The sequence below is a fragment of the Micropruina sp. genome (assembly GCF_047607385.1).
In the GTDB taxonomy this organism is placed as follows: Bacteria; Actinomycetota; Actinomycetes; order Propionibacteriales; family Propionibacteriaceae; genus Micropruina.
Window position 1 is genome coordinate 1 of the sequence record NZ_JASGDE010000025.1, and the last position, 55321, is coordinate 55321.

Consider the following 55321-nt stretch of genomic DNA (forward strand, 5'->3'; position numbering starts at 1 on the left):
GGCCCCAGCCCCCAGCCCGACCCATCCGCCCGCCTAACTATTTGGCGCTCGCTGAACTCAGCGAGCGCCAAATAGTTAGGCGAGCGCTCGGTGCGGACGCCGGGGTTGGGGGAGCGGGTCAGCCGCCGGGACGGAAGGCGGAACCCATGGCGGCCAGGGCGCCGTCGGCGATCGGGACGCGTCCGGCGCGAGCCGCCTTCACCAGCGCGGCGTGGTCGGCCTCGGTCTGGTCGGCGTAGAGCCGGGCGAACCGGGAGAACGCCTTGGCCGCCTTCTCGCCGCGGCCCAGGTAGCCGGCGATCATCGACGCGCCGGACGTCCGGGCGTGGCCCTTGGCGAGCAGGTGCCCGACGATGCCGGCGTAGTCGGTCAGCGCGGTGGCGGTCAGCCCGTCCAGCGGCACGGTGCCCTTCATATTGCGGAACTGCCGGACGTAGTACTGCCGGCCGTCCACCTCCGTCCAGCCCAGCAGCGGGTCGGAGACGGTCTGCAACGCCTGCTGGTACTCGACCACCCGCTGGCCCTGATGGGCGTGCCAGGCGTTGTCGCCGTGCACGTACCTGGCCAGCACCGAGCGGCGCGCCTGCTTCAGCTGCAGGAACAGCACGTCGTCCGGCGAACTGCCCTCCAATAAGGCCACATAGGCGCGCAGGCCGACCGAGCCGACCCCCACCACCTTGTGCGCGATGTCGACCAGCGTGTAGCCGGCGACCACCCGCCGCCAGTGCGGGGCCAGGGTGTCGAGGTAGGCGTCCAGGCCTTCGGCGAGTTGCTCGTACTCGTCGCCGCGCACCGACCGGATCAGCGGCAGCTCCTCGACCATCCGGCGCTCGCCGTTGCTCTCGGTGGTGAACCGCGGCAGCGCCCGGTCCGAGGTGCGCTTGCGGGCCACCCGGCCGGCCCGGCGGATCTCGTCCCGCAGGTCCTTCTCGGTGGCGGTCTCGTGCAGCCGCTCGATGTCCAGCCGGTTGTACGAGCGGGCCAGCAGCGGCATCGACGCCAGCTGCGCGACCTCGTCCCGGTAAGCCAGCACGCAGGCCCGCACCGCCTCGGCGCAGGCGTCCTCGCTGTAGCCGTTCTCGCGTCCGGCCACCCAGACGGCGGCGGCCAGCCGGCGCAGATCCCACTCCCAGGCACCCGGATGCGCCTCGTCGAAGTCGTTCAGGTCGATCACCTGCTCGCCCTCGGGCGAGCGGTAGAAGCCGAAGTTGCCGAGGTGCGAGTCGCCGCAGATCACCGGCATGATCCCGGTGATCGGCAGCGCCGCGACGTCGGACGCCATCACCACCGCGGTGCCCCGGTAGAACCCGTACGGCGACGACACCATCCGTCCCACCCGGATCGGGATCAGCTCGTCGACCCGGCCCTGGTGCGAGGCGTTGATCAGCTCGATCGGGTCCGGACGGGCCTGGGTCGCGTTCCAGACCCCGAGCGCGGAGATCGGCACCTTCTCGCGCAGCGAGCGGCCCAGTGCGAAGCGCTCGTCGCGGGTGGTGCCCCGCTGCCTCACCGACGCGAACGCGCTGCTGTCGGTGCTGGCCAGGACGGTGTGGCTGGTGTGCTGCGGCATCGCTGCTCCTCTCCGGCGACGAGCCTAGTGCCCAGGCCTACGATGGGCCCATGTCCGTGTTCGACATCGAGATCGGCGCTCTTACGGGCGGCCCGGCCGACCTGGCGCAGTACCGCGGCAAGGCCGTGCTGATCGCCAATGTGGCGTCCAAGTGCGGGATGACCCCGCAGTACGCCGTCCTGGAACGGCTCCACGAGCGCTTCGGCCCGCGCGGCTTCACCGTGCTCGGGGTGCCCTGCAACCAGTTCATGAACCAAGAGCCGGGCAGCGCCGACGAGATTGCCGCCTTCTGCTCGGCCACCTACGGCGTCACCTTCCCGATGACCGAGAAGATCGACGTGAACGGCGAGACCAGGCACCCGCTGTACGCCGCCCTCGTCGACACCCCGGACGCCGACGGCCACACCGGCGACATCCGGTGGAACTTCGAGAAATTCGTGATCGCCCCGGACGGCGCCGTGGTGGCCCGGTTCGCCCCGCAGGTCGACCCCGAGGACGAGCGGGTGATCGCGGCCATCGAGGCCGTCCTGCCGAACTGAGCTCTGTCGAACTGAGCTGGGCCGAACTGAGCTGGGCCGAACTGAGCTGGGCCGAACTGAGCTGGGCCGTCCGGGGTTTCCCGGGGACGCGTCGGCCGGACGTCCCTGGTGGGGCTGCTCGCGCAGTGGTTGCGGCGCGGCCGGGGGCCGAGGTGATGAAACGATCGATCGGTGGCCTTTCTCACTGCGCTGATCGAGGTGATCCTGCCGGTGGTGCTGGTCGCACTGGTCGGCGTCGCGCTGGCCCGCAGGTTCCGGCTCGACATGGACACCGTCGGCAAGATCAACCTGTACGGACTGACCCCGCTGCTCGCCTTCGACAGCGTGATGAAGACCGAGGTGTCCGGCGGGCAGGCGATCCAGCTGGTCGGTGGCTATCTGCTGATCACCCTGGTCGCCGGCCTGATCGCGCTGGCCGCCGCCTGGGGTCAGGACGGGCCGACCCGGCGGGCGATGATCGCCAGCGTGGTGATCGGCAACAACGGCAACTTCGGACTGCCGATCGCGCTGCTGGCGCTGGGACGGGTCGGGCTCGACCAGGCGGTGGTGATCTTCGTCACCTCGCTGGTGGTGATGTACACCGTCGGTCCGGCGCTGCTCGGCTCGCACGGCGGAGTGGGTGACGCGGTGCTGACCGTGGTGAAGCTGCCGGTGACCTGGGCGCTGCTGGCCGGACTGATCGTCCGCACCACCGGGTTCGTGCTGCCGGTCGGGGTCGCCCGCGGCGTGGAACTGCTGGCCCAGGCGGCGATCCCGATGGTGTTGATCGCGCTCGGGCTGCAGCTGGGGCAGCGCTCCAGCCTGCGGTTGAACGCGCCCGTGCTGATCGCGGCCGGCGTCCGGGTGGTGGCGTCGCCGGTGCTGGCCGCCGGGCTCGGCCTGTTGCTGCGGCTGGACGGCCCCGAACTGAGCAGCCTGATCCTGGCCTGCGCGATGCCGACCGCGGTGAACGCGTTCATGCTGGCCCGCGAGTACGGCTCGAACCCGGCCCTGGTGGCCAGCGTGGTGGCGCTGTCGACCTTGGCCAGCCTGGGCACCATCGCCGGGGTGGTGGCGTTTCTGCCTTTGCTGGCCTGAGCCGCGCGGTCGGCCCCGACCCCGACCGGGGACGTCAGAGCCGGGAGGTCAGGGTGCGGCGCAGCCCGGCGACGCCGGTGCGCCACAGGTGCAGCCGGGCGTCGATGCCGACGGCCCGGGCGGCACGGACGTTGCCCGGCAGGTCGTCGACGAACAGCACCGAGCCGGGCGGCTCGCCCAGGTCGTCCAGAATCCGGGTGAAGTAGCCGGCGTCCGGCTTGGCCACGCCCAGTTCGTAGGAGTAGTAGGCGGCGTCGAAGTGGTCGTCGAGCCGCAACACCTCGCGCATGTGCAAGCCGCGGAACCGGTGCTGGTTGGTGGCCAGCGCGACCCGGACGCCGCGGCCGCGCAGCTCGTCGACCAGGGCCAGGCGGCGCGGGTCGACCACGATGTCCAGCCACCGGGCGGCCACCTCGGCGACGGTTCCCCGGACCCGATGGCGACGCATCGCCTCGGCCAGGGCGTCCGGGAAGTCGCGCTCACCGGTCAGGCAGCCGACCTCGGCGCGCAGGGCGTCCAGCAGGAATCGCGGCCCACCCAGCCGCAACAACCCGCGGACCAGCCCCGGCCGATGCCGCTGCAGCACCCCGTCGGCGTCCAGCAGCACCACGCGCAACGGTGGACGGGCTCGGCGCATACGCCGATTGTGACGTGTGAACGACCCGCCTTCATCTGAGGCGCCCTGCCTGGGCTTGCGCCGTAACCCGTCTGACAAGCATTGGGTCACGGACGGGCGACGAAACTGAAACCAGGAGAACAACCGTGGTTACCTCAGTCGTGACCGAGTGCGGCCGCGATGTCGGTGACCTTCTGCACCAGACGGAGGCTGCCGGGGACGCGTCGGAACCCGAGGGTCTCGTAGAACCGCGCTACCGGCTCGGTCAACGCGTCCACGACCACGACGCGTGCGGCCACCGTCCGGGTCGCCTCGACAACGCGCTCGAGTGCATCGGCCACGAGCACGGCACCGAGCCCATGGCCCCGCAGATGCTCAGTGAGGGCGAGCCGGGCCAGCAGGACGGCGGGCACCTCGGCCGGCCCACCGCGTCCGATCCGCGACGGCACCTGCTCGCGCGCGACCTTGTGCGCCGCGAGTGCGTAGTAGGCGACGACGCGTTCCTCACTGTCCAGCCATACCCATGTCCGGGCCGTTCCGCGTGCCGCAGCGTCGGCGGCATGCCTGCGCAGCCATTGATCCAAGGAGTCCTCGACACACGAGAATCCCGCGATGTCGTGGCGTTCCGGATCCAGCCGTTGGGAGCGAAGTCGTTCAGTCACGGACGACGGTCTCGCGCAGCCGCTGCGCCGCGTCCGCGAGAGCAGGGCTCGGCTGAACTGGGGCATCGAACGCCGCGAGCAGTTCGTCGAAGTACTCCGCGGGGACCCTGGTCGTCGCCTCGTGCTCACGCAGAATCTGCTCGGCGCGTTGCTCGGCCGCCGAGCGGGCGAACGCCGTGACCGGTTCTCCGGCGATCTCCGCGGCACGTTCAATGCGCGCGCGATTGTCCGGTGTCACCCGGAACTCGAGTCGTGCTGTTGCGCCCATGTCATCCTCTCTGTACGGACGATTGTACGGCGTCGTGCGTCCGGGGCAAGGTATCGCCTCGCCGTTATCGCGTTCGGACGCCCCCCCCGGTACGCCGAGAGCTCACCCAGCGCTGCCAACCGGTCGGCCAGGTCGGCGGTGCGGCCGCCGAGGGTGGCGTCCAGGAAGTCGGCGGACGCCTCGGCGGTGATCCGGATCGGCTCGGTCCGGCCCAGGGACCCCATCAGGCTCGGCAGCGGCGGCAGGAACAGCGGCGCGTCCGTGAAGCTGAGGTGGACGGTGCCGGGCACCTCCAGCCGGTAGGCGTCCGTGCCGCTGAGTTGGAGCACCCCGGTGAGCCGCGGCAGGTAGTCGGGGCTCTCGCCGGGTTCGAGCGGATGGGTGAGGGCGAGCACCGGACGGGTGAAGCGCCGCGGCGCCGGGTCGTAGGGGAAGCCGTCCAGGTCGATAGCGGCGACGAAGCGCGGGTCCTGGCGGAGGGCCTGCAGCGCGGCTGCGCCGCCGAGCGAGTGCCCGGTCACCGCGGCCCGGGCGGTGTCGAGTTTCCCGTGGAACATTCCGGACGCGTCCCGGTCGAGCCGGGACAGCTCCGACAGCGCGAAGCTGAGATCGGCCGCCCGGATCGCGGTCCACCCGACCGCGTGGCGGCGGTCTTCGGCGTCGTCCCCGGTCGCGCTGACCCGGGTTGCGATGACCCGTCCGTCGCGCAGCACCACCGCCGCCGAGTCGTAGGGATGGTCCAGTGCGGCGACGACGTAGCCGCGGCTGGCGAGCTCCTCGGCCCAGGCGGTGTTCTGGGTGCGGACCCCGCCCAGCCCCGGCGAGAACAGCACCACCGGGAACGGTCCGCCAGCGGCGACCGGAGCGTCGGCCAGCGCCTGGGTGCGAGCCTGGGCCGGGCCGTCCAGGACGAACGCCGGGACGCCGAGATAGCCGGCCACCCCGGACGCCACCGTCGCGGCCTCCGGATCGGGACCCAGGTAGCGAGACGCCTGCCCGATCGCGCCCGGCACCGCCGGATACCAGAGCTGGGCGACCACGGTGCGGCGATCGGTGGGGTCGTCGGTGGCGGTCTCCGGACGGGTCTCGTCGGTCCACTGCCGCACGGTGCTGCCGACCGGGTACCGGCCGGTCGGTTGCGGGAAGGCCGGGACGGGCAACGCCGCGCCCGCTGCGGCACCGCCGGCCAGCAAGACCAGCGCCACCACGCCGGCCAGTGCGGCCGGCCACCGCCGCTTCCCCGGCGTCCGGGGTCGGCCGCGGAGGACCGGCAGCGCGAGCACCAGGCCCACCGCGATGCCGGCGAACACCACCAACAGCTGCCAACGGAACGCTGCCGTGGCGGTGACGATCGCCGAGCCGACCGCGACCGCCGCCGCGGACAGCGCGACTCCGCGACCGAACCTGACCGGAAGCCAGCGGGACGCGGTCAGCACCAGGCCGCTCAGCACCAGGAGCAGTTCCAGCGGCGACAGGCCGAGTGCGGCGATGGTCTGGGTCACCGGGCCATCCTGCTCGCGGACGGCCCGGGCCGGATCGGCCGGTGCGCCATGCGCGCTGCCGCCAGAGTCGTCCGATCGGACCTGTGCGTCCGCTGTGGTCGTAGCCGGTGTGGGACGAGGGGAGCGCCCGCCGGGCCCGCGCCAGGGAGGATTCGCGGGTGCGCGGCCTCCGTGGGCTGTCCGGCGCCCGCCGTCCGGACGCCGGCGCTGGTGCTGCCCGGGCTCGGCTGACCTTCCGGCAGGCGCCGATGCCCGATACTGGGCGGGTGAGCGTGGCGAGGCAGGCGAAACTCTGGCAGTGGGCGGCGGTGGCCTACGTCGTGGCCGCCGCGGTGTTCTTCTCTTTCATGCCGTTGATCACGGTGCCGACCGCGTCCGGCGCGGTCACCGTGGCGGCGTACGCGATGCTCGGCTGGATGGTGTTCCCGCCGTTGCTGATCCCCCTGGTGCTGATGATCGTGCCGCTGGTGGTGCGCCGGCACCGGGTGCGCATCGCCTGGATCTGCACCGGCCTGCTCGGGGCGATCTGCGTGTTGATGATCATGTCGGTCGGCATGTTGTTCATCCCGGCTGCGCTGTTCGGTGCGGTCGGCGCCTACCTGACCGCCCGGGCGCCGATCGAGGACGAGGAGATCGAGGAGATCCCCTGGCAGATGCCGGACGCCTGAGCGCCCGCTCTTTGCCGGATCCTTGTTTCACGTCGACATGGGACCGCGGGAGAGCGGCCCGCGATTCGCGGGTGGCACGAGGGGTCAGACCCCTCGTACCACGATTGCCCGTCCTCGGGAACCGGCCGCGACGTCTCTCAGTGCGACAGCACCACCATCCGGGTCGGTGTGCCGCCCACCCGCAGGGTGTAGAAGCCGCCGCGCAGGTCGTCGGCGAAGGTGAGCACCGTCCCGGACTGCGGCACCGACAGGTGCACGCTGTCCTCGCCGAAGGCCAGGTCGGGCAGGACAGCGACCTCGGTGGTCTCGTCCAGCGAGGTCGGCACCTTCTTCATCACCCGGCGTTCCCGGATCAGCTTGCCGGTGTTGCCGTCCCGCAACTGCAGATAGCCCTGATGGGTGAGCACGTAGAGCCGGGCGCCGTCCGCGGAGCTGTCCACCCGCAGCACGGTGCGCTTGTGCCCGCGACGGGCGACCGACACCTCGGTGATGGTCGGCACCGCCGAACGGGTGTCGATCCGCTGCACCGTGGTCAGGGCGCCTCCAGTGCTGCCCCAGATCACGCCGTCCGCGCCGGCGAACATCACCGCGGTGCGCCGGCTGCCGGGGTAGGGCACGAAGGCCTGCTCGCCGCCCGAGGACGGGTCGGCCGGGACCACCCGCAGCCCGTTGGCGCAGGAGTAGACGACGCGGGTGCCGTCCGGGCTGAGCATCGCGCCGTGCAGCGCCGGGCAGGCGCCGGTGCCGGTGGAGACGACCTTCCCGGAGGCGATGTCGAGCACCTGGCTGGTGCCGCGGATGTTGCCGACGTGCAGCAGCTCGGCGCCGTCCGCGGCCTTGGTGACCACCAGGCTGTAGTGCCCGGGCTGGCCCAGGTCGAGGGTGCCGGCCCGCGGATCTTCGAACCCGGCGATCTTCCTGGTGTCGAACCACTGCAGCACCCCGTCCGACTCCGAGGGGATGCCGATCTTTCCGGACGCCTCCGGCAGCCGTCCGTGATTGACCCCGCCCGGCGCGGTGGTCACCCAGGTGCGGGCGACGTAGGGCAGCCGGGCTTCGGCGTGCTCGGCGTCGTAGGCGGTGTCGATCATGCTGACGTGGTGCCGGTCGGCGGCGCGGCCGCGCAGGGCGAAGGCGACGGTGCCGTCGGCGGAGCGGGCCAGGCTGATCGGTGCCTTGGGGGTGGAGATCCGGTCCCGGACCTTGCCGTCGTCGATGACGACGATGTCGCCGGTGGCGGAGTCGCTGACCAGCAGGCGTTCGTGGACGTGCCAGGCCTCACCGACCGGGTCGGGCGCGTCGTGAGCGGGGGCGAGTTGCGGGGGCGCCGCGGTGACCAACCCGGCGGTCAGGGCAGCGGCGACGAGAGCGCGGACAAGTTTCATGCCGGCAGGATACGATAATCATTCTCGTTCCGATTGTGTGGGCCCCTCCTCGGACGAGGGTGGGTCCGGTTCGAGGCCGTGAGGGCCGGAGCAAGGTAGAGGGGGACGTGGATTAGCGACCGATTCGGGGGACGTCCCGCCTCGGCAGCTTCGGGCGGGTGCCGAATCGGTCGCTGATTGACGGGTCTCGACAGCTCGACCAAGGGTGGGACGAAGAGAACCGTCCCCGGCGTCCCACAAGCTCCTCCGCGGCAACCAACGTAACCACCAAGGCCCAGCCCACAAGGGGTCTCGACAAGCTCGACCAACGACGAGCTCGACCGGCGGCGGAACCTCAGAGGTCGTCCGGGTCCCGCCGGGCGGCCCCCTTGTCTGCGGACTGGGCCAGCATCGCGAAGATCTTCAGCGCGGGGGAGACCTCGCGCTGCCGCGCCTTCGGCTTCCAGCCGCGGGCCTCCGCCTCGGCCCGGCGCGCGGCCAGGGTGGCGTCGTCCACCTCGAGGGTGACGGTCCGGTTCGGGATCGAGAAGGTGATGATGTCGCCGTCCTCGACCAGGCCGATGGTGCCGCCGGACGCCGCCTCGGGCGAGACGTGCCCGATGGAGAGGCCGGACGAGCCGCCGGAGAAGCGTCCGTCGGTGATCAGTGCGCACTTCGGTCCGAGCCCGACCCCCTTCAGGTAGGACGTCGGGTACAGCATCTCCTGCATGCCCGGCCCGCCCTTGGGACCCTCGTAGCGGACCACCACCACGTCACCGGCCTGGATCTGGCCGCCGAGGATCTTCTCGACCGCCTCCTCCTGCGACTCGGCCACCTTCGCCGGGCCGCTGAACTCCCACTGCTCGGCGGGGACGCCGGCGGTCTTCACGATGCAGCCGTCCTCGGCGAGGTTGCCGTACAGCACGGCCAGCCCGCCGTCGGCGGTGTAAGGCGTAGCCACCGCGCGAATGCAGCCGTTCTCGGGGTCGGTGTCGAGGGACGTCCAACGGTTCGTGGACGAGAACGCCTCGGTCGTCCGGACGCCTCCGGGCGCGGCGTAGAACAGGTCCGCGTTCTCCGGCTTGACCCGTCCACCGCGGATGTCCCAGTCGTCCAGCCAGCTGTCCAGGTCGGGCGCGTGGACGGCGTGCACGTTGCGGTCGAGCAGGCCGCCGCGGTCCAGTTCGCCCATGATGGCGACGATGCCGCCGGCGCGGTGCACGTCCTCCATGTAGTAGTTGGCGGAGTTCGGGGCCACCTTGCAGATGCACGGGGTGACCCGGGAGAGCGCGTCGATGTCGTGCTGGTCGAAGTCGACGCCGGCCTCGTGGGCGGCGGCCAGCAGGTGCAGCACGGTGTTGGTGGAGCCGCCCATCGCGATGTCCACCCGCATGGCGTTGTTGAACGCCTCCTTGGTGGCGATGGACAGCGGCAGCACCGAGGCGTCCTCGTCGTCGTACCAGCGCTTGGCCAGGTCGACGGCCAGCTTGCCGGCGTTCAGGAACAGGTCGCGGCGGGCGGACGCCGTCGCCAGCGTCGAGCCGTTGCCGGGCAGCGACAGGCCGAGCACCTCGGTCAGACAGTTCATCGAGTTGGCGGTGAACATGCCCGAGCACGAGCCGCAGGTCGGGCAGGCGTTCTGCTCGATGGCGGTCAGGTCGGTGTCGTCGACGTTGGGGTCGACCGCCTTCACCATGGCGTCCACCAGGTCGAGCCGGGTCTGCACGGTGCCGCCGTTGACCAGGGCCTTGCCGGCCTCCATGGCGCCGCCGGAGACGAACACGGTCGGGATGTTCAGCCGCAGCGCCGCCAGCAGCATGCCCGGGGTGATCTTGTCGCAGTTCGAGATGCAGACCAGGGCGTCCGCGCAGTGCGCGTTGACCATGTACTCCACCGAGTCGGCGATGATCTCGCGGCTGGGCAGCGAGTAGAGCATGCCGTGGTGACCCATCGCGATGCCGTCGTCGACGGCGATGGTGTTGAACTCGCGTCCGACGCCGCCGGCCTCGGCGACCGCCCCGGCGACCAGCTTGCCCATGTCGCGCAGGTGGACGTGGCCGGGCACGAACTGGGTGAAGCTGTTGGCGATCGCCACGATCGGCTTGCCGAAGTCGGACTCACCCATGCCGGTGGCGCGCCACAGCGCGCGGGCGCCGGCCATGTTGCGGCCATGGGTCGTTGTGCGAGAACGCAGAGCAGGCATGCGGAGAAGACTACGCCCGCGTAACCCGGCCGGAATCCACCGGTCACCCGGTGACCCGGTGCCCGATCGGACGATCGCACAACGCCGCCGACGCGGGTCTCGCCAATCGCCCATTGCTCGGCGAATCCTGGTCCGGTTGACTGGGACGGCCCACTTGCCACTCACTTCCTGGAGGCCAGCCGTGGATGCCATCACCGTCGTCCCGAACTCGATCAACGAACCCGTGCACGAGTACGCCCCCGGCAGCCCCGAGCGGGCCCGGCTGCGGGTCGAACTCGATCGTCTTCCCGCCAACCCGCTCGACATTCGCCAGGTGATCGGCGGCGAGCACCGCAACGCCGCCGGGCCGCGCTACAACGTCGTCCAGCCGCACCGGCACGCCTCGGTGATCGGCAGCTATCAAGAGGCGCGGCCCAGCGACATCTCGGACGCCATCGCAGCCGCCCGGGCCGCGGCGCCGGGCTGGCGGGCGATGCCGTTCGACGAGCGGGCTGCGGTGATCCTGCGTGCCGCCGACCTGCTCGCCGGCCCGTGGCGCGAGCGGGTGGCAGCGGCCACCATGCTCGGCCAGTCCAAGACCGCCTATCAGGCCGAGATCGACACGCCGTGCGAGTTGGTCGACTTCTGGCGGTTCAACGTCGGCTTCGCCCGGCAGCTGCTCGCCGAGCAGCCGATCTCCGGCAGCGGGGTGTGGAACCGGACCGACTACCGTCCGCTGGAGGGCTTCGTCTACGCGATCACTCCGTTCAACTTCTCCGCGATCGCAGGCAACCTGCCGACCGCGCCGGCGCTGATGGGCAACACCGTGCTGTGGAAGCCGTCCGCGACCCAGGCGGCCGCCGCCTACCTGACCATGCAGCTGCTGGAGGCCGCCGGACTGCCGAAGGGCGTGATCAACCTGGTCCTCGGGGACGGGCCGACGATCTCCAGCGTCGCGCTGCAGGCACCCGACCTGGCCGGCATCCACTTCACCGGCTCCACCGCGCTGTTCCAGACGCTGTGGCGCCAGGTCGCCGACAACCTGCCGAACTACCGCAGCTACCCGCGGCTGGTCGGCGAGACCGGTGGCAAGGACTTCGTCGTCGCCCACGCCTCCGCCGACCCCGAGGTGCTTACCACCGCGTTGATCCGCGGCGCGTTCGACTACCAGGGGCAGAAGTGCTCGGCGACGTCCCGGGCGTTCATCCCGCGTTCGGTCTGGTCGAAGATGGGCGAGAAGTTCCTGCACGAGGTGAGCCAGCTGCGCTACGGCGACGTCAACGATTTCAGTAACTTCGGCGGCGCCGTGATCGACCAGAAGGCGTTCGACCGCAACCGGGACGCCATCGCGCGGGCCCGCGGCGTCGGCTCGATCACCATCGCCGCCGGCGGCGGATCGGACGACAGCGAGGGCTTCTTCGTCGACCCGACCGTGCTGGTCGGCAGCGACCCGACCGACGAGGCGTTCCGCACCGAGTACTTCGGGCCGATCCTGTCCGTCCACGTCTACGAGGACAACACGCCGAACGCCTACACCGACATCCTGCGGCTCGTCGATCAGGGCTCCGACTACGCGCTGACCGGCTCGATCATCGCCACCGACAGGCAGGCGATCCTCACCGCGGACGAGGAACTGCGCTTCGCCGCCGGCAACTTCTACATCAACGACAAGTCCACCGGCGCCGTCGTCGGCCAGCAGCCGTTCGGCGGCGGACGGGCCTCGGGCACCAACGACAAGGCGGGCTCCGCGCTGAACCTGCTGCGCTGGGTGTCGGCGCGCACGATCAAGGAGACCTTCGTTCCGCCACGCCACCACGGCTACGCGCATCAGCTGCCGGAGGCGCAGTGATGGGGACAATCACCCTGGGCAACCCGCTGCGCCCGATCCTGCTGGCGGCCGGCCGTTCGACCTGGGTCGAACGGCTGGTCACCCGGCTGCCGCTGACCCGCTCGCTGGTCACCCGCTTCGTCCCCGGCGCCGACCAGCGGGCGGTGGTCGACACCGTCCGCCGGCTGCTCGCGCAGGGACGGATGATCTCGGTCGACTACCTGGGTGAGGACATCACCACGGCGGACGAGGCGCAGGCCACGGTCGACGCCTACCTGGCGCTGCTGGAGGAGTTCGGCAAGCTCTCCGTCGAGCCGCTGGACGGCGGCTGCTGCCGGCTGGAGGTGTCGATCAAGCTGTCCGCACTGGGGCAGTCGCTGCCCGGTGACGGCGAAGCTCTCGCCCTGGGCCATGCGCTGACCATCTGCCGGGCGGCCGAGGCGGTCGGCTGCTGGGTGAACGTGGACGCCGAGGATCACACCACCACCGACTCCACGCTGCGGATCGTCCGGCAGCTGCGCGAGGAGTTCCCGGACGTGGCGACGGTGCTGCAGGCCTACCTGCACCGCACCGAGCAGGACTGCCGCGATCTCTCCGGCCCGCGCTCCCGGATCCGGCTGTGCAAGGGCGCCTACAAAGAGCCCGCCGAGGTCGCCTTCCAGTCGCCGGCGGAAGTCAACGCGTCCTATCTGCGCTGTCTGGAGGTGCTGATGCAGGGGGAGGGTTACCCGATGGTCGCCTCGCACGATCCGGCGATGATCGAGGGCGCGCAGCGGCTGGCCGATCAGGCCGGACGGGGGTCGGACCGGTTCGAGTTCCAGATGCTGTACGGGATCCGGGACGCCGAGCAGACTCGGCTGGTCGAGGCGGGTTTCCGGCTGCGGACCTACGTCCCGTTCGGCGACGACTGGTTCGGCTACTTCATGCGCAGGCTCGCGGAACGTCCGGCGAACCTGGTCTTCTTCCTGCGCTCGCTGGTCGGCAGGCGCTGACCAGGAGGTTCCGCTCACTCGTTCAGGAAGGGAGCCAGCATCAGGCCGAGCTGAAGGCGCACCCGATCGGGTCCGCTGCTGAACCGCAGCCCGGTGATCGTCTCCACCTTGCCCAGCCGGTAGTAGAGCGTCTGCCGATGCACGTGCAGGGCGGCAGCGGCCTCGGCGACGTTGCCGGCCCGGTCCAGGAAGACCTCGACGGTGCGGATCAGTTCGGCGTCCCCGGTCGCCAGCAGCCGCTGCAGCGGGCCGTCGAGGACGATCGCGGAGAGCTGGGCCGCGGGTAGGGCTTCGAGCAGCCGGTACGGGCCCAGGTCGTCCCACATCGCGACCCGTTCGCGACGGCTGGTGCCGGCGATGCGGGCCGCCGTCCGGGCCTCCAGCCAGCACCGGTGCAGTTCGGTGACCGAGCCGCGCGGACGTCCGACGCCGGCCGCCAGCCGTCCCTCCCAGTCCTCCGGCAACTCGCTGGCGTAGAGGTCCAGGATGGCCGTGGCGGCGTCACGGGCCTGGTCGCCGGATTCCAGCGTGCGCAACGGCAGGACGGCGACCGCGCCGCCGGGCCCCACGTCGACGAGCAGCTGGCGATGCTGGCCCCACAGGCTCGGCGTCACCCGAGGCGGCGAGCCCTCGGTCTCGGTGATCACCACGACGGTCAGCGGAGCCTGCCGGTCGAGCAGGCCGCGCTGGATCAGGCGTTCCGCCGCGGCTTGGGCGTTGTCGGCGTCGGCCCCGATCAGGTCGGCCACGGCCAGCGAGACCTCCGAGCGTTGCCGTCCGATCCGGGCCAGGTAGACCGCAGCCTCGGCGGTCAGCTTGGCGACTTCCGCCACCGCCGGGTCGGTCAGCGGAGTCTCCTCGTCGAGCGCCCACAAGTAGCCGTAGGTGGTGCCGTTGCAGCGCGCCGGAAAGCAGATCCGCGCCTGCAGGCCGGCCCCCGGGTCGGCGGGAATGCGCAGCGGCTGCGTGCTGTCGGAGATCCCGAAGCTCTCGAACCAGGCGCGGACGGCGGGGGCGGAGCGCCGCTGCAGGATGGAGTTCCGCCGCACCGAATCGACCTCGGTCGGCTGGGCGGCGTAGGCGAGCAGGTTGAAGTTGCGGTCCTCCAAGACCGTGGCCGATTGCAGCAGACGCGAGGACTCATCGACGACTTCCTGCAACTCGGGTCGCATGGCAGGTCCTCTCCGTGCGGGGTCGGGCTTGTGCAATCGTCGACAACCCGCAGGCATTGCTGTGACGAATGTGGCTCGACCTGGTGCGCTGTCCGGACAAGAATGTCAGCAGCCGACCGCCTGTCCCAACCGGTGAGCGGTCTCCGACCCACCTACCCTCGGGCTTCTCGCCCGACCTGAGCAAGGGAGGCATCGTGGCACTCGCACTTACCGCACGACTTGACCGGTTGCCGATGAGCAGGCCGCACTACGCGTTGCTGTTGATCGGTGGACTCGGCTACACCTTCGACGGCATGGACAGTGCTGTCGTCGCGTTCTTGATGCCGAGCGTGCGCGATGTCTTCGGCCTGGAGTCGTGGCAACTCGGCATCGTTGGCTCGTCGGCGCCGATCGGCTTCCTGGTCGGAGCCCTCGTCTCGGGGTATCTGGGTGACAAGATCGGCCGCAAGTCGGTGATGATGTACGCCCTCGCCGTCTACGCGATCGCCTCACTCCTGGCAGCCGTGTCCTGGAATTTCGAGAGCTTCCTGACCTTCCGGATCCTCGCCGGCGCGGGAGCCGGTGCCGAGAGCGTCATCGTCGCTCCGTTCTTGTCGGAGTTCGTGCCCAAGCATCGGCGCGGGTGGTTCCTCGGCGCCCTGTCGGGCTTCTTCTCGTTCGGGTTCGTCGGCGCCGCCCTGATCGGCCGCTTCGTGGTGCCGATGGGGGAGAACGGCTGGCGCTGGGCACAGGTGATCACCTTCATCCCGATCGTGATGGTGCTCTGGTGGCGCCGGTCGCTGCCCGAGTCGCCACGGTTCCTGGTCACCCAGGGTAAGCACGACGAGGCCGAACAAGTGGTCAGCCAGTTCGAGAGCCGCGTGCAGCAGGCGCTTGGCCGCGAGTTGCCGCCGGTCGACCCCAACGCACCGGACGAGGAGCCACCGCACAAGTTCGCCTTCGGAAAGGCGATCAGCTTCCTGTGGAGCCGGTCGATGGCGCGGATCACCGCCACCACCTGGCTGATCTGGTTCGTGATCACCTTCTCCTACTACGGCTTCTTCACCTGGATCCCGACTCTGCTGGTCAACCGCGGCATCAGCGTGACCACCAGCTTCACCTATTCGTTGTTCATCTACCTGGCACAGATCCCCGGCTATTTCAGCGCTGCCTGGTTGAACGAGAAGCTCGACCGGAAGTACACGATCGCGCTGTACCTGACCGGTTCAGCACTCGCGGCACTCTGGCTCAGCCAGGCGAACGACCCGGTGATGGTGACCTGGGCGGGCGTCACGCTCTCGTTCTTCCTGAATGGCACCTACGCCGGCCTCTATGCGTACACGCCCGAGGTGTTCCCGACCTGGTTGCGGGCCACCGGCGTCGGGATGAGTTCGTCGTTCGGACGAATCGGGTCGATCACCGCGCCGATCATCATCGGCGCTTTCGCCGCCCAGTGGGGTTTCGTCGGTGTCTTCGGGATGACCACAACGGTGCTTGCTGTCGGCGTGATCTGCACGCTGTTGTTCGCGGTACGTACGGCTGGCCGGTCGCTGGAGGAAATCACCGGTAGCGGTACCGGGGTGGCGACGAACGATACGCACTCGGCCGCCGGGGGCAAGGGGCACCGGTGAGCGAAGACGTCATCGACCGGACCGAGTGGTCCGACGTCCATCGCAGGGTGGGACATGAGGTTGGAGTGGTTCTGTTCACCGTCCTGCACTTCACGGAGGGCGGATCCCGAATGGAACGGGTCTACAGTTCGCACCCCGTCGAGTACCCGGTGGGCGGCTCGAAGGACGTCGCCACCGAGGTGTCCCCAGACTGGATCGCCATATCGCGCGACGCCGGGACACCGTACTTCGGCGCCACCCCCGCCGACCTCGAGCGGATCTTCGCCGATGCCGAACTGATCCGTTCCCTCGGTTGCGGCTCCATCCTGAACGTGCCGCTCAAGGACGCCGGCGGCGTCACCTGGGCAACCGTCAACCTCTGCGCGGCCGAAGGCACTTACACCCCGGAGCGGATCGACCGCGTTCTGGAGATCATCGCCGAAGGCGTCCGAACCGCCGAGTCTGAAGAAGAGAGGATGCCCGATGAATCCCGGTGACCTGATCGTCCGGAACGCCACCTGGCTCGACATCGAGGCCGGCGACTACTGCGAGGGCGACCTGGAGATCCGGGACGGCCGCTTCGTTGACGTGGATGCCCAGCCGTCGGTGAGCGACGTCCGCGAAATCGACGCGGCCGGTGCATACGTGCTGCCGGGATTGATCGACTGCCACGTGCATGTCACCGCGCACACCGCCGACCTGCCTGCGCTCGGCACCGACTCCCCCAACTACGTCGCCATGCACACCGCCCGGTTGATGGGGGACATGCTGGACCGAGGCTTCACCACGGTCCGCGACGTTGCCGGCGCCGACTACGGGCTGCACGACGCACAGGTCGAGGGCCTGTTGCGCGGCCCACGGCTGTTCTTCGGCGGCAAGGCACTCTCCCAGACCGGCGGCCACGCCGATCCGCGGGGACGGGGCGAGTCGTACGTCGATTCCTCGGCGACCTGCAGCCACATCGGGCGCGTGGTCGACGGGGTGGACGCCGTCCGGGCCGCCGCACGCGACGAACTGCGCAAGGGAGCCCACCACATCAAGATCATGGCCGGCGGAGGCGTGGCGTCGCCGACCGACCGGATCGACTCCACCCAGTTCTCCCTCGACGAGATCACAGCGGTCGTCGAGGAGGCTGAGGCGGCCAACCGCTACGTCGCCGCGCATGCCTACACCGGACGCGCGATCAACCGGGCGCTTCGCGCCGGCGTCCGATCGATCGAGCACGGGAACCTGATGGATGACGAGTCTGTCGCCCTCTTCCTCGAACACGACGCGTTCGTGACCATGAACCTGGTCACCTATTGGGCGCTGATGGAGGAGGGTCGCGAGTTCGGGCTGTCCCAGGAGAACTGGGAGAAGGTGTCGGTGGTGCTCGACGGCGGCATGACTGCGCTGGAACGCGCTTACCGCGGCGGCGTCAACCTCTGTTACGGCACCGACCTTCTGGGCGGAATGCACCGCCACCAGTCACGCGAGTTCGCGCTGCGGGCCGAGGTGGTGCCCATCATTGACATCATTCGCAGCGCCACCAGTACCGCGGCCCGCCTGATCCAGCGCGAGGGCGAACTCGGTGTGATCGCGCCAGGAGCCTTCGGTGATCTGATCGTGCTGGATCGCGATCCGCTCCGAGATGTGTCAGTGCTTGCCGACGCTCGGCCCAGCCAGGTGATCCAGGCCGGGAAGGTGGTAGCCGCGGGAGGATGACTCGGCCTCGTCGAATGCCTTGATGTCAGTGAGGTCTCGCTGTGCGTTGGCGAGGAGCCGGACGGTGTACCTCACGCGGGCCGGCGCGTGCGGCGGCGCGCTTTCCAGTCATCGAGCGTGATGTAGTCGTCCGGCGTCGTGTCGGCCTCGGCGACGCGCTGCTCCAGAATCGCCCACTGCTCGGCAGGCACGTCCTCACCGAGCTTGGCCTGGATCACATCGCGAAGCTCGACAAGCTCGGACGGGCTGAGCCTGTCGAGTTGTTCCATGAGCGTCGCGTTCACCATGACCTGATGCTACTCGGCGGGCCAGACCTCAGACAGGACAGCGCCCAGTCGACGTGGCTTGGGGGCGGTTGACGAGTCACGAGTTCGCGCCTCTCGGACTGCCTCGCACGCACCCGTCCACAGCGGCGTCCACAGCTGTCGAGAACTACACCGGTGTGATTCGTAGCGGTGAGGCTCAGGGCAGCAGGTGTCCGGCCGCTCGATAGAGCCGGTACCACTCCTCGCGGGTCAGGGTGACATCGCTGCCGGCGGCCGCCTCGGCGACCCGTTGCGGCTTGGTGGTGCCGAGCACGACCTGGATGTTGGCCGGATGCCGGGTGATCCAGGCGGTCGCGATGCCGGTCGGGGTCACCCCGTAGCTCTGCGCCAGCTCGTCCAGGGCGTCGTTGAGCTCGGCGTAGTGCTCCCGGTCGCCGAGGAAGACGCCGTCGAAGAAGCCCTTCTGGAACGGCGACCAGGCCTGCAGGGTGATCCCGGTGCGGCGGGCGTGGTCGAGGATGCCGTGGTCGCGGTCGACGGACTGATCGACGGCGCCCATATTGGCGGCCAGCCCGGACGCGATGATCGGAGCGTGGGTGATGCTGAGCTGCACCTGGTTGACGATCAGCGGCTGCCGGACGTACGCGCGGAGCAGTTCGATCTGACCCGGGGTGTGGTTCGACACCCCGAAGTGGCGGACCTTGCCGGACTGTTCCAGGGCGCTGAACGCCTCGGCGACCTCCTCGGGCTCCACCAGGGTGTCCGGACGATGCAGCAGCAGGACGTCCAGGTAGTCGGTGCGCAGCGCCGCCAGGGACTCGTCCACCGTTGTCAGGATGTGTTCGGCGGAGAAATCGAAGTAGCCGGGACGGATGCCGACCTTGCTCTGCACGATGCACTGCTCACGCTCGCTCGGCGGCAGCGCGCCGGCCGCACCGAACCGCTCCTCGCACTCGTGCCGGTGCGTCCCGTAGATGTCAGCGTGGTCGAAGAAGTTGATCCCGGCGTCGCGGGCCGCCCCGACAAGGGCGCGGATCTCGGCGTCGCTGAGGGACGGGATGCGCATCAGGCCGAGGATGATGCTGGACGCCTCGAGTTCGGTGTGCGGCAGTCGGTAGGTCTTCACCCGCCCAGTCAATCAGGCCGAAGCTGCACCGGACGGATGCGTGGCGCCACTTCTCGGCGCTCGGGCTCCGGGTCAACGATGCAGCCAGGACCTCAAGTCCGGGGCGAGCAACTCGTCGGCGCGACGTTGGTAGTCGAGTTCGTCGCGCTCATCCAGCACGTCCCTCCACTGGCCGGTGCGGCCCCGACCGAAGAAGCCTTCGCGATCCCGGAACAGCCCGATCCCTTCGTCGGGGGCCAACTCGTCAGCGCGTTCCCGCATCGCACCGAAGCCGGCCGCTTCGACGAGGGCAGGGATCCGGTGCTCCGCGATCGGGAGGCCGAGGCGTTCCGCGATGGTCCGCATCTGACCTTCGAGGTCATCGGTCAGATCGGCATAGTGCAGCAGCACCACGTTGGGCTCGGAGCGGCGTTCCCAGGCACACCCGACAGATGCCAGGCCATCCCCCGCAGCGATGACAGGCGCCGGCTCGGTGGCGCGTCGTCGTTGATCCAGTTCAGGATCCGTTCGCGCTGCGTAATCGGTGCCGAGGACGAGCCCGGCTGCGGTGCAGGTCGCTGCTCGGAGTTCGGCGGCATCCGGGCCGCGATCACGCTGTTATCGAGGTTCGCGCGATGCCTGTCCATCGACACCGCGACATCGCGGGGATCGCGCCCGGCCACGATGTAGGTGACTCCGTCGAGGGTGGGAAGTCCGTCCAGTGGCGTGTGGGTCTTCAGGAAGCGACGATGCTGCTGCGCGGAGAGCCTCGACTGCAGGTCGGCCAAGGGCCGCAGGCGCATGTCGACCCAGGGCGACAACTCCGTCAGTCGGCCCGGAAGCTCGGTGCCGAAGATGAGCAAGGCGCAGATCATCTGCACCCAGGTGGTGCCGCACTTCGACGGCGTGCTGATGATGACGTCGTCGGTCCGGAGTTTGATCGCGGACCAGCGGCTGCTGTCGGTCGAGCCCTCCTCGTAGACGTGCCGGGTCACTGCCATTGCAGGATCCTATGCGGCGAGGCGCTCGCGGCCGTGATCGGCAACGCCTGGGCGACCCGGCGGTTGCTAGCGTTCCCTCGATGACCCAGCCCGCCCCGCGCCGTCCGGATCCGGTGACCGGATCCCGCGGTCACCGACGCCGTGAAGCAGCCGGGTGAGCCGGCCCGAGTCGTTCTCCCGTCCGCCCCAGTGGCACCGGCTGGACGATCCGGACGCCGCGCCCGAGCCGTCGCCTCCCGCACCGAGGCCGTCGGGTTCACGTCGACGCGGTCGTTCCCGGCGCAAGCTGAGCGGGCTCGGACGGGCGGCCGGTCCCGACTTCCGCTGGCCTTCGGCCCCGGTCGAAGGGTCGGCGTCCACGGAGACGGCGAACCCGCCTACCGAGCGGCCGGCGACGCGGTCGAGCCGGCCGCAGCGGCCCGGCAAGCGCAAACGCTCCCGTTCTGGCCGGGGCACGTCGCCGCGGAACAGCGGCGTGGGCAGCCTCGGTCAGGCCGGGCGGGAGCCTCGCCGGGCAGCCGAGACGCGGGCCGCGGCGAAGCGTCGCGACGTGGGCACCGTGTTGAAGATGGTCGGGCTGTACCTCCTGATCCTGTTCCTGATCGCCGTTGTCGGCGGCCTGATCGACGCCGGATCTACGCGCAGCGATCCGACGCCGACCCGGACGCCGGCGCCTCGCGTGCCGACTTTGGACGCGGTGTGGTCGGTGCAGCCCGACAGTCTGCGGCCCGATCTCGGCGGTGGCGCCGAGCTGATCACCCCGCTGGACGGCAGCTTCGACGACAACCGGCTGGTGGTCGCCGGCGCCACCTGGGTGGTGCTCAGCGGCGATTCCGCGGATCGGCGGGTCGCAGTGCACGGGCTGGACGCGGCGACAGGGCGTCCGTTGTGGCGCAACGACCTGCCCGACGGCATGTGCGCCGGGCGTCCGCTCGACGGCGCCGTGTTGTGCGCCGCCTCCACCGCCACCGATCCGGCGACCGGCCTGGGGACGCGCTGGCGGATCTCGCTGTTCGACCCGGCGACCGGACGCGAGCTGCGCGGCACCGACTTCGACGGCTGGCTGACCCTGCTGCGCGCCGACGGCGACCGCGTCATGCTCGTCGAGCAACGGCAGCCGGCGCCGCATGCCGTGCTGACCGGCCTGGACGCCACCCTGAAGCAGCGCTGGCGGATCGACCTGCGTGACCAGCAGGAACATGTCGGCCTGTTCAGCAATGACCGGATCTTCTACCGCAAGCTGCCGATCCCGGACGGCCCGGCGCTGGACCGTCCGCGGATCAGGAAGGTGGCCAACGGCCTGACCGCGCTCTGGTCGGGACAATCCACCGCCTTCGTCGACCTGCGCCGCGGGGTCCTGGTCGGGCTGCCCCGCTGCTCGCGGCTGGTGGACGACGGGCAGCGGCTGTGGTGCAACCAGGGCAACCGTGCGACGGCCTTCAGCTACCGGTTGGAGCGGCTGCATCGCACGGCCGACGACACCCGGCTGGCCTTCCCGTACCGCGATCCGCGGGCCGGCGACGTCACCGACCCGGTGTTCACCGAAGCCGGTGGGCGTGCCGTCCGGGTCGACCCGGCGTCCGGCCGCACCCTCGGCGAGCTGGCCGAGACCCGCAACGGGTCCGCGTTCGGGCTGAAGCTGTCCCCGCGGGCCGACTTCGTCGACGGCGTCACGCTGCTCTCCGACTCGTCGCTGACGATCGCGGTGGACGCCCGAACCGGCGCGTCGCACTGGCAGCGGCAGAAGCCGGACGCCATGGACGAGGTGTGGAAGTGGGGCGACCGGCTGTTGCTCACCGGCTCCTACGTCCGGCTGCTCGACCGGTCCACCGGACGCGAACTGGTCGCCTACCGGCAGCGGCACGGGCTCTACACGGCGGTCGTCGGCGACACTCTGGTCGGCATCGGCCCGGACGAGGTGGCTCGCCTCACCCGGCCCTGACCCGGCGACGGGCCTGTGCGTACACTGTGGCGATGAGCGACTTCTTCCAGCTCTTCAACCCCGGGGCGCGGCACACCCAGCAGCAGCGCGATCTGGAGAAGATGCTCGTCGTCGACTATCGCAAGGGTGGTTGGGGTCCGAAGCCGCTCGACCTGGAGTCGGGCAAGGTGACCCTCTACATGCCGAACCCGCCGCTGCCGCAGCCCCCGTCCGCCGACTGAACGATGACCCGCGCTGCTCCCCGACGTCGCATCGGGATCTGGCAGAACCGCAGAGTCGACGGCTTCGAGTATGACTCCGAGGAACTCGTCGGTCCTGATCAGGCGATCCTCTTCGAGGTCGAGGCTGCATCGGCCGGCGATCGCGGCGACGTGCCTGCCCAGCCGTCCACAGAGGCGTCCACAGCTGTGGAGAACTACATCGGTGTGATTAGCTCACCGGACGACGAGGCCGGCCGATGACCGAGAAGGTCGACTTCAAGAAGACGCTGGACGGCTACCAGGCGTCGCGCGGGGAGTTCCGGGTGGTCGACCTGCCGTCGATGCATTATCTGATGGTGGACGGGCACGGCGATCCCAACACCTCGACGGACTATCCCGATGCGCTGGCCGCGCTCTACCCGGTGGCCTACAAACTCAAATTCCTCAGCAAGCGGGAACTTCGCCGTGACTACGTGGTTCCGCCGCTGGAAGGGCTGTGGTGGGCGCAGGACATGGACGTCTTCACCGCCGCCCGCGACAAATCGCGGTGGGACTGGACGATGATGCTGATGGTGCCCGACTGGATCGAGCCGGACCTGGTCGACCACGCGTCCGCGCAGGCCGGCAGTAAGAACCCGCCGGCGCGGCTGGACGACGTCCGCCTCGAAACCCTGGCCGAGGGACGCTGCGTGCAGACGCTGCACCTGGGCTCTTTCGACGACGAGGGGCCAGTGCTGGAACGGATGCACCATGAGTTCATCCCCGAGCAGGGTCTGCGGGTGGACGGGAAGCACCACGAGATCTACTTCAGCGACTTCCGCCGGGTCGCCCCCGAGAAGCTCCGCACCATCCTCCGGCAGCCCGTGCGGCCAATTAGCCAGAAGTCTGGCTAAAATCGTGCCATGAAGACGATGCCGGTGAGTGAGGCGAAGGATCAGCTGTCTGCACTGGTGGAGGCTGTCGAGGAGATCCACGAGACGGTCGTGATCACCCGGCACGGCAAGCCTGCCGCGGTGCTGGTGTCGCCCGACGAGTTCGAGTCGCTCACGGAAACCGCCTTCTGGGCGTCGGTGCCGGGGATCGCGGACGACATCGCCGAGGCGCAGTCCAGCATCGAGAGCGGCGAGCGGACGAGCGTGGCTGACCTGCGGGCGCTCCTGGCGGAGCACCGTGCCGGTGCTTGAGCCGTACCAGATCAACCTCACCCCGCCCGCCGTCCGGAGCCTCACCCGGCTCGCGCCGAAGTTCGCCGACGCGGCGCTGCGGTTCATCGACGGGCCGCTGGCGGAGAACCCACTGCGGGTGACCAAGCCGTTGCGCGGGGAATTCGAGGATCTGCGCAGCGGCTATGTCGGTACGTCCTATCGCGTGCTCGTCCGGGTCGACAACGACGAGCGCATCGTGCACGTCGTGGCGATCGCTCACCGCGCGGACGTCTATCGCCCGCGGTGAGCGGTTGAGTCGTGGCCGACTCGCGCGCGGGGTCTCGTCCTCGGTGAGGACTTGCCGGGCCGCCAGCCCTCGTCAATCGGCGACCGATTCGGTACCTGTCTGAGGCGGACGAGGCGGGACGTCCCCCGAATCGGTCGCTGATTCACGGCGGAGAAGTCCGGACGTGCCCGCGCGCGGCGAAGTGGTACGAAAGGAACCGTCCCCGTCGTACCGCCCCCGCGGCGAAGTGGTACGAAAGGAACCGTCCCCGGCGTACCACCCGAGCGCAGACAGACCGCCGCCCCGGACGCGGGCGTCCGGGGCGGCGGTCAGGATCAGGGCCTCAGGCGCCGACGGCCGCCTTGGTCTCGCGGGCCATCGCCAGCTCTTCGTTGGTCGGCACCACCAGGATGGTCACCTTCGAGTCGGGGGTGGAGACCACCCGCGGCTCCTTTGACCGGACGGCGTTCGCCTCGTCGTCCAGGCTGAAGCCGAACCCGGCGAGCCGGTCGATGATCGCCTTGCGCAGCGCCGGGTTGTTCTCGCCGACGCCGGCGGTGAAGGTGATCGCGTCCAGGCTGCCCAGCACGGCCAGGTAGGCGCCGATGTAGTGCAGCAGCCGGTGCACGTAGACGTCGAAGGCCAGCTTGGCGTCCGCGTTGCCCTCGGCGATCAGGTCGTTGATGTCACGGAAGTCGGTGACCCCGCACAGCCCCAACATGCCTGACTTCTTGTTCAGCAGGGTGTCGATGTCGTCGATGCTCATCCCGACCTGGCGGGCCAGGAAGGCGTGCAGCCCGGGGTCGACGTCACCGCTGCGGGTGCCCATCACCAGGCCCTCCAGCGGGGTCAGCCCCATTGAGGTATCCACCGCGACGCCGCCGCGGATCGCCGAGATCGAGGCGCCGTTGCCGAGGTGGCAGACGATCTGGTTCAGCTCTTCGTACGGACGGCCGAGCACCTCGGCCACCTTCTTCGACACGTAGCTGTGCGAGGTGCCGTGGAAGCCGTAGCGGCGGATGCCGTGCTCGGCGGCGACGTCGCGGGCCAGCGCGTAGGTGTACGCCTCGGCGGGCAGGGTGGAGAAGAAGGCGGTGTCGAAGATCGCCACGTGCGGCACGTCCGGCAGCGCCGCGCGGGCGGCGTCGATGCCGGCGATGGCCGGCGGGTTGTGCAGCGGGGCCAGCGGCGACAGCTCGCGCAACGCGTCCAGCATCGCGTCGGTGACCAGGGTGGTCTCGCGGAACGCGGCGCCGCCGTGCACCGTCCGATGCCCGACCGCGACCACGTCGGCCAGCTGCGGCCCGTGCTCCTCGAACAGCTGCACCATCACCTTCAGCGCCCGTCCGTGATTGGGGAAGCCGCGCTCCTGATGGAAGGTCTCACCGCCGACGGTGTGGTCGATGGTGCCGGACTCGTCTCCGATCCGCTGGACCAGACCTGAGGCCAGGACGCTCTCGTCGTCGGCGTCGATCACCTGGTACTTGATCGAGGACGATCCGGCGTTCAGCAGCAGAATGGGCGTGCTCATAGAAGGCTCCTAGGGGTTCGTGCGGTCGGGTCGTCAGTTGGCTTCGGCCTGGGCCTGGATGGCGGTGATCACCACGGTGTTCACGATGTCCTCGACCAGCGCCCCACGGGAAAGGTCGTTGACCGCCTTCTTCAGGCCCTGCAGGATCGGGCCGATGGCGACCGCTCCGGAGGAGCGCTGCACGGCCTTGTAGGTGTTGTTGCCGGTGTTCAGGTCGGGGAAGATGAACACCGTCGCCTTGCCGGCGACCGGCGAGTTCGGCAGCTTGGTCTTCGCCACGTCCGGGTCGACGGCCGCGTCGAACTGGATCGGGCCCTCCAGCGCGATGTCGGGACGCCGCTCGCGGACCAGCTCGGTGGCCTGCCGCACCTTGTCGACGTCCGCGCCGGAGCCGGAGCTGCCGGTGGAGTAGGACAGCATCGCGACCCGCGGCTCGATGCCGAAGGCGATCGCCGTCTCGGCGGAGCTGATGGCGATGTCGGCCAGCTGCTCGGCGGTCGGGTCGGGGTTCACCGCGCAGTCGGCGTAGACGTGCACCCGGTCGGGCATGCACATCAGGAACGATCCCGACACCACCTTCACGCCCGGCTTGGTCTTGATGAACTCCAGCGACGGACGGATGGTGTTGGCGGTGGTGTTGATGGCGCCCGACACCATGCCGTCGGCCATCCCCAGGTGCACCATCATGGTGCCGAAGTAGGACAGGTCCTTCAGCTTCTCGCGGGCCTGCTCCAGGGTGACGCCCTTGTGGGCGCGCAGGGTGGCGTACTCCTGGGCGAACCGCTCGACCAGCTCGGGGTCGTTCGGGTTGACGATCTCGGCGCCGTCCAGCACCCAGCCCATCGCGGAGGCCCGGGTCTTGATCTCCACCGGGTCGCCGAGCAGGATCAGGTCGGCCACACCGCGCTGCAGCAGGATGGACGCCGACTCCAGGATGCGGTCGTCGGACGACTCCGGCATCACGATCCGGCGCCGGTCACGGCGGGCCAGCTCGTTGAGCTGGTAGCCGAACATCAGCGGGGTGATCACGCTGGCCGCGGGCACCTCGAGGGCCTTGATCAACTCGGCCGAATCGACCTGCTCGGAGAAGATCCGCCGGGCGGTCTCCACCTTGCGCGGCGACGAGGTGAAATGCCCGCGGGTGTTGAAGACGTCCTTGGCGGTGGTGTAGGTGCCCTGGTCGGTCATCCCGATCGGCAGGTCGAGGTGCATGCCGTCGAACAGCTTCACCACGTTCTCGGGGATCGGGTAGCCGCCGGTCAGGATGACGCCGGTGAGCTGCGGGAACGAGCCGGAATGGTGCGCCAGGATCAGCCCGGGCAGCAGGTCGGAGCGGTCGCCGGGCATGATCACGGTGGCCTCGGTGACCAGCCGGGAGAGCACGTTCGGCAGCGTCATGGCGGCCACGATGGCGTCCTGCGACTCGCGCTCCAGCAGATCGGGATTGCCCAGCACCTGGGTGGCGCCGACCGCCTCGAACTGGGCCCGCAGGGTGGGGGCGATCAGCAGCGGCTCGGCCGGCAGCGCCGCCACCACCAGGTGGGTGAGCTGTCGCAGCGCCTCGGACGTCTCGTCGAGGATCGCCGGGTCGACCCGGTTGGCGATCACGCCGATGGTCTGGACGTGGTGTGCGGTGAACTCGTTGAGCGCGGCGTCCGCGGCGTCGCGGATCTCGCGGACGTCGCGTCCGAAGCCGTTGACCACCAGCAGCAGGGCGGCGTTCAGGTTGGCCGCGATGTCGGCGTTGAAGGCCAGCTCGGTCGGGCTGGTGACGTCGGCGTAGTCGGAGCCGAGCACCACGATGGCGTCGAAGCGCGGGCTGATCCGGCCGTACTTCTCGACGATGGTGGTCAGCGCACTCTCCGGATCGGTGCGCATCTCGTCGTAGGTGATGCCGATGGCATCGTCGTAGGAGAGATTGATGCCCGGCAGGTCCAGCAACATCTCGAGAATGTCGTCGTGCTGCCCCGCGGGCACCAGCGGACGGAAAACGCCGACGGATTCGACCTCGCGAAGCAAGGTATCGAGCAATCCCAAGGCGACGACGGACTTACCGGTCTGGCCCTCGGGGGCCGCAACGTAAATGCTTCGAGTCACGCGCTCAGGCTAAACCCCTAGGCGGCGGCCTGTCTGCGGCCCGTTCGCACCCTGAGCGGGGGATCGATCACAGCCCTTCGGCCAGCCAGGCCAGGTCGGCGCGATGCTCGTCGGGTCCGCCGGGGGTCTCCACCACGATCGGGGCGCCGGCGGTACGGATCACGTCGCGAGCACCCTCCGGGTCGCACTGCCCGGCGCCCCAGTTGGCGTGCCGGTCGGCGCCGGAGTCGAAGGCGTCCCGGGAGTCGTTGGCGTGGATCAGGTCGATGCGTCCGGTGATGGCGCGGACCCGGTCGACCAGCCCGAGCAGTTCGTTGCCGCCGGCGTGGGCATGGCAGGTGTCGAGGCAGAAGCCCACCTTGTCGGCGTTCGCCGAGGCGCCGATGGCGGCCCAGAGCCGGTCGATGCTCTCCAGGTGCCGGGCCATCGCCTTGGTGCCGCCGGCGGTGTTCTCGATCAGCAGCGGGACGGCGATGTCGAGCCCGTCGACCGCCTTGAACCAGTTGGTGAAGCCGGCCTCGGGATCGTCCTTGGCGGTGAGGTGGCCGCCGTGCACGATCACCCCGGCGGCGCCGATCTCGGCGGCCGCGGTGAGCTGCTTCTGCAGCTGCTGCCGGGACGGGATTCGGATCCGGTTGTTGGTGCTGGCCACGTTCAGCACGTACGGGGCGTGTACGTAGAGCGCGATGCCGGCGGCCTCGGCGTCCGCCTTCAGCGCGGCCGCGCCACCGGCGTAGTCGACCCGTGGACCCTTCCAGCCCTGCGGGTCGCCGAGGAAGAACTGGCTGAGCTGCGCCCCGCGCGCCTTCGCCTCGGCGATCGGGTCGGTGGAGTCGACATGGGCACCCATCGCGATCATGGCCATGAGCCTAACCAGGTGCGCCGACAGTTTTCTCCGGCCGGTCGCGGCCCTACCTCTTCACCGTTGCCGGTGCGCCGGGGGTGGCCGGGCTGGGAGCGGCGTCCGGAGTGTCCGGGGTTGCGGTGGCCTGCACCGTCGCGGTGCGTGCGGAGTCGACGGTGACCGACGCGTAGCCGGCCAGCGTGCCGCGCACCCGGACGTGGATCTGCTTGCCCCGGTCGGCCTTGCTCAGCCGGTAGCTGGGCTTGGTCTGCCCGCTCACCCGCTTGCCGGAGCGATACCACTGATGGCTCAGCGTGGCCGCCGGCTGCCATTCGCCGGCGACGGCCTGGAGCACGCCGCCCACCTGGGCGGTGCCGGTGATGGTCGGTTTCGGCGTGGCGCTGAACTGCCGGGGTTTGACCTCGCGGGCCACCGAGTAGGTGTCGCGGGTGGCGTAGCCGGGCTGGCTCGCCCGGACCCGCAGCCGGACGTCGTGACCGACGTCCTTCGCCGTCAACGCGTAGTCGGCGGAGGTGGCCGCGGCGATGTTCTTGGAGTCCCGCTGCCACTGGTAGGCGAACGTGGTGCCCTCGGGGAAGCCGTCGCCGGGAACACCGGTCAGCGTGCCGCCGAACTCGTGGTCGCCGGTGACGCTCGGACGCGTGCTCGGCAGGACGCCGGTGACCACGGCGTTGGTGCTGTCGGAGGTCTTGCTCAGCGGGCTGCCGTCCGGTGTGGCGGTCACCTTCACCCGGATCTCCTTGCCCAGGTCGGCGGCGTCCACCAGGTACTGCTGGCCGGTCGCGCCGGCGATCGCCTTGCCGCCCCGCAGCCACTGGTAGCCCAGGGTCGCGTCCGGCGGCGTCCAGGTTCCGGGGACGGCGGTCAGGGTGAGCCCGACCCGGGGACTGCCGCCGATCGCCGGCACATCGGACGGATAGGGCAGGAACGCCCCCACGGTCACCTTCGGCCAGCTGGACGACGGCGCGCGGGCGACCATCGGCCGGCAGGGACCGTTGCCGCCCTTGCCGCAGGGACCTTCCTTGGGCACCTGCAGCACCGTCCCGGTCCACCACGAGGTCTGCGCCATGGCGCCGTCCCAGGACAGCGAGATGTGCACGTGGTCCTTGTGGTTGGCCGTCCAGGAGCCGCGGCTGGCCATCTTCCGCCAACCCAGTTCCTGGTAGTAGATCGACCAGATCTTCTGGTTCCAGATCATGTACATGATCCCGAGCCGGTAGGCGACCTCGCCGTTGTTGGCGGTGATCCACTTGACCGCCTGGTCGACCTTCGCGCGGTCCTTGGCCTTGCGTGAGTCCATGTGCCAGTCGAGGGCGCGTCCCTCCTTGTGCTCGGAGGTTCCGCCACTGGTGCAGAACCGCGAGATGCCCCACGACTTGCCGCCCCAGTTCTTGATCAGCGCCTTGAGCAGCGCGGTGGTGCCGGGTTTGGCGGCGGGGGTGCAGGTCTTCTGCGGCTTGTAGCCCAGGTGGGCGTCGATGCCGGGTGTCTGCAGCGTCTTCGGTGGCGGCGGATTGCCGGCGCCGCGGGCCTGGGTGACGCAGGCCAGGGCGACCAGGACGGCGCAGCAGAGGGCGATCAGGGTACGGATGCGCATGGCGTCCTCGAGACTTCCGGGGGCGGGGGTGCGAGCAGAGTAAGCCGGATCGGAGTGTGGGCCGGCGGTGTCTCGCTGGATGCCTTGCCACCGACAGACCCCGCCGGGTACCCTGAGGACCGTTAGCCCCGTGTGGACCGCTGGCTTCGGCCATGTCGCCGGGGCTTTGATATCCCCAGGAGCCACTTTGACTGTTTCGGACGCCTGGATCGATGCGTGGCTCGGTGCGCCGAGGTTCGCGCGGTACGTGACAACCTGCGGAGGCGACCGCGCCCGCGCGCTCAGATTGTACGAGTGGAACGTGGCGTTGGGTCAGGCACTCATGCACGACATTGCGCACTTCGAGGTGGCTCTGCGGAACGCTTACGACACGGTGATCCAGCGTCGCTGGCGTGGCGGCCAGCACTGGTTGCTGGATCCTGAGTCGCCGGCGGTGACACCGATCTGGCGAGTCAGGACGGTGAAGGGGGGACTCAAGCGGGGGATCGATGTCAACTATCCCAATCGGAGATCGGTCGAGAAGGCCATCGACAGGTGCGGTGGAGTGCGCGCCTCCCCAGGCAAGGTGATCGCTGAGCTCAGCTTCGGGTTCTGGGCCAACCTGACCTCCGCGTCGCACGAGAAGACCCTGTGGGTTCCCTATCTGCATCACGCATATCCGGTCCGCACCAACAGGCGTGGTCCAGACCAGGCGATCAGGTGCATCAACACCGTCCGGAACCGGATCTCGCATCACGAACCGGTCATCGACCCGATCGACCAGAGCATGGATCCGGGGAAGATCGCGCAGGACATCCGCCGGCTTCTCGGGCAACTCGCGCCGTCGGTGGAGTCTCACGTTGTTGCCACCTCAACTGTGACCGCGGTGCTGAACCAGCGGCCGAGCTGACCGCGTGTCCCACCAGGATCGACTGGCGGTCGCCGGAGCCGGACGGATTGGACCGAGGGGTCTGTCCCCTCGTACCGGATTGGACCGGGGGTCTGTCCCGAGCCGGACGCCCGATTGGCCGTCGGTCTGGGCCGGCCGCTAAGGTTGGTCCTTGGTGCCTTCCGGCACCGTTTGCACACGCCCTCCTGCCATGGGAAATGCTCATGGCCGCTCGAGACCAGAGGAGGTGGAGTTCGCGTATGCGCCAATACGAAGTCATGGTGATCATCGATCCCGACGTCGACGACCGTCAGGTGAACGGCCTGTTGGAGAAGCCGCTTGCCGGCCTGACCAAGGCCGGTGGCACCGTCGACAACCTGGACATCTGGGGCCGCCGTCGGCTCGCCTACGACATCCGCAAGAAGTCCGAAGGCATCTACGCCGTCATCAACATCACCGCTGAGCCTGCCGACGTGAAGGAGCTGGACCGCCAGTTCACCCTGAACGAGCAGATCATGCGGACCAAGGTCATCCGGCCCGACACCCGATAGAGAGCTTTCTGTCAGTGCCAACTGACAGGCTCTGAGTGACTCCATCACCGATCGAAAGACACACTCATGGCAGGCGAAACCCAAATCACCCTGGTCGGCAACCTGACGGCCGATCCGGAGCTGCGCTTCACTCCGTCGGGAGCTGCGGTGGCCAACTTCACCGTCGCCTCCACTCCTCGGACGTTCGATCGTCAGTCCGGCGAGTGGCGCGACGGCGACGCCATGTTCCTGAACTGCTCGGTGTGGCGGCAGGCGGCCGAGAACGTCGCCGAGTCGCTGACCAAGGGCATGCGGGTGGTCGTCCAGGGTCGGTTGAAGTCGCGTTCCTACGAAACCCGTGAGGGCGAGCGGCGCACCGTCTTCGAGGTCGACGTCGACGAGGTCGGCCCGTCCCTGCGGTACGCCTCGGCCAAGGTCACCCGGAATTCCGGCGGTGCTGGCAACTACTCCGGTGGTGGCTACTCCGGCGGCAATTCGGGGGGTGGCGGCGGCTACTCCGGCGGCGGCAATGCCGGCGGAGGCTCCGACTCGTGGTCCTCCGGCGGCGGCAACAACAACCGCTCCGCCGGGAACGACCCGTGGGCGCAGGCCGCCCAGAGCGACGAGCCCCCCTTCTGATCAATCTGATCGGCGGCTCGTCCCCATCCATCCACGTCATTCCGGCCTCGGCCGGGCTCACTGAAAGGGAGCACCACAATGGCCCAGTCACAGCGCAAGCCTGTGAACAAGAAGAAGGTCGCGCCGGCGAAGTCCGTGCGCATCGGCCACATCGACTACAAGGACACCGCGACCCTGCGGAAGTTCATCTCCGAGCGGGGCAAGATCCGTGCCCGCCGGGTGACCGGCCTGTCCGTCCAGGAGCAGCGCAAGGTCGCGATCGCCGTCAAGAACGCGCGTGAGCTGGCCCTGCTGCCGTACGCCTCGACCGCTCGCTGAGAAGGGAGAACGGACGCATGAAGCTCATTCTGACCGCTGCTGTCGACCATCTCGGCATCCCCGGCGAGATCGTCGAGGTCAAGGACGGCTACGGCCGCAACTACCTGCTGCCCCGCGGTTTCGCGATCAAGTGGACCAAGGGTGCCGAGAAGCAGATCGAGGGCATCAAGCGGGCCCGCGACGCCCGTGAGATCCGCAACGTCGAGCACGCCAGGGAGATCCGGGCCCAGCTCGAGGAGCTCGCGGTGTCCCTGCCGGCCAACGCCGGCGAGAACGGCAAGCTGTTCGGCGCCGTCACCCCGGCCGACATCGTGCTCGCGGTGAAGAAGGCCGGCGGCCCCGCCGTCGACAAGCGCGCCGTCGAGATCGCCAAGCCGATCAAGTCCGTCGGTGCGCACACCGTCGGTCTGAAGCTGACCAGCGGCGTGGTCGCCCACATCAACGTGGACGTCGTCGCCGCCTGATACCCCGGCAAACACGGCGAGGCGGGGAGATCTCCCCGCCTCGCTCTGTGTTTGCCCACTCCACCCGTCCGTCTCACCCAGCGCTCGCCTAACTATTTCCCGCTCGCTGAATTAAGCGAGCGGGAAATAGTTAGGCGAGCGGTCGGTGCGGGCCGACCCCACACGCACACCCACCCACACGCAAGGGAGAACCTCATGCCGCAGCATCTGCCCTACCGGGTGCTGTTGCGCAGCATGGGCCCGTCGTTCACCGTTTTGGGCTTCCTCGGACGACTGCCGACCTCGGTGCTCCCGCTGGCCCTGCTGCTCTACGCGCACCACCAGCTGGGTTCGTTCGGACTGGCCGGGCTGGCCGCCGCGGCACTCAGCCTGGGCGGCGGCGCCGGCGCCGTGCTGGTCGGGCACCTCTCCGACCAGTGGGGACACCGGGTGGTCGGCGTGGCCGCCACCGTGGTGCAGACCGCCGCGATCGGCGGGTTCCTGCTCTGGTGCTCCCCGGACGTCCCGCTGGCCGCCGTGCTGGCCCTGGCCGCCCTGATCGGCTTCGCGAACCCGCAGCTGGGCGCGATGGCGCGGGCCCGCTGGTCGCAGCGGGCGGCGTCCCGGGACGACCGGGTGCCGTTCACCGCGTCCGCGATGGCCTGGGAGGGTGCGGTCGACGAGGTCGGTTTCGTGATCGGGCCGGTGCTCGCCACCAGCCTGGCCGCGGTCGCCGCCCCGGCGCCGTTGCTGACCGCGCTGGTGCTGGCCTGGATCGGTCAGGTCGGCTTCGCGCTGCATTCCTCGGCACTGCCGCCGGCACACCACGGTCGTCACCGGCATGCCGAATCCGCTGACCGGGTGGACTTCCGGGTGCTGATCCCGCTGGCGGTGGCCATCGGTGGCGTCGGGGTGCTGTTCGGCGGATCGCAGACCAGCATCGCCGCCTTCTTCACGGTGCGCGGCGAGGGTGCCGTCGCCGGCGCCGTCTACGGTGCGATGGCGGTCGGCAGCGCCGGCATGGGCCTGCTCAGCAACCGGTTGCCGGCACGCTTCTCGATGGCCGCGCGGATCGCCGCGTTCGGGTTCGGCTGCGCGCTGATGTCGCCGCTGCTGATCGTGGCCTGGGACGCGGCCACGATGGCGCTGGCTTGCCTGCTGGTCGGCATCATGGTCGGTCCCACCCTGGTCACCGGCTACGCCTACGCGGAACGGATCTCCCCGCCGGAGCGGCTGTCCACGGTGATGACGGCGCTCAGCACGGTCGGCGTGGTCGGTGTCGCGGCCGGCGCGGCCTTGGCCGGCCAGGTGGTGGACGGCCATTCCGCCCAGGACGCCGCCTGGATCGCCACCGTCGGCGGGCTGCTGGCCGGGATCGCCGGCCTGACCATTCCGCGCCGGAACCGATCGGCACGATGAACCCGGGCCGGACGAGGGTCGCAGCCGGATCCTCCGGACACCCTCTATTAGGGTGATCCGGTGGACGGACCGGAAGTCAGACGGCTGGGACCGAACTGGGGACGGATCGCCCTGATCGTGGCGTCCGTCGCCGTGCTGGTGGGCGCGGTGCTCGGCGTCCGGGCGATCTCCGCACCGGTGGAACGGGCGGGCGCGCCGACCATCCCGGTGCCCGCCCCGAGCGGCACCCGATTCCTCAGTCCCTCGGCCAGCCCGAGCGCCGACGCCTCGACGAGTCCGAGCGGCAGCCCGTCGGCGAGCGCCTCCAGCTCGCCGCGCAGCACCATGAAGGTCTCCGGCGATTTCGACTGGGCGGGCGTGACCGCGGCCGCCGCCGGCTCGCAGGGAGAGCTGCGCCGCTACGCGGTCGGGGTGGAGAGCAGCGCCAAGCTGGACGCCGACTCGGTCGCCAAGACCGTCGCCGGGGTGCTCAACGACCCGCGCAGCTGGACCGGTGACGGCACCGTCCGGTTCGCCCTGGTGGCTCGCGCGAAGGCGACGGTGAACCTCTACCTGGCCAGTGCGAAGACCGCCGCCACCCTGTGCGGATCGGACGCCGGCGGCGCCGACAGCTGCACCAAGGGCAACACCGTGGTGATCAGCGCCGAACGCTGGAAGTCGGGGGCCGCCGGATATGCCGGCGACACCGCCGGCTACCGCGCCTACCTGGTCAACCATGCCGTCGGGCAGCTGCTCGGCAAGGGCACCGCCTCCTGCCCCGGCAAGGGGAAGAAGGCCCCGGTGATGATGCAGCAGAGCGGTGATCTGCGCGGCTGCGTAGCCAATCCCTGGCCGTGACCGACCCGGACGTGTCGCCAATCTGGCCGTGACCCGCCCGGCTGCGTCGACCATCCCGGCCGCGCCGGCGACCGGCGACCGCGGGAACCGGTGAGCGGGTGTAGCCGCACCAGCGACCGCGGCAACCGGCGAGCGGTGAGCGGGGCTAGCCCCACTCCGCTGACGTCCCCGGGCTGCTGAACCCGGCCGCATCACCCGGCGGCCGGTCGACTCCTCCTCTCGACCGAGAGGACGGCCATGACCCGCACCGCCGCACCCGTGGACCCGCGCCGCCTGGTGGCTGCCCACGCGCTGGCCGCGGTCGCCGTCGCACTGCCCTGGCCGGCGCTGCTCGCCGCGATCTGGCGGATCGCCGCCGATCCGGCACTGGTCGGGCTCGCCGGGGCGTCCCGGTTCGCCCCCTGCGTGCTGTTGTCGGCGTTCCTCGGCGGGCTCGGCGACCGGATCGGACGCCTTCGCGCGGTGCGGCTCTCGATCGCGGCCCGGGTGCTGCTGGTGGCGTCCGTCGCCGCGCTGCTGCTCGGGGACCTGCCCTGGCCGGCGCTGGTCGCCGCGACGCTGAGCGTCGCCGTCGGGGTTCCCGCCTTCCCGAGCCTGGCCGCGTTGATCCCGCAGCTCTCGGCGCGTCCGGACCACCACACCAACGCGTTGGTGACCTGGGAGATCAGCGCCTTCGTCGTGGGTCCGGCGCTCGGCGGCATGTTGCTGGCGGCCGCGCCGGCCTGGTCGGTGGCGGTGAGTGTGCCGTTGATCGTGGCCGCGCTGGTGGTGTTGCCGCGCCGGGTTCCCGAGCGGGCGCCGTCGGTTCACCGGCCGCGACTGTGGGACGGCTGGCGCGCCGTACTGGCGGTGCGGGTGGTCCGCCGGGCCATCGTGGCCGTGATGACGCTCAACGTGGTGATCGGCGTCCTCGGCGTGGCGTTGCTGACCATCGCCGAGACGCGCTGGGAGGCCGGCGTCGCCGCGTTCGGCTGGCTGACCGCGGCGCAGGGCTTCGCCTCGCTGACCGCACCCGTCCTGGCCCGGATGGTCGGACGCCTGTCGCCCGGCATCGCCGCGCACCTGGTCGTGGTGCTGCCGCTGGTCGTGGTGACCGTCAGCCCCGGCTGGCTGGCCGCCGCCGTCCCGATGGCGCTGCTCGGCTCCGGGTTGACGATGGTCGAATGCCGCACCACCCGGATGATGCAGCTCGGGGCGCCCGCCGACTACACCGCGGTCGCGCTCGGCCTGGCGGATTCGGCGGTGGTCGCCGCGGCACTGGCCGGTGCCCTGGTCGCGCCGTGGCTGCTGGCCGTGCTCGGTCCGGTCGGTCTGCTGGCCGGGCTGGCCGTGGCCTGTTCGGCCGTCCTCGCCTGGGGGTTGAGCTGAGGCTCGCCCCCGGTGGCCTCAGTCCTCGTTCGGGTCGGCCTCGGCATCGGCCTGGGTGGCGTGCACGGTGCCGGGCAGGTGGTCCGCCGGGCCGTACAGCGCGTAGACCTTCATCGGCACGTCACCGATGTTGGTCACGTTGTGCCAGGTTCCGGCGGGCACCAGGATCGCCCAGTCGTCCTCGACCTCCTCGCGGAAGTTGAGGTCGTCCTCGGCGGGACCCATCTCGACCAGGCCCTTGCCCTGTTCCAGGCGCAGGAACTGGTCGTTGTTGGGGTGCGCCTCGAGGCCGATGTCACCGCCCACCGGGATCGCCATCACGGTGAGCTGCAGGTGCTCGCCGGTCCACAGCGTGGTGCGGAAATTGTCGTTGTCGACGGTGGTGCTCTCGATGTCCAGGACGTACGGCTTCTTGCCGTGGTCGGTGTTCGCGGTCATGGCTCGCTCCCTTCGGCGTCACTGCCATCCTGGCCCATTCCCGCCGCGGATTTCGACCGGAGCAGGCAGATCAGCCCTCCTGGGCGGCGAGCACCTGCCGAATCACCGTCAGCACCCCGTGCTCGGCGTTGGACGGCGCGATGAACCGGGCGCGTTGCCGCACCTCGTCGTAGGCGTTGCTCACCGCGTAGCTGTGCGCCACCGCGTCCAGCATCTCGAGGTCGTTGTAGGCGTCTCCGAAGGCCATCAGCTGCTCGCGTCCCAGCCCGAGATGTTCCGCGAGCACCCGGATGCCGTGACCCTTGTGGACGCCGGGGTTCATCATGTCGACCCAGACCGGGCCGCCCACGGTGACCGAGAAGTCGGCGGCGTAGGCCGGCCCGAACACCTCGTCGTAGTAGCGGCGGCTCTCCCGGGTCGGCAGATAGACGCTGAATTTGTCGATCGCGGCATCGAGTTCGGCGAAGTCGTCGACGAAGACGATGGTGGGATTGAAGGTGCTCAGGTACGGCTCGTGCTCGCGGTGCGCGCTGGACACGTACGCGGCGTCCGGACCGCTGACCACCGGGACGCCGGGCGTGTCGGCCAGCGTCACCGTCGCCATCGCGCGGTAGTGCTCGGGTGCCAGCAGGCTCTGGAACAGCACCGTGTCGCCGTAGCTGACCGTGCCGCCGTTGTCGCCGACGTAGGCGATGCCCTCGTGCGGTGGGAACATCTGCTTCAGTCGGTTCAGCGGACGGCCGCTGGCCGCGACGAAGGTGATCCCGACCGCGCTCAGCCGGCGCAGGTAGTGGTGGAAGTCCGGTGGCAGGTCACCGTGTTCGTCCAGCAGCGTGTGGTCCATGTCGGAGGCGATCAGCCGCACCGCGGCCACGTCCATATCCACTCTCACAACCCCATTCGGTCGAACTCGGTGACCGCCAACTGGCGACCCAACTCGATCATCTCCTCGGCCCGGTGGAAGTCGAGCACCGAGCAGGAGTCCATCGGCACCCAGACCAGCACGTCCGGCACGTTCAACACGGTACGGGCGATCTCGATGCGACCCTGCATCACGTCCAGGGTGCGGCCCAGCAGGTCGATCAGGTTCACGTCGGAGGGCCAGTCCTCGAACTCCTTGGCCGGCGGCGGGGGCGGGGTGAGCAGCTTGCTCAGATTGCGGGCCGGCCACGACTCCGCCATCGACTGGCCGAGCCGTTCCGTCCAGGACGGCTGCCCGGCGTCCGCCGCGATCTCGGTGTTGTCGGCGCTGGCGTCGTCGGAGGACTCCTTGCTGGGCAGCCCGATGTGCAGCCCGGGGCGTTTGCCGAACAGCGAGACGCCGATGTTCACCTCGCCGGGCATGTCCATGGTGGGGGCCATCGGCAGCGGGTTCAGCAGGCCGCCGTCGACCAGCAGCCGTTCCCCGATCCGCACCGGCGTGAACACCGCCGGAATGGCGATCGAGGCCCGGATCGCGGCCACCAGCGGGCCCTTGCGGAACCACACCTCGCGCTCTTGGTCGATGTCGGTAGCGACCGCGGTGTAGGGGATCGGCAGCTCCTCGATCCGGGTGTCGCCGATGAACCGGTGCAGTTCGCGCATCACCCGTTGCAGCCGGATCAGCCCGGGCGCACCCAGGGTGAGATCGGTGAGCCGGACGATGTCGCCGCGGGTCAGCGTCCGCACCCACTCGGTGAAGCCCTCCAGGCCGCCGGCGGCCAGCACGCCGCCGACCAGGGCGCCCATCGACGTCCCGGCGACGCCGACGACCTCGTGGCCGCGGGCGTGCAACTCCTGGATCACCCCGACATGGGCGAAACCGCGGGCACCGCCGGCTCCGAGCACCAGGTTGACCTTCATGGGACGAGTCAACCATCCCGGTCCGATCGATCTCGCCCCGTCCGTCGGATCGTCCGGCTGAGGCACCGACCGGTAAACCCCTCCCTGACACAGAACTGTCACCCATGTCCCGAGACATCACAACCTCTGCCCTGCCGTCGACGGGAGGGCTGAAGTAGTTAGGGAGGGCCTTACGACGATGGGTCGGGGGAATGTGGGGAACGGGGCCGCAGATTAAGGTCGGATGAAGCGGAGGGCCGAACCGCCGACACGGTGCTAGCTTCGGTGCCGATCCACCCCGTCCTCGCCGCCCCTCGCGACGTGACCGGGAGTGCTCGAGCGAGGAGTCACACCATGCAACTCAGCCCCCGTGAGCAGGAGAAGCTGCTCATCGTCGTCGCCGCCGATCTGGCGCGGCGCCGCAAAGACCGCGGTCTCAAGCTCAATCACCCCGAGGCGGTCGCGCTGATCACCCACGAGGTGCTTGAGGGCATCCGGGACGGACGCACGGTGTCCGACCTGATGGCGTTCGGCACCACCGTGCTGACCAGGGACGACGTGATGGAGGGTGTCCCCGAGATGATCCATTCGGTGCAGGTCGAAGGCACCTTCCCGGACGGCACCAAGCTGGTCACCGTCCACGACCCGATCCGCTGAGCAGGAGGCCCCCATGATCCCCGGCGAATTCCGGCTCGGCACCGAGCCGATCCTCTGCAATCCAGGACGCGACACCATCACGGTCGAGGTCGTCAACACCGGTGACCGTCCCGTCCAGGTCGGCTCCCACTACCACTTCTTCGAGGTGAACTCGGCGCTGCGCTTCGACCGTGCCGCCGCCCGCGGCTTCCGCCTCGACATCCCGGCCGGCACCGCCGTCCGCTTCGAACCCGGCGACGCCAAGACCGTCCAACTGGTCGCGCTGGCCGGACGCCGCGAGGTGTACGGCCTTGCCAACGCGGTCAACGGACCGCTGGACGCCTGAGGAAGGACCACCCATGAGCTTCGAACTGTCCCGGCAGCAGAATGCCGACCTGTACGGCCCAACCGTGGGCGACGCCGTCCGGCTGGGCGACACCGACCTGTTCGCCGCGATCGAGCGGGATCTGACCAACCATGGCGAGGAGGCCGTCTTCGGCGGCGGCAAGGTGATCCGTGATGGCATGGGCCACAACGGACGCGCCGTCCGAGCCGACGGGGTCGCCGACACGGTGATCACCAACGTCATCGTCATCGACCACACCGGCATCTACAAGGCCGACATCGGCATCGTCGACGGGGTGATCAGCGCGATCGGTGCCGCCGGCAACCCCGACATCACCGACAACGTCGACATCGTGATCGGTGCGGCCACCGAGGTGATCGCCGGCGAGCACCGGATCGTCACCGCCGGCGGCATCGACACCCACATCCACTTCATCTCGCCGCAGCAGATCGGCACCGCACTGTCGTCGGGCGTGACCACCATGATCGGCGGCGGCACCGGCCCCGCGGACGGCACCAATGCCACCACGATCACCCCGGGCGAGTGGCACCTGGCCCGGATGCTCGGCGCCGCCGAGCAGTGGCCGATGAACTTCGGGTTCCTCGGCAAGGGGCACGCGGCCGCCCGGGAGCCGCTCGCCGAGCAGATCGAGGCCGGGGCGATCGGGCTGAAGATCCACGAGGACTGGGGCTCCACCACGGCAGCGATCGACGAGGCGCTGAAGGTGGCCGACGAGTTCGACGTCCAGGTCGCGATCCACACCGACACGCTCAACGAGTGCGGCTTCGTCGAGGACACCAAGCGGGCGATCGCCGGCCGGGTGATCCACACCTTCCACACCGAGGGCGCCGGCGGCGGGCACGCCCCCGACATCATCACGCTCGCCGCCGAGCCGAACATTCTGCCGTCGTCGACCAACCCGACGCTGCCGTTCACCCGCAACACCGCCGAGGAACACCTCGACATGCTGATGGTGTGCCACCACCTGAACCCGGCGATCCCCGAGGACGTGGCGTTCGCCGACTCCCGGATCCGGCCGGAGACGATCGCCGCCGAAGACGTGCTGCACGATCTGGGCGTGTTCTCGATGACCTCGTCGGACTCCCAGGCGATGGGACGGGTCGGCGAGGTGATCACCCGCACCTGGCAGGTCGCCGACCAGATGAAGAAGGCCCGCGGCAAGCTGGACGGCGACCCGGAGGGCGGCGACAACTTCCGGATCAAGCGCTACATCGCCAAGTACACGATCAACCCGGCCCGCAGCCACGGCATCGCGGACGTCGTCGGCAGCGTCGAGGTCGGCAAATGGGCCGACCTGGTGCTCTGGGAGCCGGCCTTCTTCGGCGCCAAGCCGGCGATCATCGTCAAAGGCGGGCAGATCGCCCATTCGGTGATGGGCGACCCGAACGCATCCATCCCGACCCCGGAGCCGCGGCTGATGCGGGACATGTTCGGTGCCTTCGGCCAGTCCCCGGCGGCGAACTCGATCACCTTCGTCTCCCAGGCGGCATTGGCGGCCGGCGTGCCGGAGCGGCTCGGGCTGCGCAAGCAGATCCGGGCGGTCAGCGGCGTCCGGACGCTGACCAAGGCCGACATGGCGTTCAACGACGTCACGCCGGAACTCACCGTCGATCCGCAGACCTACGAGGTCCGGGTGGACGGTGAACTGGCCACCTGTGAGCCGGCCCAGGAATTGGCGCTGGCCCAGCGCTACTTCCTCTTCTGAGCCGGACCCGCCATCGTGATCGTCGAACGCATCCTGGGTAACACCGCCGACCTGTCCGCCGAAGAACTCGCCAGCGTCCACCTGGAGCGGGTGGTGCTGCCGCTGAGCGCACTCACCCGGCAGGTACAGCGGGTCACCTCCGACCACGGACGCGAGATCGGGCTGCGGCTCGCCGGCCGGATCGACCTGCGCGAAGGGGACATCCTGCTGCGCGACGAAACCGGCCTGGTGGTGATCGCCCTGGAACCCACCGACGTGCTGGTGATCGCGCCGTCCAGCGTGCTGCAGATGGGGGTGATCGCGCACAACCTGGGCAACCGCCACCTCCAGGCGCAGTTCTTCGGGCCGGACGAGCCGTTCGAGGGATTACCAGGCCATCAAGGGGTGATGGTTATCCAGTACGACCACACCGCCGCGCACTACCTGGACCACCAGGGCGTCCGCTATGTGCGCGCCGACCGGGTGATGCAGGTGCCGTTCCGCCATGCCGAGCACACCCACTGAACCCGGCGGCCCCGGTGGCTGGGGCAGCCTGCCCGGCTGGCAGTTGCCGCTCGCGCAGCTGTGCGACTCGGCGGCGCCGACCGGGGCGTTCAGTCATTCGCTCGGTCTGGAGACCTACGTGGTCGAGGGCCGGGTGGACGACGAACACAGCTTCGGCGACTGGCTCGCGGCGATGCTGACCGGACCGCTGGCCACCGGCGACGCGCTGGCCGTCCGGCTGGTCGCCGAGGCCGTCCGTGATCGGCTGCCGGAGCGGGCCTGGTGGGTGGACCGGCATCTGCACGCCCAGACCCTGCCGCGGCAGACCCGGGACGCCGTCGTCGCGATGGGTGCCCGGATGCTGGCCATCGCATCCATCGCCTGCCCGTCGGCCTGGCTGGACGCCTATGCCGCGGCGGTGGCGTCCGGTCGTTGCCACGGGCATCCGGCAGTGGCGGTCGGAGTGGCCGGCGCAGGGTTGAGAGCCCCGTCCGCGGCACTGGTCGCCGCCCACCTGCAGGGTGTGGCGACGACACTGACCCAGAACGCCGTCCGGCTGATTCCGCTGGGCCAGAACGCCGGGCAGCGAGCCCTGGCGGCGGCCCGACCACACATCGAGGCGGTTGTGGAGCGCGTCCCGAACCTGAGCCTGGACGACTTCGGAGCCACCCTGCCCGGACTGGAGATCGCTCAGATGCGCCACGAACGGCTCCGCGCCCGGATGTACCAGTCCTAGAGAGGAACGAATCCAACGATGAGAACCCTGCGGATCGGCGTCGGTGGGCCCGTCGGCGCCGGCAAGACCCAACTGATCGAGCGGGTCACCCGCGCCCTGGACGGTGAGGTGTCGATGGCGGCGGTGACCAACGACATCTACACCACCGAGGATGCCAAGATCCTGGCGGCCAACTCGGTGCTGCCGCTGGACCGGATCGTCGGCCTGGAGACCGGCGGCTGCCCGCACACGGCGATCCGTGAAGACACCTCGATGAACGAGGCGGCCATCGAGGCGTTGATCCGCGACCATCCCGATCTGCAGGTGGTGTTCGTGGAGTCCGGCGGCGACAACCTGTCGGCGACCTTCAGCCCCGAACTGGTCGATTTCTCGATCTACGTGATCGACGTCGCGCAGGGCGAGAAGATCCCCCGGAAGGCCGGCCAGGGCATGATCAAGTCCGACCTGTTCATCATCAACAAGACCGATCTGGCCCCCTACGTCGGCGCCGATCTGGACGTGATGCGGTCCGACACCCTGGTGTTCCGCGGCGACAAGCCGTTCGGTTTCACCAACCTGAAAACCGACGAAGGGCTCGACCGGGTGCTCGACTGGCTGCGTCACGACGTCCTGATGACAGACCTCGACGGGTGAGCGCCGAGATCGCCGGCTCCGATCGGCCGGACGCCGTCACCGGTGAACTCCGGCTGCGGATCGGCGTCCGGCACGGCCGCGGTACAGCGATCGAGCAGTACCATGCGGGCTCGCTGCGGGTGCTGCGGCCGCACTACCTGGACGCCTCCGGGCAGGTCTGTTACACGGTGATCAACCCGGGCGGCGGCTATCTGGGCGGTGACCGCTACCGGATCGGCCTCAACCTGGACGCCGGCGCGTCGCTGCTGTTCACTACCCAGGCCGCGACCAAGGTGTACCGGACGCCGCAGGCGCCGGCCCGGCAGCGGACGGAGGTGCGGCTGGCGGCCGGGGCCGTCCTGGAGTCGGTTCCGGATCCGTTGATCGCCTACCACGACGCCGAATACGAGCAGCTCACCCGGGTCGAGATCGACCCGGCGGCCAGTTACCTGGCCAGCGAGATCGTGACGCCGGGTTGGTCGCCGGACGGTGCCCGGTTCGGCTACACCCGGGTGTCGCTGCGTACCGAGTGCCGTCGTCCGGGTGCCGAGGCGCCGTTCCTGGTGGATGCCCTCGTGCTGGAGCCGGCGGTCGGTGACGTGCCCGGGCTGGGCGGCCTGGACGGCCACAGCCACCTCGGCTCGCTGCTGCTGGTTGACGCTCGGGTGGACGCCGAGCTGGTGGCCGACGTCTGGGAACTCATCGAAGCGACGTCCGGACTGCGCGCCGGGGCATCCCTGGCGGCGGGACCGGCGCTCGCCGTCCGGGCCCTCGGTGACGACACGGCCGCTGTCGAGGCCCTGTTGCTCGCCGTCGACAACGCGGTGCGCAGCCGTTGGTGGGGACTGCCGCCCTTGAACCTGCGCAAACCCTGACCCCCCGAGGAGATCCCATGTCCGAGACCACCTATCCGTCGTCGGCCGCCGGCCTGGGCGAGGCGGGCCGCACTCTCGCCCTCGGCGTGAGCCAGATCTTTCTGCAGGAGAGCTGGCTCGCCGGCGTGCTGATGGTGGCCGGCCTGGCGCTCTACTCGGTGCCGCTGGCGGCGATGACCGTGCTGGGCACGCTGATCGCCACCATTGCCGCGCGGCTGGTGGCGCTGTCGGTCGCGCATGGACTGCAGGGTTACTGCGGTGCACTGGTCGGGGCTGCCGCCTGGACATCGTTCGGCTCACCCTGGCCGGCGGTGCTGGCCACTCTCGTCGGTGCCGCGGCGTGTCCCGCGGTCACCCAAGCCTTCGCCGGGGTGTTCGCCCGGTTCCCGCGGGCCGGTGGTCCGCTGCCGGTGCTCACCGCCCCGTTCTGCGTGGTCAGCGGGCTGATCGCATTGCTCGTGCGGGCGGTGCTGCCATCCGCGGCGGCGCCGTCGGAGGTGCCGTCCGGGAATCCGGCGGTGCAGCTGGTCGAGGCGGTGCTGACCGGTGTCGGCCAGGTGGTCTTCGCGCAGAGCTGGCTGTCCGGACTGGTGATCCTGGCGGGGCTGTTCGTGGCCGGCTGGCGGGTCGGGCTGGCCGGCCTGGTCGGCAGCCTGCTGGGCACCCTGACCGGGTGGGCGGCGGGGGCGACGCCGGCAGAGTTGTCGGTCGGGCTCGCCGGTTACAGTCCATGCCTGACCGCGATCGCGCTGGCGGGGGTGTTCCTGCGTCCCGGCCGGACGGCCTGGCTGCTGGGCTGCGTCGGCGCCGTCGCGACGGTGGGGGTGCAGCAGCTTCTCTCGCTCACGCCGATACCGGTGTACACCTGGCCGTTCATCGTGGCCACCTGGCTGATGCTGCTGATCGCGGACGGAGCACGCGCATGACGATCGAACTCGACGCACCCGCGGCCGCGGCACGGCTGGGCGCAGCCCCGGGCGACCGGCGCCGATTGCTCGGCATGGGTGGATTCATCCTGGCGCTGCACCTGCTCGGCTGGGGCCTGCTGGCCGCGGCGGTCAGCGGGCAGCCCAACGGCGGCGGAGCCTCGGAAGTGTTCGGCGTCGGCATCGGGCTGACCGCCTACACCCTCGGGATGCGGCACGCCTTCGATGCCGATCACATCGCCGCGATCGACAACACCACCCGTCGCCAGCTGGCGCTCGGACAACGTCCGCTTTCGGTGGGCTTCTGGTTCTCACTAGGGCATTCGACGGTGGTATTGGTTCTGGTCGCCTTGCTGGCCGCAGGCGTGGGTGCGTTGGCCGGGCAGCTTGCCGACGAGGCGTCGCCGCTGCAGCAGACCGCTGGGCTGGTCGGCACTCTGGTCTCGGGGCTGTTCCTGGTGGTGCTCGGCGTGATCAACCTGGTGGTGCTGATCGGTCTGGTCCGGCTGCTCACCCGGGCCCGGCAGGGCGAACTGGACGAGGAGGCGCTGGAGGCGCAGTTGCAGCGCCGTGGCGTGGTGGGCCGCCTGGCCGGACGGGTCGCCGCCCTGGTGAGCCGCCCCTGGCATCTGTACCCGGTCGGGTTCCTGTTCGGACTCGGCTTCGACACGGCCACCGAGATCGGGCTGCTGGTGATCGCCGGCGGTGCGGCTGCGGCGGCACTGCCGTGGTATTCGGTGCTCACCCTGCCGGTGCTGTTCGCCGCCGGCATGTGCCTGCTGGACACTGCCGACGGCGTGCTGATGTGCCGTGCCTATGGCTGGGCCGGTGACCGCCCGTTGCGCAAGATGTACTACAACCTCACCGTGACCGGACTTTCGGTGGTGGTCGCGCTGGTGATCGGCGGCATTGAGCTGGCCGGTGTGCTGGCCGACAAACTGGGGGTGACGTCTGGGCCGTTGGCCGCGCTGGCGTCAATCGATCTCGGCGATCTCGGGTACCTGCTGGTCGGCACCTTCCTGGTCGCCTGGCTGGTCGCCATGGGGGTGTGGCGGTTCCGCCGCCGCGCGTCCCCGCTCCGCTAGGCCCTCCCTAATCAGTTCAGCCCTGCCTTATACGGGAGGGCTGAACTGATTAGGCAGGGCCTACCGACTAGGCAGGGGCTGTGTCGGGTGCCGGGGCTACGATCGTGAGGAGGCCCGAGGAGGTGTCCATGAGTACGACGGACGTGCGGCAGGCGGTCGTGGTCGGCGCGGGTGCGATGGGATCGGGGATCGCGGCGCAGTTGGCCAACGCGGGGGTGACGGTCCGGCTGCTGGACGTCGTCCCCGAGGGTGAGACCGACGACCGGTCCCGGCTGGCCCGGGACGCGATCGCCCGCCAGGTGAAGGCTGGGGGCTTCATGCTGCCGGTGTTCGCCGAGCGGGTGATGCCCGGCAACGTGGTGGACGACGTCGCCGCCTACGCCGAGGCCGACTGGGTGATCGAGGCCGTCTTCGAAGATCTCGCGGTCAAGCGCGACCTGTACGCCACCATTGAGGCGCACCGCGGGCCCGCCACCATGGTCAGCTCGAACACCTCGACGATCCCGCTGGACCGGCTGGTCGAGGGCCGGGACGCCGGCTTCGTCGCGCACTTCGCGATCACCCACTTCTTCAACCCGCCCCGGCAGATGCCGCTGCTCGAAGTGGTCGCGGGGGTGTCGACCGACCCCGATGTGGTGGACCGGCTGGTGGCCGCCGGCGATCACCAGTTGGGCAAGACGGTGCTGCGCTGCCGGGACACCCCGGGCTTCCTGGCCAACCGGATCGGCAACTTCTGGATGGCGGTCGCCTCCGCCGAGGCACTCGCCGGCGACATCGACATCGAGACCGCCGATGCGGTGATGACAAGGGCGTTCGGGACGCCCCGCACCGGGGTGTTCGGGCTGTTCGACCTGGTCGGGATCAACCTGGTGCCGTCGATCTGGACCAGCTTCCTGCGGCTGCTGCCCGCCGACGACGGCTACCACCGCTACGACATCACCGTCAACGACGTCTTCACCGGGCTGCTGGAGCGTGGCCTGGTCGGACGCCGCGGCCCCGGCGGCTTCACCCGTCGCCGCAAGACCGCGGACGGCCCCGTCGACGAGGTGATCGACACCGAGACCTTCGAGTACCGGCCGCGGCGGACGCCGTCCGACCCGGCGTTGCAGGTGCGCGGGCTGAAAGCGACCTGCGCGACCGATTCGCCGGCCGGACGGTACGCCTGGACGGTGCTGCGTGAGTTCGTCGACTACTGCTGCGTGACCGCGCCGCAGATCGCCGACCAGGTCGGCCTGATCGACGACGCGATGAAGCTCGGCTACGCCTGGCAGGCCGGTCCGTTCGAACTCGCCGACACGGTGGGCGTCGACTGGCTGGTCGAGCGGTTCGAAGCCGAGGGACGTCCGGTGCCGGCGCTGCTGCGCCACGCGGCTGAGGCGGGCGGCTTCCGGCCGCGTCCGGGCGCGGTGCTGGCCACCGACGGAGGCGTGGTCGAGCTGCCGCCCGGTCCGCTGACCGTCGCGCAGGCGTCCGGGGTGCTGGTCTCCGGGGTGCTGGCGGAGAACGCGTCCGCGGCGCTGGTCGACCTCGGCGACCAGGTCGCCTGCCTGACCCTGCGGACCAAGATGAACGTCTGCGAGCCGGGGGTGTTCGAGCTGATCGAGCAGGCCCTGGAGCTGGGCGAGCAGGGCGCCTTCGCGGCGCTGGTGATCGGCACCGACCATCCGCGGGCGTTCTCCGCCGGCGCCAACCTGAACGTCTTCGCGTCCCTGGCCGATCGCAACGATCCGGACGAGTTGCGCAGCTTCACCGAGCGGGGCCAGCGGTCCTTCGCCCGGCTGCGGGCGGCGTCCTTCCCGGTGGTGGCGGCGGCTCGCGGGCTGGCGCTCGGTGGCGGCTGCGAGCTGATGCTGGCCGCTCATCACGTGGTGGCCGGCGCCGAACTCTACGCCGGCTTCCCCGAGCGCAAGGTGGGCCTGATTCCTGCCTGGGGCGGCGTCACCCGGACCCTGATCCGGGCGACACTACGGGGTTTGCCCGATCCGGCGGCACGAGCGTTCGCGCTGGCGTCCAGCTCGGCGATCAGCGGCTCGGCGTTCCACGCCCAGGCCGAGGGACTGCTGCTGCCGTCCGACGAGATCGTGATGAACGGCGCCCGGGTGCTGGAGCGGGCCAAGGCGGCCGCTCTGGAGCTGGTCGGACGCCCGCGGCGTCCGGAGCCCGGGGTGTTCGCGCTGCACAGCCCACGGCTGGAGCCGCTGGACGCCTCCTGGTCGGACGCCTCAGCCACCGACCAGCGCATCGTCGGGGCGCTGGCGGCCATGCTGACCGGGGACGAACCGGTCACCGAGGCTGAACTGTTGCGCCGCGAGATCGACGTCGCCCTGGAACTGGTGGTGTTGCCGCCGAACCAGGACCGGATGCGGCACATGCTGGCCACCAACCGTCCGCTGGAGAACTGAGCCGTCAGGCCGGGTCACGCCCGTCGCCTGTCGCCGGTCGCGCCTGTCGTTGGTCGAGCCCGTAGCCGGTCGAGCTTGTCGTTGGTCGAGCTTGTCGAGACCCCCGGACCCCGACCCGCCCGGTAAAACCCCTGCCTAACTATCTGCGCCCTCCCGCATGTGGGAGGGCGCAGATAGTTAGGCAGGGCCTTGTGGGCGGTCGCGTTCCGAGCGTCCGGTCATGCGAGGCCAGTAGCGTCGTGAGGCATGATGAGGGCATGAATCCATGGTTCGAGGTGTACGGGGAGTTGGCCCTGCACGGCGACTTTGATCCCGACGCCATCACCCGCGAATTGGGAATCGAGCCCACGCGCGCCCATCGCCGGGGCGACCTCCTTTTCGGTGGCCGGACCGCCCCTTCCGGCCTTTGGGTATGGGAGACGGAGAGCCGGATCAACGCCGACTCCGATGATTTGGCACGCGAGGTGCTGGATCGGATCGAGCTGACGGCGGAGACATTCAGAGCGCTCAAAGAGCGGCACAGCATCAGTGCCTCACTCGAGATCGTGCCGACCATGCATGTCCTCCTCGACGACGAGGACGGTGAGCCGGGGATCCTGGCAACGACGCCCGCTCACTGGTTCTCCGTCGAAACGCTCACGCGAGTAGCCGCCTACGGGCTCGAACTCGACATCGACGAGTACGTCCATCTCGCCGACCCTAGTCCCGACCGGCTGGCCGCCATCCACACCAACCCGAACATCATCATCGGCGACCCCGACGAGCTGGCGTCGCTGGACTGGTCGGACGAGTGGGACGCAGGACGGGGCATGTTGCCGTGAAAGAGCGACTCCACCTGGACGCCGACGTCCTGGTCTGGCTCTCCGCGGGATTGCGCGACCGGCTGGCCACGGCCGCCGAGGTAGCGGCTCAATGACGCGAGGAGGGGTGACCCTCCGACTCGTGGCGCGATTGATGGCGCGATTCTGGCGCGATTCTCGATACGATGGCGTCCGCGTTCAAGCCCCGTTACCCGATCACGGTGCCGATGCTGTCGGCGATCGCTGTCATCGAGCACACCCGCCGCCAGGTGGACCCTGCTGAAGGCACAGTTCGCGTGACGGAAGCAGTCGACCGTCAGACTGGTCAACTTCTCGACCGAGAGCTACCTTTCATGAGGGTCGAACCCACGAACCAGACACGGCCGGCATTTGGGGATGACCGAGCTGGTCGCGAACATGGCCAGCGGCATGTCGATGGGCCCCACTTGGACCTAACGACGCTAGGGAGAGTGCCCTTCTTACGCTGAGCCGGAGACGTGAACTATTCTGCGTTCTACGGGAGCAGAGTCGGTGTTCAGGAGAACTGGAGGCGAGGCCGCAATGGCATGGAAGTTCAATGCACCTCCGGGCTGGCCACAGCCCCCGGCGAGTTGGCGCCCGCCCGAGGGCTGGGCGCCGGACCCGTCGTGGCCGAAGGCTCCAGACGGCTGGCAGTTCTGGGTCGACGATAGTCCTAATGTGGCACAGGGGTCGCGGGTTCAGGAGATCTCGGCGCGGCCGGTGCCGGATGCTCTGTCCACGTTCCGACGACCGGGAGATCTCTGGGCGGCGATTGGAAAGCCGTTGACTGGAGTTGGAGCCGTCAAGGTCCGCATAGATGGGGTCCATCTGTTCGTCGAGCGCGGCATCATCACAACGGATACCCAGCAAGTACCGTTAGCTTGGGTGCAGGATGTTGACGCCTCCCAGAGCCCCACTCAGAAGCTACGAGGTGTGGGGACGATTCGCGTTCATGTCAATCGCGGGAGGTCAACCGAGACGATGGTCTTGACTGATCTCGACGATTTCAGGGCGGGGGTAGAAGTGATCAACAGGGCAGCTCGTGAAGCTAGGCTGGCCGAAACAAGACTTCAACACACGCAGCACGTCACCTACGGGCACCAGGCGCCGACGGTAACTCCTTCGCCGCAACAGTATGTCAGCCAGCGTCCGTCAAGTGAGGAAGTGATTTCCAGTATCGAGAGACTTGCTCGTCTTCGTGAGTCAGGTACTCTCACCGACGATGAGTTCGCCCGCAAGAAAGCGGAACTGTTAAGACACCTCTGACTCGCGGGTCCCGTGCGAGAACGGTCCAGTCCCTCCGGTGGCGATCGTCTGGGCTGGCAATCCGGCCCGATGGACGACGAGCGGGGGCTCGTTCCTACAGCGACTTGGGTCGGTGTTACCCAAGGCGATGTTGACCGCTATCGGGTGAACATCTGGCGGCTGGTGGATGCCGGATCCTGTGAGTGCCTTCTCAGCGCGTCGAGGATGTCCGGATAGGTCGCATAGCGCCCGATGCTCTCGTCCAGTTCGAGTAGCGAGAGCCCGAAACCGCCATCACGCGTTGGCCGTCAGGCTCGGGATCGAATCGGCGAACCAGAGTTGCTCGGTGTCGCTCGCCGTTCCGGAGCGACCCAGCGGGATTCCGAGCGCGGCGCACACGTTCAGCACATGCCCGAAGGCCACCGACGGCCGACCCCGCTCAATGGCTGCCACGGTGTGGCGAGAACACCCCGCGTGCGCGCCGAATTCGGCGGCCGTCCAGTGCCGGTTCAGCCGGGTCGTCCGCACGTTCGCGCCCATCAACTCCGCGGCGTCACGCGCGTACGGCACCAGGGAGATCGCTTTACGTCCAATAACACCTCGCTGATACTTTCGACTTAGCAGGGTCTTCAGTCAAAAGTATTCGACACGAGGCGGTCTGTCTCGCAGCCGTAGGCGAGCTGGGACCTGCGCCGCGAGATAGGCGATCTCGCCCGGGTTCGTGGCGGTTGCAATGGCGGCGTCGTACGCGGCGCGGGCGTCGCCGCTTCGTCCGAGCCGTCGCAGCAGTTCGGCGCGGGTCGCGTGCCAGGCGTGGTAGCCCTGCAGGGGGAGCGGGTCGATGATCCGGAGTGCGGCGTCCGGTCCGTCGAGTTCGGTGATCGCGATCGCCCGGTTCAGCGCGACGATCGGTGACGGGTCGAGGGCGAAGAGCTGATCGTAGAGCGTCGCGATCTGGCCCCAGTCGGTGTCGGACGCCGCTGGCGCGGAGTCGTGTACTGCGTTGATGGCGGCGAGGATCTGGTAGCGGCCCGGACGGTTGACGGCGAGGCACTCGCGCACCAGCGCGATGCCCTCGGCGATCAGCGTGCGATCCCAGCCGCCGCGGTCCTGCTCACCGAGCGGGACCAGCTCACCCGCCCTATCGAAGCGCGACCGGTGGCGGGCGTCGATCAGCAGCATCAGGGCGAGCAGGCCGGCGACCTCCGGCTCGCCGGGTAGGAGGTTGCGCAGCAGCCGGCCCAGCCGCAGGGCCTCACCGGTCAGGTCCACGCGGGTCGGCGTCTCGCCACCGGACGCGAGATACCCCTCGTTGAAGACGAGGTAGACAACCGCGAGCACGGCGGTGAGCCGGTCGCCGAGCTCGGCCTCGGTGGGCACGGCGTACGGAATATGGGCCTGCTTGATCTTCGCCTTCGCCCTGCTGATTCGCTGACCCATCGTCGTCTCCTGGACGAGGAACGCGCGCGCGATCTCCGGCACCGTCAGCCCACCGAGCATGCGCAGCGTCAGCGCGACCCGCGCCTCGGGCGCCAGCGCGGGGTGGCAGCAGGTGAAGATGAGGCGAAGCCGGTCGTCCTCGATCGGGCCGGTGGACGCCGGTGAGGTGTGGTCGGCGATCAGTGCCGCCGCCTGATGCTTGTCGTTGCGCTTCGCCTCGCGCCGGAGCCGGTCGATCGCCTTGCGGGTGGCCGTCGTCATCAGCCAGCCGCCCGGGTTCGGCGGCAGCTCGTCGCCCCAGCTCTCCATGGCTGCGACGATCGCCTCGCTCACCGCGTCCTCGGCGACGTCGAGGTCACCGAAGCGGCGGGTGAGCGAGGCGACCAGCCGTCCATGCTCGGCACGGAAGACGTTGTCGAGCGATGTCACAGGGTCTGGAACGGACGGACCTCGACCTTCGAGCGGCATGCCTTCGAGCCCGCCGCGGCGAGTTTCAGCGCGACGTCGAGGTCGGGCGCTTCGATACCCAGAAGCCGCCGATGTACTCCTTCGACTCGGCGAACGGCCCGTCGGTGTAGCTGACCTTCTCGCCCTGTCCGTCGACGGTCGTCGCCGACTCGGGAGGCTGAAGACCGCCGGCGAAGACGAAGTAGCCGTCGTCGATGAGGCCCTGGTTGAAGGCGCCGGTGTCGGCCATCGCCTGGTTCATGTCGGCCTCGCTGGGGTAGGCGCCGTACCGGCTGTCGGCGTTGTAGAACTCACTCGGGTGATGCACGGAAAGCAGATACTGCGGCATTGTCGGACTCCTTCTCCGGCAGCCCGGTGGCTGCCTCGCATCATGTCTACGAATACACCCGACCGAATTCGACAGTGCGCTCGTGTCCTAGAGATCGATCATGTCGTTGAGTAGTGGCCCGGTGTCGATCATGGTGACCGGGCAGTCGGTGATCTGTTCGACCTCGTCGATCACCCGCCGCACCTCGGCGGTCAGTCCGCCCGGGTCTCGGACGCCCTTGACGGCCGGGTCGATGTGGTCGGTGAAGGTGAGCGCGATCTGGGTCGGTCCGTTCACCATGGTCGCGTAGCGCAGCAGTTCGGCGTCGATCCGTGCGGCCTTGCGGCGCGGGCGTCCGGTGTTGACACCGTATTCGGCGATGCCACGGCGGACGGCCTCCTCGTGGGTCATCTCATGCGGGAGCGGTCCCTCGCCGACCCGGGTGGGCAGCGCCTTCACCACCAGCACCACGTCGCCGACCTGTCGCCAGCTCAGGCCGACGTCGTCGATCGCGGCGGCGGAGGTGCAGTTCTTCACGGTCGTGCAGGGGTACTCGAAGCTCAACGAGAGCGAGAGCTGGGTGCCCTGCGCGCTCTCGATCAGCACCACCTCGCCGGCGGCCGAGCGCGTGTTCGCCTCCACCGCGACGTCGCCGCACAGTCCGGCGAACTCGGTCAGCTCGCGGACCTGTTGCGCCTTGCGGTTGACGTAGCGGGCCCGGGCCGGTCCGACGCCGCTGCCGCTGGTGCCGACGACGCCGCGCAGGAAGGGGTCGGCGACGTCCTCGGCGAGATCGTCGGCGGTGATGATCCCGCAGCGCGGGTCGATCATCGTCCGGTCGGCGACGCCGAAGCGTTCGAGCTCGTCGGCCAGGATGCTCGGGTTGACCAGGACGCCCGGTCCGACGGCCAGCTTGGTTCGGGGATTGACCCAGGCGGTGGGCAGCTGGCGTTGTTTGACCAGGGTGCCGTCGTCGAGGGTGAAGCTCGCGCCGGCGTTGGTTCCGACGCCGGCCCGGACGGCCAAGGCGGCGTCCAGGCGGCGGGCCAGGTGAGCGGTGACTTTTCCCTTGCCGGAGTCGCCCCAGAAGGCGTCGACGACGATGGTGGCAGGCATGGTTCTCCTTCGTGGAGGGTCGGCGGAGGGTTCAGGACAGGGTGTGGTCGGCCGCCCCGAAGCCGACCACGGAGACCAGCCGGTCGGCCTCGTCGGGGGGCAGCAACCGGGCTCGCAGATCCACCAGGTGGGGGCCGAAGCTCTGCTCCAGGGCGTCCCGGTGCTGCTCGAAGATGGCGGCCAGGTAGGCCTCGTCGCGGATCAGTTTCTCCACCAGGCGGACCAGCGCCGGCTGATCGGTCTGGATGGCTTGCGGGTGGTCGTCGAGGGTCGCCACCAGCGCCGTCCGGAAGTCGACGGCCAGCAGCAGCAGATGCCCGCCGACGGTGCGGTCCGGGCTCTCGTGCCGGAACACCTCGCCGACATCGAGATCGCCGTCGCCGAAGACGTTGACCACCACCCGGCAGCCCGAGTTGGCGGCCGCGCGCAGGGCATCGGTGAGCCAACTGAGGTCGTCGGACCAACAGCACAGCGCGACCCGCCCCTGGGCGGCGTCGATGAGCGCCAGGATCCGGTCCGCCACGGCGTCGTGGCCCTGCAGGGCGGTGATCGCCGTCGTCGGCTGGGGCGCGGTCCAGGCGGCCAGGTCGGCGATCAGCGTGTCGACTCTGCGGGCCGTCTGCCGCTTCAGCCGGCCGAGGGTCTCCGACGGCGGGACCGCGACATGGCGAGCCGGCGACTCGGTCGTCGTCCGGCTGGCGAACCCCTTCTCGCACAGGGATTCCAGGGCCGCGTAGGTGTTCGCCCGCTGCAGCCCGGCGGACTTGGCGAGTTCGTACCCGGTGGCTTCGGGGTGCTGCAGGAGAGCGAGGTAGCACCGTGCCTCGGACTGGTTCAGGCCGAGTTCGACCAGACGTTCGATCACGTGTGGGAAGTCTAGGCAGAGAGTAGTAGCAGTGACAACTACGTTGCTCAATCTCGCGTGATCGGACGTGCCGGCAGGGTTGAGAGCGCCGATCAGGGGTTATCCACAGGACGATCCACAGATCGGGATAACTACACCGATGTCATTTCCGCCGGCTTCGAGACCGGGTCACCGTCGGCGCTCGCTCCAGGTCACCGGATCGGGCGCCCAGGTGGCGATCCGTTCCTCGCGTTCGGTGATCAGCATCCCGGCTTTCAACCGGGCGAGCACCTCGCGTCGCACGTCCCGGACGCGGGTCGCGGACTGCTGCATCGCGTCCGGACCGGTGGTCGACCACCAACGGTCGAGCGCGTCGAATACCTCGGGTGCGTCGCGCTGGTCGATGAGGTCGCCGGTGGTCCGGGCGATGCCAGTCTGGCGTCCGGATCGGTCGGCCCGGTAGGCGTAGCCTCCCAGGATCAGTGCCGCGAGGCCGGCGACGCCGAGCAGGGTGAGGCCGGAGATGGCGGGCAGGGCCGCGAAGGTGCCGACCTCGTCCCAGCGGAAGCCGAACACGGCTGCGGCGGCGAGCAGCCAGATGCCGCCGAGGCCGAAATGGATCCCGGCGGGGACGCGGGAGCCCCACAGCGATCCGTTGGCGCGACGCGGTTCGAGCCAGCCCAGCAGCGCCACCGCGGCGACGGCGAGCAGGCCGGCGGGCAGCATCATGTCCTGCACGGCGAGTGCGCTGGTCCGCGGGGCGGTCAGCAGCGCCGGCGCCGTGACGCCGGCGACCAGGGCGAC

Annotated in this window: 58 protein-coding genes and 1 pseudogene; 34 read left to right on the forward strand and 25 right to left on the reverse strand. The window is 69.6% G+C overall.

Annotation, left to right across the window (positions count from 1 at the left end; all coding sequences use genetic code 11):
• Nucleotides 1-118: 118 nt before the first annotated feature.
• On the reverse strand, nucleotides 119-1570 hold the full coding sequence (locus QM582_RS02160) for a DUF2252 domain-containing protein (protein ID WP_415081332.1): 1452 nt from the start codon (nucleotides 1568-1570) through the stop codon (nucleotides 119-121).
• Between the two features lie 50 nt (nucleotides 1571-1620).
• On the opposite strand from QM582_RS02160, the gene QM582_RS02165 reads away from it, so the two are divergent.
• Nucleotides 1621-2109, forward strand: coding sequence for a glutathione peroxidase (locus QM582_RS02165; protein ID WP_415081334.1), 489 nt, complete (start codon nucleotides 1621-1623; stop codon nucleotides 2107-2109).
• Between the two features lie 171 nt (nucleotides 2110-2280).
• The gene (locus QM582_RS02170; RefSeq protein WP_415081335.1) at nucleotides 2281-3186 is read left to right on the forward strand and encodes an AEC family transporter; all 906 of its coding nucleotides are present in this window, start codon (nucleotides 2281-2283) and stop codon (nucleotides 3184-3186) included.
• Nucleotides 3187-3220: 34 nt separating this feature from the next.
• Here QM582_RS02170 and QM582_RS02175 read toward each other — a convergent pair whose 3' ends face one another.
• From QM582_RS02175 to QM582_RS02190, 4 genes are all read right to left on the reverse strand, one after another.
• A complete protein-coding gene (locus QM582_RS02175) occupies nucleotides 3221-3823 on the reverse strand; it encodes an HAD-IA family hydrolase (RefSeq protein WP_415081336.1) in 603 nt (200 codons plus the stop codon).
• A gap of 134 nt (nucleotides 3824-3957) precedes the next feature.
• Nucleotides 3958-4464, reverse strand: a complete 507-nt coding sequence (locus tag QM582_RS02180) for a GNAT family N-acetyltransferase (protein ID WP_415081337.1) — start codon at nucleotides 4462-4464, stop codon at nucleotides 3958-3960.
• A complete protein-coding gene (locus tag QM582_RS02185; RefSeq protein WP_415081339.1) occupies nucleotides 4457-4702 on the reverse strand; it encodes a DUF1778 domain-containing protein in 246 nt (81 codons plus the stop codon). The genes QM582_RS02180 and QM582_RS02185 overlap by 8 nt, the downstream gene beginning before the upstream one ends.
• On the reverse strand, nucleotides 4699-6234 hold the full coding sequence (locus QM582_RS02190; protein WP_415081341.1) for an alpha/beta hydrolase family protein: 1536 nt from the start codon (nucleotides 6232-6234) through the stop codon (nucleotides 4699-4701). Before QM582_RS02190 ends, QM582_RS02185 begins: the two co-directional genes overlap by 4 nt.
• 158 nt (nucleotides 6235-6392) lie before the next feature.
• Between QM582_RS02190 and QM582_RS02195 the strand changes: the two genes are divergently transcribed.
• Nucleotides 6393-6902 (forward strand): hypothetical protein, encoded by a 510-nt coding sequence (locus QM582_RS02195; protein ID WP_415081342.1) that lies wholly within the window; start codon nucleotides 6393-6395, stop codon nucleotides 6900-6902.
• A 137-nt stretch (nucleotides 6903-7039) separates the two neighbouring features.
• Here the strand turns inward: QM582_RS02195 and QM582_RS02200 are convergent, their stop codons facing one another.
• Both QM582_RS02200 and ilvD read right to left on the reverse strand, forming a co-directional pair.
• Complete coding sequence (locus tag QM582_RS02200; protein ID WP_415081343.1) at nucleotides 7040-8287, reverse strand: hypothetical protein; 1248 nt, start codon at nucleotides 8285-8287, stop codon at nucleotides 7040-7042.
• 334 nt (nucleotides 8288-8621) lie between these two features.
• Nucleotides 8622-10469: a dihydroxy-acid dehydratase gene (gene ilvD / locus QM582_RS02205; protein ID WP_415081345.1), complete on the reverse strand. Its 1848-nt coding sequence runs from the start codon at nucleotides 10467-10469 to the stop codon at nucleotides 8622-8624.
• A gap of 181 nt (nucleotides 10470-10650) precedes the next feature.
• Here ilvD and pruA point away from each other — a divergent pair, with 181 nt between their 5' ends.
• Nucleotides 10651-12297: an L-glutamate gamma-semialdehyde dehydrogenase gene (gene pruA / locus QM582_RS02210; RefSeq protein WP_415081347.1), complete on the forward strand. Its 1647-nt coding sequence runs from the start codon at nucleotides 10651-10653 to the stop codon at nucleotides 12295-12297.
• Entirely contained in the window at nucleotides 12297-13268 is a 972-nt protein-coding gene (locus QM582_RS02215; RefSeq protein ID WP_415081349.1) for a proline dehydrogenase family protein, read from the forward strand. Before pruA ends, QM582_RS02215 begins: the two co-directional genes overlap by 1 nt.
• Before the next feature lie 14 nt (nucleotides 13269-13282).
• On the opposite strand, the gene QM582_RS02220 is transcribed toward QM582_RS02215, so the two are convergent.
• Nucleotides 13283-14440 (reverse strand): PucR family transcriptional regulator, encoded by a 1158-nt coding sequence (locus QM582_RS02220; protein ID WP_415081350.1) that lies wholly within the window; start codon nucleotides 14438-14440, stop codon nucleotides 13283-13285.
• A gap of 194 nt (nucleotides 14441-14634) precedes the next feature.
• Between QM582_RS02220 and QM582_RS02225 the strand changes: the two genes are divergently transcribed.
• Genes QM582_RS02225 through QM582_RS02235 form a run of 3 tightly spaced genes read left to right on the forward strand, consistent with a single transcriptional unit; the run spans nucleotide 14635 to nucleotide 17733 of the window.
• The gene (locus QM582_RS02225; protein ID WP_415081352.1) at nucleotides 14635-16050 is read left to right on the forward strand and encodes an MFS transporter; all 1416 of its coding nucleotides are present in this window, start codon (nucleotides 14635-14637) and stop codon (nucleotides 16048-16050) included.
• Complete coding sequence (locus QM582_RS02230) at nucleotides 16047-16526, forward strand: hypothetical protein (protein ID WP_415081354.1); 480 nt, start codon at nucleotides 16047-16049, stop codon at nucleotides 16524-16526. The genes QM582_RS02225 and QM582_RS02230 overlap by 4 nt, the downstream gene beginning before the upstream one ends.
• Entirely contained in the window at nucleotides 16513-17733 is a 1221-nt protein-coding gene (locus QM582_RS02235) for an amidohydrolase family protein (protein WP_415081355.1), read from the forward strand. The genes QM582_RS02230 and QM582_RS02235 overlap by 14 nt, the downstream gene beginning before the upstream one ends.
• Before the next feature lie 71 nt (nucleotides 17734-17804).
• Here QM582_RS02235 and QM582_RS02240 read toward each other — a convergent pair whose 3' ends face one another.
• The 4 genes from QM582_RS02240 to QM582_RS02255 all read right to left on the reverse strand — a co-directional run bounded on the left by QM582_RS02240 (nucleotide 17805) and on the right by QM582_RS02255 (nucleotide 20105).
• A complete protein-coding gene (locus tag QM582_RS02240; RefSeq protein ID WP_415081357.1) occupies nucleotides 17805-18020 on the reverse strand; it encodes a hypothetical protein in 216 nt (71 codons plus the stop codon).
• Nucleotides 18021-18195: 175 nt separating this feature from the next.
• Nucleotides 18196-19125 carry an aldo/keto reductase gene (locus QM582_RS02245; protein WP_415081359.1) on the reverse strand — a complete coding sequence of 310 codons (930 nt, stop codon included), beginning with the start codon at nucleotides 19123-19125 and terminating at the stop codon, nucleotides 18196-18198.
• 72 nt (nucleotides 19126-19197) lie between these two features.
• Nucleotides 19198-19518 (reverse strand): sulfotransferase domain-containing protein, encoded by a 321-nt coding sequence (locus tag QM582_RS02250; RefSeq protein WP_415081361.1) that lies wholly within the window; start codon nucleotides 19516-19518, stop codon nucleotides 19198-19200.
• Nucleotides 19491-20105: a sulfotransferase domain-containing protein gene (locus QM582_RS02255; protein WP_415081363.1), complete on the reverse strand. Its 615-nt coding sequence runs from the start codon at nucleotides 20103-20105 to the stop codon at nucleotides 19491-19493. Before QM582_RS02255 ends, QM582_RS02250 begins: the two co-directional genes overlap by 28 nt.
• 550 nt (nucleotides 20106-20655) lie before the next feature.
• Here QM582_RS02255 and QM582_RS02260 point away from each other — a divergent pair.
• Genes QM582_RS02260 through QM582_RS02285 form a run of 6 tightly spaced genes read left to right on the forward strand, consistent with a single transcriptional unit; the run spans nucleotide 20656 to nucleotide 23699 of the window.
• The gene (locus tag QM582_RS02260) at nucleotides 20656-22047 is read left to right on the forward strand and encodes a PQQ-binding-like beta-propeller repeat protein (protein ID WP_415081365.1); all 1392 of its coding nucleotides are present in this window, start codon (nucleotides 20656-20658) and stop codon (nucleotides 22045-22047) included.
• 32 nt (nucleotides 22048-22079) lie between these two features.
• Entirely contained in the window at nucleotides 22080-22268 is a 189-nt protein-coding gene (locus tag QM582_RS02265) for a DUF6191 domain-containing protein (RefSeq protein WP_415081367.1), read from the forward strand.
• 3 nt (nucleotides 22269-22271) lie between these two features.
• Nucleotides 22272-22508, forward strand: coding sequence for a hypothetical protein (locus QM582_RS02270; protein ID WP_415081369.1), 237 nt, complete (start codon nucleotides 22272-22274; stop codon nucleotides 22506-22508).
• On the forward strand, nucleotides 22505-23140 hold the full coding sequence (locus QM582_RS02275) for a GyrI-like domain-containing protein (RefSeq protein ID WP_415081371.1): 636 nt from the start codon (nucleotides 22505-22507) through the stop codon (nucleotides 23138-23140). The genes QM582_RS02270 and QM582_RS02275 overlap by 4 nt, the downstream gene beginning before the upstream one ends.
• 9 nt (nucleotides 23141-23149) lie before the next feature.
• Nucleotides 23150-23431, forward strand: coding sequence for a type II toxin-antitoxin system Phd/YefM family antitoxin (locus QM582_RS02280; RefSeq protein WP_415081373.1), 282 nt, complete (start codon nucleotides 23150-23152; stop codon nucleotides 23429-23431).
• A complete protein-coding gene (locus QM582_RS02285) occupies nucleotides 23418-23699 on the forward strand; it encodes a type II toxin-antitoxin system RelE family toxin (RefSeq protein WP_415081375.1) in 282 nt (93 codons plus the stop codon). Before QM582_RS02280 ends, QM582_RS02285 begins: the two co-directional genes overlap by 14 nt.
• A gap of 322 nt (nucleotides 23700-24021) precedes the next feature.
• On the opposite strand, the gene QM582_RS02290 is transcribed toward QM582_RS02285, so the two are convergent.
• The 4 genes from QM582_RS02290 to QM582_RS02305 all read right to left on the reverse strand — a co-directional run bounded on the left by QM582_RS02290 (nucleotide 24022) and on the right by QM582_RS02305 (nucleotide 29768).
• On the reverse strand, nucleotides 24022-25209 hold the full coding sequence (locus QM582_RS02290) for an acetate/propionate family kinase (protein ID WP_415081377.1): 1188 nt from the start codon (nucleotides 25207-25209) through the stop codon (nucleotides 24022-24024).
• 33 nt (nucleotides 25210-25242) lie between these two features.
• Nucleotides 25243-27306: a phosphate acetyltransferase gene (gene pta / locus QM582_RS02295; RefSeq protein ID WP_415081379.1), complete on the reverse strand. Its 2064-nt coding sequence runs from the start codon at nucleotides 27304-27306 to the stop codon at nucleotides 25243-25245.
• Between the two features lie 67 nt (nucleotides 27307-27373).
• Nucleotides 27374-28171, reverse strand: coding sequence for a deoxyribonuclease IV (locus QM582_RS02300; RefSeq protein ID WP_415081381.1), 798 nt, complete (start codon nucleotides 28169-28171; stop codon nucleotides 27374-27376).
• A 46-nt stretch (nucleotides 28172-28217) separates the two neighbouring features.
• Nucleotides 28218-29768: a hypothetical protein gene (locus QM582_RS02305; RefSeq protein ID WP_415081383.1), complete on the reverse strand. Its 1551-nt coding sequence runs from the start codon at nucleotides 29766-29768 to the stop codon at nucleotides 28218-28220.
• Between the two features lie 187 nt (nucleotides 29769-29955).
• Between QM582_RS02305 and QM582_RS02310 the strand changes: the two genes are divergently transcribed.
• The 8 genes from QM582_RS02310 to QM582_RS02345 all read left to right on the forward strand — a co-directional run bounded on the left by QM582_RS02310 (nucleotide 29956) and on the right by QM582_RS02345 (nucleotide 36190).
• Nucleotides 29956-30657, forward strand: a complete 702-nt coding sequence (locus QM582_RS02310; protein ID WP_415081385.1) for an Abi family protein — start codon at nucleotides 29956-29958, stop codon at nucleotides 30655-30657.
• A 239-nt stretch (nucleotides 30658-30896) separates the two neighbouring features.
• Entirely contained in the window at nucleotides 30897-31187 is a 291-nt protein-coding gene (rpsF, locus tag QM582_RS02315) for a 30S ribosomal protein S6 (protein ID WP_105186645.1), read from the forward strand.
• Between the two features lie 66 nt (nucleotides 31188-31253).
• Entirely contained in the window at nucleotides 31254-31805 is a 552-nt protein-coding gene (locus tag QM582_RS02320) for a single-stranded DNA-binding protein (protein WP_415081387.1), read from the forward strand.
• 78 nt (nucleotides 31806-31883) lie between these two features.
• On the forward strand, nucleotides 31884-32123 hold the full coding sequence (gene rpsR, locus QM582_RS02325) for a 30S ribosomal protein S18 (protein ID WP_415081388.1): 240 nt from the start codon (nucleotides 31884-31886) through the stop codon (nucleotides 32121-32123).
• A gap of 17 nt (nucleotides 32124-32140) precedes the next feature.
• Nucleotides 32141-32587 (forward strand): 50S ribosomal protein L9, encoded by a 447-nt coding sequence (gene rplI / locus QM582_RS02330; protein ID WP_415081390.1) that lies wholly within the window; start codon nucleotides 32141-32143, stop codon nucleotides 32585-32587.
• A 195-nt stretch (nucleotides 32588-32782) separates the two neighbouring features.
• Complete coding sequence (locus QM582_RS02335) at nucleotides 32783-33985, forward strand: MFS transporter (RefSeq protein WP_415081392.1); 1203 nt, start codon at nucleotides 32783-32785, stop codon at nucleotides 33983-33985.
• Between the two features lie 60 nt (nucleotides 33986-34045).
• Nucleotides 34046-34822, forward strand: a complete 777-nt coding sequence (locus tag QM582_RS02340; protein WP_415081394.1) for a DUF3152 domain-containing protein — start codon at nucleotides 34046-34048, stop codon at nucleotides 34820-34822.
• 237 nt (nucleotides 34823-35059) lie between these two features.
• Nucleotides 35060-36190: an MFS transporter gene (locus tag QM582_RS02345; protein WP_415081395.1), complete on the forward strand. Its 1131-nt coding sequence runs from the start codon at nucleotides 35060-35062 to the stop codon at nucleotides 36188-36190.
• A gap of 18 nt (nucleotides 36191-36208) precedes the next feature.
• On the opposite strand, the gene QM582_RS02350 is transcribed toward QM582_RS02345, so the two are convergent.
• From QM582_RS02350 to QM582_RS02360, 3 genes are all read right to left on the reverse strand, one after another.
• The gene (locus tag QM582_RS02350; protein ID WP_415081397.1) at nucleotides 36209-36628 is read right to left on the reverse strand and encodes a cupin domain-containing protein; all 420 of its coding nucleotides are present in this window, start codon (nucleotides 36626-36628) and stop codon (nucleotides 36209-36211) included.
• 70 nt (nucleotides 36629-36698) lie between these two features.
• Nucleotides 36699-37508 (reverse strand): Cof-type HAD-IIB family hydrolase, encoded by an 810-nt coding sequence (locus tag QM582_RS02355; protein ID WP_415081429.1) that lies wholly within the window; start codon nucleotides 37506-37508, stop codon nucleotides 36699-36701.
• Between the two features lie 8 nt (nucleotides 37509-37516).
• Nucleotides 37517-38470, reverse strand: a complete 954-nt coding sequence (locus tag QM582_RS02360) for a patatin-like phospholipase family protein (protein WP_415081399.1) — start codon at nucleotides 38468-38470, stop codon at nucleotides 37517-37519.
• Between the two features lie 333 nt (nucleotides 38471-38803).
• Here QM582_RS02360 and QM582_RS02365 point away from each other — a divergent pair, with 333 nt between their 5' ends.
• The 12 genes from QM582_RS02365 to QM582_RS02420 all read left to right on the forward strand — a co-directional run bounded on the left by QM582_RS02365 (nucleotide 38804) and on the right by QM582_RS02420 (nucleotide 50363).
• Nucleotides 38804-39106 (forward strand): urease subunit gamma, encoded by a 303-nt coding sequence (locus tag QM582_RS02365; RefSeq protein WP_415081401.1) that lies wholly within the window; start codon nucleotides 38804-38806, stop codon nucleotides 39104-39106.
• 13 nt (nucleotides 39107-39119) lie between these two features.
• A complete protein-coding gene (locus QM582_RS02370; protein WP_415081402.1) occupies nucleotides 39120-39431 on the forward strand; it encodes an urease subunit beta in 312 nt (103 codons plus the stop codon).
• Between the two features lie 13 nt (nucleotides 39432-39444).
• Complete coding sequence (ureC, locus tag QM582_RS02375; RefSeq protein ID WP_415081404.1) at nucleotides 39445-41157, forward strand: urease subunit alpha; 1713 nt, start codon at nucleotides 39445-39447, stop codon at nucleotides 41155-41157.
• A gap of 15 nt (nucleotides 41158-41172) precedes the next feature.
• The gene (ureE, locus tag QM582_RS02380) at nucleotides 41173-41661 is read left to right on the forward strand and encodes an urease accessory protein UreE (RefSeq protein ID WP_415081405.1); all 489 of its coding nucleotides are present in this window, start codon (nucleotides 41173-41175) and stop codon (nucleotides 41659-41661) included.
• Nucleotides 41642-42376, forward strand: coding sequence for an urease accessory protein UreF (locus QM582_RS02385; protein WP_415081407.1), 735 nt, complete (start codon nucleotides 41642-41644; stop codon nucleotides 42374-42376). Before ureE ends, QM582_RS02385 begins: the two co-directional genes overlap by 20 nt.
• Nucleotides 42377-42394: 18 nt before the next feature.
• Entirely contained in the window at nucleotides 42395-43009 is a 615-nt protein-coding gene (gene ureG, locus QM582_RS02390; protein ID WP_415081409.1) for an urease accessory protein UreG, read from the forward strand.
• Complete coding sequence (locus QM582_RS02395) at nucleotides 43006-43863, forward strand: urease accessory protein UreD (protein ID WP_415081411.1); 858 nt, start codon at nucleotides 43006-43008, stop codon at nucleotides 43861-43863. The genes ureG and QM582_RS02395 overlap by 4 nt, the downstream gene beginning before the upstream one ends.
• Before the next feature lie 17 nt (nucleotides 43864-43880).
• Nucleotides 43881-44789: an urea transporter gene (locus QM582_RS02400; protein WP_415081413.1), complete on the forward strand. Its 909-nt coding sequence runs from the start codon at nucleotides 43881-43883 to the stop codon at nucleotides 44787-44789.
• Nucleotides 44786-45874, forward strand: coding sequence for a HoxN/HupN/NixA family nickel/cobalt transporter (locus QM582_RS02405; RefSeq protein WP_415081415.1), 1089 nt, complete (start codon nucleotides 44786-44788; stop codon nucleotides 45872-45874). The genes QM582_RS02400 and QM582_RS02405 overlap by 4 nt, the downstream gene beginning before the upstream one ends.
• A gap of 128 nt (nucleotides 45875-46002) precedes the next feature.
• A complete protein-coding gene (locus QM582_RS02410; protein ID WP_415081416.1) occupies nucleotides 46003-48276 on the forward strand; it encodes a 3-hydroxyacyl-CoA dehydrogenase NAD-binding domain-containing protein in 2274 nt (757 codons plus the stop codon).
• 257 nt (nucleotides 48277-48533) lie between these two features.
• Entirely contained in the window at nucleotides 48534-49097 is a 564-nt protein-coding gene (locus QM582_RS02415; RefSeq protein WP_415081418.1) for a DUF4279 domain-containing protein, read from the forward strand.
• Nucleotides 49098-49817: 720 nt separating this feature from the next.
• Nucleotides 49818-50363: a PH domain-containing protein gene (locus tag QM582_RS02420; RefSeq protein ID WP_415081420.1), complete on the forward strand. Its 546-nt coding sequence runs from the start codon at nucleotides 49818-49820 to the stop codon at nucleotides 50361-50363.
• 273 nt (nucleotides 50364-50636) lie between these two features.
• Here the strand turns inward: QM582_RS02420 and QM582_RS02425 are convergent, their stop codons facing one another.
• The 6 genes and pseudogenes from QM582_RS02425 to QM582_RS02450 form a co-directional block, all read right to left on the reverse strand.
• Nucleotides 50637-50912, reverse strand: coding sequence for a helix-turn-helix transcriptional regulator (locus tag QM582_RS02425; RefSeq protein WP_415081422.1), 276 nt, complete (start codon nucleotides 50910-50912; stop codon nucleotides 50637-50639).
• Nucleotides 50913-50975: 63 nt separating this feature from the next.
• A complete protein-coding gene (locus QM582_RS02430; protein ID WP_415081423.1) occupies nucleotides 50976-52250 on the reverse strand; it encodes an RNA polymerase sigma factor in 1275 nt (424 codons plus the stop codon).
• Nucleotides 52208-52578 (reverse strand): annotated as a pseudogene (locus tag QM582_RS02435) (YciI family protein). Before QM582_RS02435 ends, QM582_RS02430 begins: the two are co-directional and overlap by 43 nt.
• 87 nt (nucleotides 52579-52665) lie before the next feature.
• Complete coding sequence (locus tag QM582_RS02440) at nucleotides 52666-53673, reverse strand: adenylosuccinate synthetase (RefSeq protein WP_415081425.1); 1008 nt, start codon at nucleotides 53671-53673, stop codon at nucleotides 52666-52668.
• A 31-nt stretch (nucleotides 53674-53704) separates the two neighbouring features.
• Nucleotides 53705-54538 (reverse strand): TrmB family transcriptional regulator, encoded by an 834-nt coding sequence (locus tag QM582_RS02445; RefSeq protein WP_415081426.1) that lies wholly within the window; start codon nucleotides 54536-54538, stop codon nucleotides 53705-53707.
• Nucleotides 54539-54706: 168 nt separating this feature from the next.
• On the reverse strand, nucleotides 54707-55321 hold a 615-nt coding region (locus tag QM582_RS02450; protein WP_415081427.1), incomplete at its 5' end, for a hypothetical protein.

Coding starts and splice junctions, on each gene's coding strand:
- rpsR (WP_415081388.1), top strand. CDS start 31,884: ATGGCCCAGTCACAGCGCAAGCCTGTGAACAAGAAGAAGGTCGCGCCG.
- rplI (WP_415081390.1), top strand. CDS start 32,141: ATGAAGCTCATTCTGACCGCTGCTGTCGACCATCTCGGCATCCCCGGC.
- QM582_RS02440 (WP_415081425.1), bottom strand. CDS start 53,673: ATGCCTGCCACCATCGTCGTCGACGCCTTCTGGGGCGACTCCGGCAAG.
- QM582_RS02335 (WP_415081392.1), top strand. CDS start 32,783: ATGCCGCAGCATCTGCCCTACCGGGTGCTGTTGCGCAGCATGGGCCCG.
- QM582_RS02415 (WP_415081418.1), top strand. CDS start 48,534: ATGAATCCATGGTTCGAGGTGTACGGGGAGTTGGCCCTGCACGGCGAC.
- QM582_RS02240 (WP_415081357.1), bottom strand. CDS start 18,020: ATGGTGAACGCGACGCTCATGGAACAACTCGACAGGCTCAGCCCGTCC.
- QM582_RS02400 (WP_415081413.1), top strand. CDS start 43,881: ATGTCCGAGACCACCTATCCGTCGTCGGCCGCCGGCCTGGGCGAGGCG.
- QM582_RS02165 (WP_415081334.1), top strand. CDS start 1,621: ATGTCCGTGTTCGACATCGAGATCGGCGCTCTTACGGGCGGCCCGGCC.
- QM582_RS02265 (WP_415081367.1), top strand. CDS start 22,080: ATGAGCGACTTCTTCCAGCTCTTCAACCCCGGGGCGCGGCACACCCAG.
- QM582_RS02365 (WP_415081401.1), top strand. CDS start 38,804: ATGCAACTCAGCCCCCGTGAGCAGGAGAAGCTGCTCATCGTCGTCGCC.
- QM582_RS02320 (WP_415081387.1), top strand. CDS start 31,254: ATGGCAGGCGAAACCCAAATCACCCTGGTCGGCAACCTGACGGCCGAT.
- QM582_RS02175 (WP_415081336.1), bottom strand. CDS start 3,823: ATGCGCCGAGCCCGTCCACCGTTGCGCGTGGTGCTGCTGGACGCCGAC.
- QM582_RS02220 (WP_415081350.1), bottom strand. CDS start 14,440: ATGCGACCCGAGTTGCAGGAAGTCGTCGATGAGTCCTCGCGTCTGCTG.
- QM582_RS02160 (WP_415081332.1), bottom strand. CDS start 1,570: ATGCCGCAGCACACCAGCCACACCGTCCTGGCCAGCACCGACAGCAGC.
- QM582_RS02405 (WP_415081415.1), top strand. CDS start 44,786: ATGACGATCGAACTCGACGCACCCGCGGCCGCGGCACGGCTGGGCGCA.
- QM582_RS02355 (WP_415081429.1), bottom strand. CDS start 37,508: ATGGACGTGGCCGCGGTGCGGCTGATCGCCTCCGACATGGACCACACG.
- QM582_RS02290 (WP_415081377.1), bottom strand. CDS start 25,209: ATGAGCACGCCCATTCTGCTGCTGAACGCCGGATCGTCCTCGATCAAG.
- QM582_RS02235 (WP_415081355.1), top strand. CDS start 16,513: ATGAATCCCGGTGACCTGATCGTCCGGAACGCCACCTGGCTCGACATC.
- QM582_RS02370 (WP_415081402.1), top strand. CDS start 39,120: ATGATCCCCGGCGAATTCCGGCTCGGCACCGAGCCGATCCTCTGCAAT.
- ilvD (WP_415081345.1), bottom strand. CDS start 10,469: ATGCCTGCTCTGCGTTCTCGCACAACGACCCATGGCCGCAACATGGCC.
- QM582_RS02255 (WP_415081363.1), bottom strand. CDS start 20,105: ATGGCAGTGACCCGGCACGTCTACGAGGAGGGCTCGACCGACAGCAGC.
- ureC (WP_415081404.1), top strand. CDS start 39,445: ATGAGCTTCGAACTGTCCCGGCAGCAGAATGCCGACCTGTACGGCCCA.
- QM582_RS02385 (WP_415081407.1), top strand. CDS start 41,642: ATGCCGAGCACACCCACTGAACCCGGCGGCCCCGGTGGCTGGGGCAGC.
- ureG (WP_415081409.1), top strand. CDS start 42,395: ATGAGAACCCTGCGGATCGGCGTCGGTGGGCCCGTCGGCGCCGGCAAG.
- QM582_RS02345 (WP_415081395.1), top strand. CDS start 35,060: ATGACCCGCACCGCCGCACCCGTGGACCCGCGCCGCCTGGTGGCTGCC.
- QM582_RS02270 (WP_415081369.1), top strand. CDS start 22,272: ATGACCCGCGCTGCTCCCCGACGTCGCATCGGGATCTGGCAGAACCGC.
- rpsF (WP_105186645.1), top strand. CDS start 30,897: ATGCGCCAATACGAAGTCATGGTGATCATCGATCCCGACGTCGACGAC.
- QM582_RS02410 (WP_415081416.1), top strand. CDS start 46,003: ATGAGTACGACGGACGTGCGGCAGGCGGTCGTGGTCGGCGCGGGTGCG.
- QM582_RS02350 (WP_415081397.1), bottom strand. CDS start 36,628: ATGACCGCGAACACCGACCACGGCAAGAAGCCGTACGTCCTGGACATC.
- QM582_RS02305 (WP_415081383.1), bottom strand. CDS start 29,768: ATGCGCATCCGTACCCTGATCGCCCTCTGCTGCGCCGTCCTGGTCGCC.
- QM582_RS02200 (WP_415081343.1), bottom strand. CDS start 8,287: ATGAAACTTGTCCGCGCTCTCGTCGCCGCTGCCCTGACCGCCGGGTTG.
- QM582_RS02275 (WP_415081371.1), top strand. CDS start 22,505: ATGACCGAGAAGGTCGACTTCAAGAAGACGCTGGACGGCTACCAGGCG.
- QM582_RS02215 (WP_415081349.1), top strand. CDS start 12,297: ATGGGGACAATCACCCTGGGCAACCCGCTGCGCCCGATCCTGCTGGCG.
- QM582_RS02430 (WP_415081423.1), bottom strand. CDS start 52,250: ATGCCGCTCGAAGGTCGAGGTCCGTCCGTTCCAGACCCTGTGACATCG.
- QM582_RS02360 (WP_415081399.1), bottom strand. CDS start 38,470: ATGAAGGTCAACCTGGTGCTCGGAGCCGGCGGTGCCCGCGGTTTCGCC.
- QM582_RS02300 (WP_415081381.1), bottom strand. CDS start 28,171: ATGGCCATGATCGCGATGGGTGCCCATGTCGACTCCACCGACCCGATC.
- QM582_RS02280 (WP_415081373.1), top strand. CDS start 23,150: ATGAAGACGATGCCGGTGAGTGAGGCGAAGGATCAGCTGTCTGCACTG.